Here is a 55,836-nt window from a genome sequence, read left to right as displayed (position 1 = left end):
TCCACTTCGTCCAGCACCTTGCGCGGATTCATCAGCGCGCCCAGCACCACCGAGGCCTCCTTGGCAAAAGCGGCCCAGGCACCGGAAAGGCTGCTCAGGACGGCGGAATTGGTGGTCGTGTTGAGTGCGGACATGATGAAAGACTCCTCGTGTCGATGGTGTGAATGGCCTCCATTGTATCGGGTTTACCCTAATTTAGGGGTTAACCCTGGAATTCGAGACGAAAAGCCGCCAAGGATTGCCGCATTCACTGCGGCTTTCGACCGGTGCCCGCCCGAAACGGGCAGTGTTCGCGCAAACGGGATTCGCTCATGACGACCCTCATCTACACCCACGAAGCCTGCCTTGCCCATGACCCGGGCCCTCACCATCCCGAGTCGCCGGACCGCCTGCACGCGGTGCTGGCGGCCTTGAACAACCCGGACTTTGCCAACGTGCAGTGGCGCGAAGCGCCTCGCGGTACGCGGGAGCAGGTTCTGCACGTTCATTCCGAGGACTACGTCGCTACGGTCGAGGCACTGGCGCCTGTAGAGGGCTACCAGATGCTCGACGGCGGTGACACGATCATGTCGCCCGGTTCGCTCGAAGCCGTGATGCGATGCGTCGGCGCCGCCTGTGCCGCTGTCGACGCGGTGGTGGCCGGCGAAGCGCGCAATGCCTTCTGCGCCACCCGGCCATGCGGTCACCACGCCGAAGCAGGCCGCGCGATGGGCTTTTGCATCTTCAACCAGGCGGCCATTGCCGCATTCCACGCGCGCGCCGAGCACGGCCTGCGGCGTATCGCGGTCGTGGACTTCGACGTGCATCATGGCAACGGCACGCAGAACAGCTTCTACCGCGACCCGGACCTGTTCTACGGCTCCTCTCACCAGTCGCCCTTCTACCCCGGCACTGGCGCGCGCCACGAGACCGGGGTGAACCAGAACATCGTGAACATCCCGCTGGCGCTGGCCTGCGATTCGGAAGGCTTTCGCGCTCGCATGCGCGACGAGATGCTGCCCGCGCTGCGACGATTTGCGCCGGAACTGCTGATCATCTCGGCCGGCCTCGATGCGCATTTCAAGGACCCGCTCGGTGGCCTGAACTTCACCGACGACGACTTCCACTGGATCACCACCGAGCTCATGAAGGTGGCGGACGAAAGTTCACAAGGTCGAGTCGTGTCCATCCTCGAGGGCGGCTACAGCCTCGACGCCCTGGCAACCGGCACAGCGGCGCATGTGCGCGCCTTGATGCAGGCCGCCTGACTTCCACCGGCGTGCAAGCGCGCATTCACGTCGCAAGGCTTTGCGCGGGGCTCTGCCACGCACGGACGGCTGCGCTGGCACGGGTTCATCCCGATACGGATTCTGGAAAAAGTTGACTTTGGTCAATCCAGCGAAGTGATGCGCAGGCGCAGAGTAAGTAACTTGAAAGGAGCGGCTGGGTGCTCCTTCAAGCGATGAGAGAAGAGCTGCAATCAACCTAGGAGACAACATGATCAAGAGCCTTGCATCCCGAGTCTGTTCTGCGGCCTTGCTGGCCACCGCCCTGGTGGCGGCGCCCGCACTGGCCTGGGAGCCGACCAAACCCGTCGAGTTCGTCGTGCCGGCCGGCACCGGCGGCGGCGCCGACCAGATGGCCCGCCTGATCCAGGGGATCGTCATCAAGCACAAGCTGATGAAGGAGCCGCTGATCGTCGTGAACAAGTCCGGCGGCGCGGGTGCCGAAGGCTTCCTGGCCATCAAGGAAGCGAAGGGCGATCCGAACAAGATCGTCATCTCGCTGTCGAACCTCTTCACCACCCCGATGGCCACCGGCGTGCCCTTCAACTGGAAAGAGATGACGCCCGTTTCGATGATGGCGCTCGACCAGTTCGTGCTCTGGGTGAATGCCGACCAGCCCTACAAGACCGCCGCCGAGTACATCGCCGCGGTCAAGGCCGCTGGGCCGAACAAGTTCAAGATGGGTGGCACCGGCTCCAAGCAGGAAGACCAGATCATCACCGCTGCCATCGAGAAGGCAACCGGCGTCAAGTTCATCTACGTGCCGTTCAAGGGCGGCGGCGAAGTGGCCGTTCAACTGGTGGGCGACCACATCAACTCCACCGTCAACAACCCGATCGAAGCCGTTGCCCAGTGGCGCGCCGGCAAGCTTCGCCCGCTGTGCGTGTTCGACAGCGAGCGCATGCCCTACAAGGACAAGATCACCGACACCCAGTCGTGGAACGACATCCCGACCTGCAAGGAAGCGGGCGTGCCCACCGACTACGTGATGCTGCGCGGCATCTTCATGCCCCCTGGCGTCAAGCCTGAGGAGAAGGCCTTCTACGTCGATCTCCTGAACAAGATTCGCGCCACGCCGGACTGGGCCGAATACATGGAGAAGGGCGCGTTCAACAAGACCGCGCTCACGGGTGACGCCTACACCAAGTGGCTGACCGAGGCCGAGACGATGCACAAGACGCTGATGACCGAGGCCGGTTTCCTGGCCAAGTAAGCAGGCGACGACTCCGGGCGGCCGCGTCGCGCCAGCGACGGTTTTCCGAGGCCAGGCCGCCGGCCACACCCCTGCGCGAGGGCGCGGGGTGTGACGTGCCCGCAAGGGCTTGCATTCACGATGAACAGGATGGGCTCCATGGAGCAAGAGCAAATTTCGCAAGAGGTCGAACGCAAGGGCGTGGCGACCTGGGTGGTGGAGGCCGTCGTGGCCGCGATGCTGCTGATACTGGGCATCGTCGTCATGACGGAGAGCCGCCGGCTGGGCGCGGGCTGGACCAGTGACGGCCCGGGCGCAGGCTACTTTCCCTTCTACATCGGGCTGATCATCACGATCTCCGCCTTGGGCATCTTCTACCAGGCCGTGCTGTCGAAGAAGCGCAATACCGAGGTGTTCGTCGATGGCGAACAGCTACGCCGCGTGCTGTCGGTACTGGTGCCCGCGGCGGTGTATGTGCTGGGCGTCTCCATCTTCGGCCTGTACATCGCCTCTGCCGTCTACATCGCCCTGTTCATGATCGTGCTTGGCAAGTTCTCCTGGATCAAAGGCGTTCTCGTGGGCGTGATCGTCAACACGATCTTCTTTTGCATGTTCGAGGTGTGGTTCAAGGTGCCCCTGTACAAGGGCATGCTCGATCCGCTTGCCTTCCTGGGCTATTGAACCGAAGCGGAGCCAACTCAAATGGAAGAAATCAATGCGTTGATGCACGGGTTCTCCGTCATCATGTCGCCCGCGAACTTCGGGCTGATGCTGGTGGGGATCACGCTGGGCGTGCTCATCGGCGTTCTGCCCGGCCTGGGTGGCGCCAACGGCGTCGCCATCCTGCTGCCCCTGACGTTCACGATGTCGCCCACCTCGGCGATCATCATGCTGTCGTGCATCTACTGGGGGGCGCTGTTCGGCGGCGCCATCACGTCGGTGCTGTTCAACATTCCCGGTGAGCCCTGGTCGGTGGCCACCACCTTCGACGGCTATCCCATGGCGCAGAAGGGCCGTGCGGGCGAGGCGCTGACGACAGCCTTCACCTCCTCGTTCATCGGCGCGCTGGTCGCGGTGATCATGATCACCTTCATGGCACCGCTGGTGGCCAAGTTCGCGCTCAAGTTCGGATCGCCTGAGTTCTTCGCGGTCTACCTGCTGACTTTCTGCAGCTTCGTGGGCATGGGCAAGGGCTCGCCGTTCAAGATCCTCGCTGCGATGGCGCTGGGCTTTGCCTTGGCGACGGTCGGCATGGACACGGTGACCGGCCAATTGCGCCTGACCTTCGGCCAGCCCGAGCTGATGCGCGGCTTCGACTTCCTGATCGCGGTGATCGGCCTGTTCGGCATCGGCGAGATCCTGCTGTCGATGGAAGAAGGCCTGAGCTTCTCCGGCAAGAGCGCCAAAATCGATCCGAAGGTGGTTTTCCAGACCTGGAAGCAACTGCCGCAGTACTGGGTCACCTCGGTGCGCAGCTCGATCATCGGCATGTGGATGGGCATCACCCCCGGCGGTGCGACGCCGGCATCCTTCATGAGCTACGGCCTGGCCAAGAAGATGTCCAAGCGCGGCAGCAAGTTCGGCCAAGGCGAGATGGAAGGCGTGGTGGCTCCGGAGACGGCGGCACACGCGGCCGGCACCAGCGCCCTGCTGCCGATGCTGGCCCTGGGCATCCCGGGTTCGCCGACCGCCGCCGTGCTGCTGGGCGGGCTGCTGATCTGGGGCTTGCAGCCCGGTCCGCTGCTCTTCGTGGAACAGAAGGACTTCGTCTGGGGGCTCATCGCCAGCATGTACCTGGGCAACGTGGTCGGGCTGCTGGTCGTGCTCAGCACGGTGCCGCTGTTCGCCTCGATCCTGCGCATTCCGTTCTCGATCATCGCTCCGGTGATCATCGTGATCTGCGCGATCGGCGCCTACACGGTGCACAACGCGATGCTCGACATCTGGTTCATGCTCGGGTTCGGCATCATCGGCTACGTGTTCAAGAAGCTCGACTTCCCGCTTGCCCCGCTGGTCCTGGCGCTGGTGCTCGGCGACAAGGCCGAGGACTCGTTCAGGCAGGCCATGCTGGTCTCGCAAGGCGACGTGATGGTGATGTTCTCCAACCCGCTGGTGGGTTCCATCACCGCCCTGGCTCTGCTGATGCTCCTGTGGCCGCTGATCGGCAAGGCGATGGCCTTTGTAAGGCAGCCGAAGATCGACGAGTTCCACAAGGAACGGCCGGTGGATTGAACCACTGCTGCTCTATCGACAAAGGCGCCCTCGGGCGCCTTTTTTCATGGCGCCGCACTGACCACGGTTTGCATCGGGCTGTCACGAAACCGTCACGTTGGCAGGTGAGCCTTGACCGCCCTTCCAACTTGCTTCCAATCCCCTTTCAAAAGGTGCCGCCCATGCTCCCACCCGGTTCGTCGCTTCGCGCCGTTGTGCGCGCCGCCACCATTGCCCTTGCTGGCTTCACGCTGATGCAGGCGCCGGCTTCGGCCCGCCACGGCCACGGCCACGGCCGCGAACCGAAGGTAGAGGTCCAGATGCAGCGCCTCTGGCAATTCGCACATCAGCCGGGCGTGCCAGGACAAAAGTCGGAGATCGTGACCTTCGACGAACGCACCGACACCCTTTGGGTGGCTGGCGTCCTCGGTGTGGACGTGATCGATCGCGACAACGGCCAGCGCGTTGCGCACATCGACGTGAGTCAGTTCGGGCTGGTCAACAGCGTGGCCATCCATGACGGGCTGGCGGCCTTCGCCATTGAGAACGCCCTGGACCGCACCCAGGCCGGTGTTGTCGTCTTCTACGACACCCGAAGCCGCCGCCAGCTCGGCGCGCCGGTGACCGTTGGCGCACTTCCGGACATGCTTACCTTCACGCCCGACGGAAGGCAGGTCCTGGTGGCCAATGAGGCCACGCCCAATCCGCGCCCCACGGCCGCCGGCGTTTCGCCGGATGATCCGGTAGGAAGCGTGAGCATCATCGATGTGCGTCGGCGCGACGTGCGTACGCTCCCGATCGACCCTTCGATCCCGGGCTACCCGCTGCTGCGTCTTTTTCCTGCCATCGGCACGCTGCCTACGCAGCCTTCAAGCTACAGCCCCTACGGGCCTGAGCCGGAATACATCGCCGTCGACAAGCACGGCCGCTACGCGTTCGTGGGCCTTCAGGAGGCCAACGGCGTAGCGGTGCTCAATCTTCGGAGTCAGCGCTTCGAGAAGATCTACAGCCTAGGCCTGAAGGATTTCTCGCTGCCCGGCAACGAAATCGATCCCGGCGACCAGGATGGCTCCATCCAACTTCGCAGCGTTCCGGTCAAGGGCTTGTATCAGCCCGATGCCATCGCTGCCCACGAATATCGAGGCGACACCTACCTGGTGATGGCCAACGAAGGCGACGCGCGCGACAACGGTGACGCTGATGCCGAAGACGAGCGCCGCGGCTCAGCCGGCAACGCGAGCATCGAATACGTGCCCGACGGCAGCGAACTCGGCCGCCTGACTTTCTCTAACGTGGATTCGGCGCGCGGCGCAGCGTTGGTGGCTTTCGGCGCGCGTTCCATCTCGATCCGCCGTGCCGACGGGACGCTGGTCTATGACAGCGGCAGTACGCTCGACGCAGAAGCTATCCGCCTGGGAATCTATGACGATGGCCGCAGCGACAACAAGGGCGTAGAGCCCGAGGGACTCGCGTTGCTGCGCATCAAGGGACGCCTTTTGTGCTTCGTAGGGTTGGAGCGCACGTTGAAGTCGGCGGTGGCGGTGTTCGACATCACCGACCCGAGCGACGTGCAATACCTCGACATGATCGTGAGCGAGGGCGACCTGTCGGTCGAAGGCCTGACTGCCTTCAAGCAGCGAGGCCGCTACTTCGTTGCGACCTCCAACGAGGTGTCAGACACCACCTCGCTCTTCGAGGTCAAGCTCAAGCGTGGCGGCTGGGACCGCGACGACGACGAGTGAAACCGAAGGGCCCGGGCCTCAGATCTTGCCCTTGGCCCGCAGCCGGCTGAGCGTCTCGGCCGAAAGGTTGAGGTAGGACGCCAGTTCCTTGCGCGGGATGCGGTCGGCCAGGTCCGGGTGCTTGCGCATGAAGCGGTGAACGCGCCCCGGCGCATCCAGCAGGTGCAGCGTGATGGTGTGGGCCATGATTTCGCTCATGCCTTTCATCACCGCGTATTCGAAGTGTTCCTTGGCGTCGGGATGCCGGTTGAGAAAGGCGATCCATTCCTTCAGCGGCAGCGTGAGCACGCGCGCCTTGGTGACGCACACGATGCCGTATGGCGTGGGCGTGCCCAGGCGCAGCGCGGCGTAGCTCGTTTCCATGTCGTTCTCGTCGGCAAAGCGCAGGATCATCTCCTTGCCCTCCGGGTTGCTCACGACCCGCTTGAGGATGCCTTCGAGGATGAAGTACTGCGTCATGTCGCGAACGCCCTGCAGCAGCAGGAAATCGCCCTTGTTGCCGTCGACCACCGTCAGGTGGGCTTCGAGCTCGGCGCGTTCGGAATCGCTCAGATCCTTGAGGACCACATTCTCCCGGAGCTGGAGGCGAATGATGTTTTTCTCCGGGTGGTTTTCCAGCAACGTCATGTCTTTTCTAAGGGCCTTTGGGCAAGCTGTCCGAGGGTGCTGCGCTCATCGTTTTCGCGAAAGTTGACCGAGGTCAACGCCTCGTAAGCACCCCGCGAATGATAGTCGTGGCTCGGGCGTAGCCCACCTCTATATACGCAAGAAGGAGAGACATGTCTTCCGTCACCGACCAGCAACCCGCGACGATCGACCCCGCGATCGCTCGCGCCATCAAGAGCATCGCCGGCGATGCGCCCGAGGCCGAGACCACGGACGGTTTTCATCTCGTCATCGATGCGCTCAAGCTCAACGACATCGACACCATCTTCGCGCTGCCCGGCATTCCGATCACCGACCTGACCCGCATGGCGCAGGCCCAGGGCATGCGCGTGATCTCCTTCCGTCATGAGCAGCATGCCGGCAATGCGGCCGCTGCCGCAGGTTTCCTGACGCAAAAGCCAGGCATCTGCCTGACGGTCTCCGCGCCCGGCTTCCTGAACGGCCTGACGGCACTGGCCAACGCCACCACCAACTGCTTCCCGATGATCCTCATCTCCGGCTCGTCCGAGCGCGAGATCGTCGACCTGCAGCAAGGCGACTACGAAGAGATGGACCAGCTGGCCATCGCCAAGCCGCTGTGCAAGGCCGCCTTCCGCGTGCTGCATGCGCAGGACATCGGCGTCGGCATCGCGCGTGCGATCCGCGCGGCAGTCTCGGGCCGCCCCGGCGGCGTGTACCTCGACCTGCCGGCCAAGCTGTTCTCGCAGACCATGGACGCCCTGGCCGGCAAGCAATCGCTGATCAAGGTGGTGGACCCCGCTCCGCGCCAGATTCCCGCGCAAGACTCCATCCAGCGCGCACTCGAATTGCTCAAGGGCGCCAAGCGCCCGCTCATCCTGCTGGGCAAGGGTGCTGCATACGCCCAGGCGGATGCCGACATCCGCGCGCTGGTCGAAACCTCGGGCATTCCCTACCTGCCGATGTCGATGGCCAAGGGCCTGTTGCCCGACACGCATGCACAGTCGGCCTCGGCGGCACGCTCCTACGTGCTGCAGGAAGCCGACGTGGTGCTGCTCGTCGGCGCCCGCTTGAACTGGCTGCTTTCGCATGGCAAGGGCAAGACCTGGGGTGCCGAGAAGGGCCCCAAGCAATTCATCCAGATCGACATCGCGCCCACCGAGGTCGACAGCAACGTGGCGATTGCCGCACCGGTCATCGGTGACATCGGCTCTTGCGTGTCGGCGCTGCTGGCCGGCATGGGCAGCAACTGGGCCAAGCCGCCGGCCGAATGGACTGGCGCGATTGCAGAGCGCAAGGAAAAGAACCTGGCGAAGATGGCGCAGCAGTTGGCGGCGCGTCCCTCGCCGATGAACTTCCACAGCGCGCTGTCGGTCATCCGCGATCAGATCAAGGCGCGTCCCGATGCGATGTTCGTCAACGAAGGCGCGAACACGCTGGACTTCGCCCGCTCGATCGTCGACATGTACGAGCCGCGCAAGCGCCTGGACGTCGGCACCTGGGGGATCATGGGCATCGGCATGGGCTTCGCCGTCGCAGCCGCGGTGGTCACGGGCAAGCCGGTGATCGCGGTCGAAGGCGACAGCGCTTTCGGCTTCTCCGGCATGGAAGTGGAAACCATCTGCCGCTACAACCTGCCGGTGTGCATCGTCGTGTTCAACAACAACGGCATCTATCGCGGCACGGACGTCAACCCCAGCGGCACGGCCGACGTGGCACCCACGGTGTTCGTCAAGGCCGCGCGCTACGACAAGATGATGGAAGCATTTGGCGGCGTGGGCGTGCATGCCACCACCGCGGAGGAACTGCAGAAGGGCCTGGCCGAAGCCGTCGCGTCCGGCCGCCCCACCCTCATCAACGCCGTGATCGACGAGACCGCCGGCACCGAGAGCGGCCGCATCACCAGCCTGAACCCCGCCATGGCCAAGAAGAAGGCCGCCTGAGAAGGCACCACCGTTTCCATCCAAAGACACTGAACGCACACAGGAGATAAGCACATGACCAAACCTCTCGAAGGCATCAAGATCATCGACTTCACCCACGTGCAAGCCGGCCCGGCCTGCACCCAGCTGCTGGCCTGGTTCGGTGCGGACGTGATCAAGGTCGAGCGCCCCGGCGCCGGCGACGTCACCCGCAGCCAGCTTCGCGACATCCCCAATGTCGACGCGCTGTACTTCACCATGCTCAACAGCAACAAGCGCTCCATCACCCTGGACACCAAGACCAAGGAAGGCAAGGAAGTGCTGGAGAAGCTGGTGCGCGAGTCCGACGTGCTGGTCGAGAACTTCGGCCCCGGTGCGCTGGACCGGATGGGCTTCTCGTGGGCACGCATCCAGGAACTCAACCCCAAGCTGATCCACGCCTCGGTCAAGGGCTTCTCGGAAGGCCACCACTACGAAGACCTGAAGGTCTACGAAAACGTGGCGCAATGCGCGGGCGGATCGGCCTCGACCACTGGCTGGTGGAAGGGCGAGAACTCGGTGCCCACCATCTCCGCCGCCGCGCTGGGTGATTCCAACACCGGCATGCACCTGGCCATCGGCATCCTGACGGCCATCATCGGCCGCGAGAAGACCGGCAAGGGCCAGAAGGTGGCTTGCTCGATGCAGGACGCCGTGCTCAACCTGTGCCGCGTGAAGATGCGCGACCAGCAGCGCCTGGACAAGGTGGGCTACCTGGAAGAGTACCCGCAGTACCCGCACGAGATGGAAGCCTTCAAGGACGGCGTGGTGCCGCGCGGCGGCAACGCCGGCGGCGGCGGCCAGCCGGGCTGGATCCTGAAGTGCAAGGGCTGGGAGACCGATCCCAACGCGTACATCTACTTCACCGTGCAGGGCCACGCGTGGGATCCGATCTGCGACGCACTGGGCAAGCCCGAGTGGAAGACCGATCCGGACTACACCACCGCCAAGGCCCGCCAGCCGCACATCGAGCAGATCTTCGCGACCATCGAGGACTTCATCAAGGACAAGACGAAGTTCGAGGCCGTGGACATCTTCCGCAAGTACGACATCCCTTGCGCGCCGGTGCTGTCGATGAAGGAACTGCTGCACGACGAGTCGCTGCGCAAGAGCGGCTCCATCGTCGAAGTGCCGCACAAGGAGCGCGGCAGCTACTACACGATCGGCAGCCCGATCAAGTTCTCGGACCTCAAGCCCGAAGTGACCGCATCGCCCCTGCTCGGCGAGCACACCGACGACGTGCTGGCCGAACTGGGCTACAGCAAGGAACAGATCGCCAAGATGCACGAGAGCAAGATCGTCTGATCCTTGCTCCGCCGGGTCCGCCGGCGGCCCGGCAGGGCCGGCGCGCGGGTAAACCCGGAATGTGAATTGAGGTGAAATGGGGCCGGTGTCACGAGGACGAGCATGTCTTCGCGCACCGGCCATTTTTTTGCCCCACGGAGACCGACATGAGCGAAGAACTCGGCGAAAACAAGAACAACACCGCCATCGATTTCGAACAACTGGTGCGCGGCGCGGCAGACGCGATCGTCGTTTGCGATGCGCGCGGCGACATCGTCCTGTGGAACGGTGCCTGCGAGCGCATCTTCGGATTCACGAGCGCGGATGCCATGGGCAAGTCGCTCGACCTCATCATTCCCGAGCGGCAGCGTCAGCGCCACTGGGACGGCTACGTCAAGACGATGGAGACCGGCATCACCCGCTACGGCGCCACATTGCTGAAGGTGCCCGCGCTGCACAAGGACGGGCGCACGCTGTCCATCGCATTCACCGTGTCGCTGCTGACGAGCGACGACGGCAAGGTCACAGGCATCGTCGCCGTCGTGCGCGACGAGACCGAACGCTTCCAGGAAGACCGCAAGCTCAGAGCGCGCGTCGCGGAAGCCGAAAAGATCATCAATTCCACAGGAGATGCTCGATGAGCAAGGCTTTGGAGGGTGTTCGCATCCTCGATTTCACGCACGTCCAGTCCGGACCGACCTGTACGCAGTTGCTGGCCTGGTTCGGTGCCGATGTCATCAAGGTGGAACGAGCCGGCGAAGGGGACGCGACGCGTGGGCAACTGCGCGACATCCCGGGCGCCGACAGCCTGTACTTCACCATGCTCAACCACAACAAGCGGTCGATCACGCTGGACACCAAGAAGCCCGAGGGCAAGAAGGTGCTGGACCGCCTGATCAAGACCTGCGACGTGCTGGTAGAGAACTTCGCACCCGGCGCGCTCGATCGCATGGGCATCACGTGGGAACACATCCACGAGCTCAATCCGCGGATGATCGTCGCATCGGTCAAGGGCTTCGGTCCTGGCAAGTACGCCGAATGCAAGGTCTATGAGAACGTGGCCCAGTGCGCCGGCGGCGCCGCCTCCACCACCGGCATGGAAGACGGCCCGCCCATGGTCACCGGCGCCCAGATCGGCGACAGCGGCACCGGCCTTCACCTGGCGCTGGGCATCGTGGCGGCGCTCTACCAGCGCACGCACAGCGGCCGCGGACAGAAGGTGCTTGCGCCGATGCAGGATGCGGTGCTCAACCTGTGCCGCGTCAAGCTGCGCGACCAGCAGCGCCTGGAGCGCACCGGGACCATGCACGAATATCCGCAGTACCCGGACGGCAAGTTCGGCGACGCGGTGCCGCGTGCAGGCAACGCATCGGGCGGCGGCCAACCCGGCTCCATCCTCAAATGCAAGGGCTGGGAGACCGATCCCAACGCCTACATCTACTTCATCACCCAGGGCGCGGTCTGGCCGGCCATCTGCAAGGTGATCGGTGAGGAAGGCTGGATCGACGACGAGGCCTACGCCACGCCGCAAGCCCGCTTGCTGCACCTCAAGCCGATCTTCAAGCGCATCGAGCAATGGACCATGACCAAGGACAAGTTCGAGGTCATGGAGATCCTGAACCAGTACGACATTCCTTGCGGTCCCATCCTGTCGATGAAGGAAATCGCCGCCGACGAGTCGCTGCGCGCCAGCGGCACGCTGGTCGAGGTGGACCATCCCACGCGCGGCAAGTACCTCACCGTCGGCAACCCGATCAAGATGAGCGACAGCCCGACCGAGGTGACGCGCTCGCCTCTGCTGGGCGAGCACACCGAGGAAGTGCTGGGCCAGCTGGGCTACAGCGCCGACGAAGTCGCCGCCCTGCGTGAACTGAAGGTCGTCTGATCCGCGCGTGCCGGGCCAGGCACGGCCCTGGCTCGGCACGTTGACTCAAGCCTGTCTCTCGCCGGGGTGCGTGCCCCATGGACCGGCTTGGCCCCAGATCCATCAACGATCACTGATGAACTGAATAAGAACATTTGACTGTTATTTATTGATCAAGCCTTCGAAGATTCCTTCCGTGCCGTTGCAGACCGCTGCGAGTTTTGCCCCCAACCCCGCGGCACGCCCAACACAAGGAACCCGGCCATGCTCAACGATCTTCCCGCCCAATACCTCGACGCCGAACTGGACCGCAATGCCTACAACGCGGCTTTCAACGAGCTGGGCCTGCGCTGGCACTGGTGCAGCGATGTCTACGCCGAGCTGCTTCGCGAGCGCAGCGATCCGGACGCCCGCATGCGCCTGTACCTCGAAACGCATCAGCCTCACCTCCTGCGCGCCTACGACGCCGAATTTCTCTGCAGCGTGATTGCGGAAAAGGCCGCGCAGCACCGCCAGCGCCTGAACGGCACCGGCGCCATGGTCTCGCCCGCATGGTTCAACTGGGCCGAGGCGCTGGGCCGCGAGATCGGTGTGTGACACCGGCCTGAACGATCACTCATTGCAAGGAGCAAAGCGCGTGCGCATCGATGAAACCACCACATTGCCTACCGGCGCGGAGCCCGTCCGCACCGCACGGCCAGCGAAGCCGGCGCTTGTGCGCCACTGGATGCGCTACAGGCATGCCGGCCAGGAAGGCTTCGGCGTGCTGGCCGGCAACACCATCCACGAATGGCGCGGCGATATGTTCGGCGAATGCGAAGCGAGCGGCACCATCATTGCGCTGGCCGAAGTCCAGCCTCTCACGCCGACGCGGCCGAGCAAGGTCATCGCGCTGTGGAACAACTTCAAGGCGCTGGGCGAGAAGCTTTCGCTGGCGGTACCCGAAGAACCCCTGTATCTGCTCAAGACGCCCAACAGCTACCTGCCCCACGGCGCCCCCATACGCGCGCCGCGATGCGCAGGCAAGGTGGTTTACGAAGGCGAGCTTGGCATCGTCATCGGCAAGACCGCCAGCGGCGTCGCCGAGGAAGATGCGTTGTCGCACGTGTTCGGCTACACCTGCGCCAACGACGTCACGGTGGCGGACATCCTCAACCGCGACGCCTCCTTCGCCCAATGGGTGCGCGCCAAGGGCTTCGACACGTTCTGTCCGATGGGCCCGGTCGTCGCCACCGGGCTCGACCCGGCGCAATTGCGCGTGGTCACGCGGCTCAATGGCGATGTCCGTCAGGACTACCCCATCAGCGACATGCGCTTTTCCGTGGCGCAACTGGTCAGCCTGATCTCGATGGACATGACGCTGCTGCCCGGCGACGTCATCTTGTGCGGCACCTCCGTCGGCGTCGGCTCGATGAAGCCGCAGAGCCATGTCGAGGTGGAGATCGCCGGTATCGGCTGCCTCGCCAACCCATTCGCACCCGCAGGCCTCGAACAGGGCCCGGCCGCAACCGACATCAACTACCTGGAACCACCATGAAAATTGCAGTGATTGGCGCCGGCGCCATTGGAGGCTTGGTCGGCGCGAAGCTCGCGCTGGCCGGCGAGGAAGTCAGCTTCCTCGTGCGGGCCCGGCATGTGGAGGCGATACGCAAGAACGGCTTTCGGCTGCTGCATCCCGACGGCACCGAACAGGTGGCGCGCGAAATCCGCGTGACCGAAAGCTATGCAGAGGCTGGGGTGCAGGACGTGGTCATCCTGGCCATGAAGGCGCATCAGGTCGAAGAGGTGCTGCCGCACTTGCCCAAGCTGATGGGCCCGGACACGGTCATCGTGCCGATGCAAAACGGAATCCCCTTCTGGTACTTCAACCGCCATGGCGGCGCATTGGAAGGCTCGGTGGTGCGCACGGTGGACCCGGAGGGCACGCTGCTGGCCGGCATCGACCCGGCGCGCATCCTGGGCTGCGTGGTCTATCCGGCGTCGGAACTGCTTGCGCCGGGCGTGGTCAAGCACATCGAGGGCGAGCGCTTCCCCTTGGGCGAGCTGGATGGCAGCAGCAGCGAACGGGTGCAGCGCGTGTCGGAGGCTTTCGTGCGCGCAGGCTTCAAGGCGCCGGTGCTCGACAACATCCGCGCAGAGATCTGGCTCAAGCTCTGGGGCAATCTGAGCTTCAACCCCATCAGCAGCCTCACCCACTCCACGCTGGTGGACATCTGCCAATACCCGCTCTCGCGCGAACTCGCCGCAAACATGATGCGCGAAGCGCAGACGGTGGCTGGAAAGCTCGGCATCGAGTTCCGGGTGAGCCTGGACAAGCGCATAGCCGGTGCCGAGAAAGTGGGCAAGCACAAGACTTCGATGCTGCAGGACATCGAGGCCGGCCGCGCGCCCGAGATCGATGCGCTGGTCGGCTCGGTGGTGGAGCTGGCGCGGATGACCGACACGCCCACGCCGCACATCGACACCGTCTTTGCACTGGTCAAGCTGCTGGCGCGCACGATGGCCGAGGAGCAAGGCCAGGTGAGGCTGCGCGCCGTGGCCTGAGCACGTTCTCGAAGACGCAAGGCCGGGGCATCACGGGGTGATGCCTCGGCTTTTTGTTTGCTGGGTTTTCAAGGTCGGTCCCGAGAACGCTCGACGGATTCCGAGCGGCCATCGAATACGTTGCGCTGCTGCTGATTGGAAGCAGGCCTCTCGCGTCTGTTGTGCGCCCGTTGCGGAAGTTCGGCTTGGCGAATAGCGGACGTTCACCGCGACAGGAGCATCCGAAATACACTGACGTCGCAATGCGTCAAATGCTCTCGCACCTATTTCCGTCCAAGGATGAAAACGGCGCCCGTCTAGCAGCCTACGCCTTCTTGGTCGCGATACTTGGCGCCGTTCTTGGTTTCGGCGGCTTTCCGAAGGCAGGGTACTGGATTGTGGCGACAGCCATATTGCTCGGCCTCGGAGGTATCGTTGCGCACTTCGTCGTCAACTGGCGCTCTATCTTTCACATCGACCAGTAGTTCGCGGGACTGCTTGGCTGGCTACTTCCGCTTGTGGCCGCGAGCCGTCAGGGTAACTCGTGCGCGTGGGGCGGCCGCACATACTGGCGGGCCCACATGTCACTGGCTCCAAACGCTTGATAGTTCGCCCGCGCTTGTGACAGGCTCAGGGTGCCGTTTGGGCCCCCTCGAACATCAGCGGCATCTTGCCCATCATCTTCCCAGAAGCATATCGGGCATATCTCGAAACCGCCTCGCTCGGAAAGGGAGAGGTGGTAGCAGCACGGACATGGCAGACCAGGGTTGGACTCCGGGCTCACGTGGCTAGCGCTTTTCATATCTCATTGGAGCGTCTTGGTGAACGGCAGCTTCTGGCCCGCCAGCCGCCTTAGCCAAACGGCCGCAGTGGGGGACGGGGAAGCGCTGAAGGTGCATCGCTGCCGAGCGAATACACCTCAATCCCGCCGAGTACTCCTCCGCTTTCAAAGATGAAAGCGCCGGCTGGTGCATCCAAAGGACCGCATAGATAGTCGCCAAGAATATGCACGCCCGGAGGCGTTGCAGGACGACCCTTGATTTGGAAATTGATGCTTGCGCAGCCGCACGGGCATCGCCACGGTGTGACCTCTGCCTCATTGAGTTGCTCAAGAAATGCCCGTGCCTCCGGCGGGCCGTTCTCAAGCATCCACCGGGCGAGCGCGCGCTCAGCGGTGGTCAACGAACGATTTGCGTCGGTCGAATTCATTGTCTGACGGTACCTCAGTTGATGTACAGGGCAGGCCACTTACGGTCGGATTCTGCGTCACTACTGACCGTCCGCTCCTGGCCGATACCTGGCCGCGCTAGGCCGCTGCAAATTTTGAGGCGAAGAGCAGTCTGCTCCCCACGACACCAAGCAGAAGTCCGGCGCCCATGGCGAGAAATAGCAGCGAATGCGGCGAAATCCCGAGGCTCGCGAGCGCCACCCCCGCAGTCGAGATTCCAGTTGCGAACAAATTGACCGCGCCCAGTAGAAAGAAGTGCCAACCCACACGGACGGCCTTGCCGTTCCCCAAAGCCGCTTGGAGTCCGAGAACCAGCGGGAGGCTGACAGCGCTGCCCACGAATATCAGCGAAATGTCTGGCCAGTGGAGCGGCGGATTGCTGGCCGCGGCAGCATCGAGTGCCCAAGGGCCGGATGCGAGCCCGGCGAGAGCTGCAATTACGAGGAGCACCTGGAAGACGCGCATTTTGATTCTCTGAGGCGTTGATTCTTGCGATGTGGAGCCCCTACGGCGTGGGACCGCTTATGGCCGGTTGCAGCATTCTGCTCAACGCGCACCGCCAACGATCTGGCCCCCTAGACCATTGAACTGCCAGGCTTCGGGCCCAACCTCAGACGGACCTGGTCGAGCCGTCAGTCCAGCCCCGCCTCTGAAGGCAATCGCTAGTTCCCCGTCATCGCCAACAACGACAGAGGTTGCCCGTTCGCCAATGAGGCCAACCAGAACGTCACAGAAACCCGGGCTACCTTGCGTCAACATGCTGCCGTCAATTTCGACTTCAACTGGGCCATAGAAGCTAAAGCGTTCGCCCTGGAAAACGACCTGGAGATAGTCGGCAAGGAAGACTATTTGTGACACGGGCTCCGTTGGGGTAGGCACCATCTGACCCTCTTGAAAGCGTTCAATCAGCCATTGATTCTGACCGAACCGATAGTCCGCTCTTGGCCGAAAAGAGGCTTCTGGCACATCAGATGATGAGTCATTGAGAAGTCCCGCGCTGGCTGCTCCTCCAGGCAACCTCAACCCCAAGAGACCGAAGCGTCGCGACGAGCAGGCTCAGCGCAAAGAAGAACCACAGTGCAGCGAGCACGATAAGCATCGAAGCCGTCAAGGACGCGCGCGCTCGCCATACGGGAAATTTCTTGATGTCAGACAGCCTCTCGCCAAAAAGGTACGCCGTTGCTTCGAGAGACAACCAAGCCAAGAACGGGGAAGCGAAGCCGATCATCAAGACCAGCGAAGTTCGAGGGTAACGAGTCAGCGTTGACTTGGTGGCGCCCAGCACTCCAACCATGACAGCTAAGACGAGAAGGCAGACGCAGGAATACTTAAGCCACTGGTACACACCTGGCAAGCTGGCCACCGCAAAGTCAGCGAGCGCAGGTCGAACGAAGCACCGTGCGAGCGCAGCGTCATCCACAACTCCCGCGAAGCTATTGCCAAGCACAGACGTGGCCGAGAACAGTCCGGATCGAACGCACAACGATGCCAATGCGACCAACGATGAAGCGACCAGCATGCCGTTTGAGATGGATCGAGCGAGCGCCTTATCGTCGAATATTCGGACCATCAGGCTGGTCGCCAACATCGCGATCGCGACACCAAAGCCAAAAGCTGACCACTCGCTGAAGTGCAGCGGCGGCGCGCGCCAGTACTGCACGTAGACGTGGCCGGTCGCAAATGCAACTATCGACCAGGCGAGCAGGATTGCGCTGAAGGCGCTCAAGAGTATCGGACGGGCCCCGAATGACCGATTGGCTGTAATGTGTCCCTCTGTCGTGCGGTTGCGATCTGCTTGTCAATTCTTGTTCGGCAGTTCGTTAGTGCGCACACACGAAGGTCCGCTCAGTGGGGCCCCAACAACAAAGGTCCGCTCCTGGCCGGAAGGCGCCTATGCAGGGCAACCTTCGTCCATATGCGTCCCCTGCAAGATGGCTTGGTTCTTGGCCCTTAGTTCTCTCTCGAACTGAATGATCTTGGCTGGCGGCGTGCTACGGCACATCACCATCAATACCCTTTGCGGATTCATGCGCACCACCTCGTCAACTGCAGGTGTTGCGAGCGGAGATTTGACGCTGCCCACTTGATACACGTCAGGCGTGATGCGCACCTCCACGGTTGAATCACTGCACCCGAAGAGCATCAGCGAGAAAACCAAAACTGAAAACCGAGCAAGGCTCACAAGAAATCTCCTATCGCGAAGTATGTGGCTGAAGTTTCTCTTCAACCCTTCCAACTGGAACTCCGCACTCATGAGGAGCATCCGCTCTTGGCCGAACTCTGCCACTCCGGCCGCGTCGCTTGGGCCCACAGCAAACCTCAAGTTGGCGGGCGTGGACGCTGAGCTTCGTTCCTGCCGCGAGGCGGCTGATGCAAAGCGATGCCATCACACGCGCAGGTCCAGCCCTTTCCACGCCTCGAATACCTCCACTTGCTTCTGCAGCCAATCCACTGGCACCGAATTCGTGCCCCAGTGGTGAAGCCTCCCGGCTGCTTCACCAAGGTTCCATAGGTGCCGAAGTTGCAAGAACAGCGGCAATGCCGCCAAGTCACCCTCGCTCACCTCGCCCCCGCCCGCACGGTACCCGCGTAGGTAGTGCATCCAGCGCTCCCGCAGCACATCGTCGGGTTCCTTGAGGCCTTTGCGAAACAAGTACGACCAAGGCAGCACGCTCAGGTCGTAGGCCAAGAAGCCGGGGCCAGCGTCGTCGAAGTCGAAGAACACGGTCTTCCTTTTACCGGCGGCGTCTGTGTACACGTGGTTGTTGAAGCCATGCGTGTCGCCGTGGCAGACCACGCGCGTCAGCCCACCCTCTGCCGCGGCCAGCTCTTCAAACAGACGGTGCACCAAGTTGCGGTACGTTTCCAGCAACTTTGTGCCTATTTCCGGGTACGCCGCCAAGTAGCCCATGGTCCGGCCGGCCAAGTGGTGGCCGTCCAGCGTGTAGCGGCTTGGTGGGCCTGCGTAGTCGAGTGCCGACTCGTGGATGTGGGCCAGCGCACGGCCGGTCAGGTCGATTTCCTCCAGCGTATCCGGAACCACGCCTTCGGCGTGCCGGAAGAGCACCAGGGCACGCGGACCTTCGGGAAACTGCAGTTGGATGTGCGCGCGCCCGTCCGCCGCCGGCACCGGCGCTGCGACGCCTGCGCCTTTGGACTCCAGATGCGTCAGCAGCGAGACTTCGAAATGGATGTTGAAGCCGCCTCGCGGCCGGATGGAGTACAGACGCGCCACGTAGCGAATTCCGTCGACCGAACGGAGTGCGTAGTTGTCATTCAGGCCGCGGCGAATCAAGTGGCACTGCTGCACCGGAATGTCATGGTGCCGCGTTACCCAGTGTGCGATGGAGGATGTTGCCGCGGTGGTGTGAGTAGGCACGAGAGCGGGGTCATGTAGGGGGAAATCTGGCATCGCTCAATCTCCATTTCAGCGTCGTGCCTCCCAAGGTCACACGCATTCAATGAACTTCTCACCTTTCGGCGGGCGCCATACAGGTGGCCGCAGGGGCCGGGTCAAGCGCATCGATCCGCATCGATGGCCGCCAGTCGCATGATGCAACCAAGGCTCGATGATCGCGGCACGCTACAAGGCCAGCTTGGTCAACGACCAGGCAACGGTACCCAGTTGCGTCACGTTCAGGACCATCCCCACGACATGAAGTCGTCGGAACTGAAAGATCGACGCGTCGCTCGCCGGGATTGAGTCGCGCAGCACATCCATGCGCGGTATGACGATCCAACGGCGCAACGCAAACGCCAGGGTGGCGACAAAACCCATGCCCACGGCAAAGGCAGCATTGCCGGTCCAGGCAAAGCTCAGCGCTGCCGCGCTCGCCGTCAGCGTCACCGCCACGTAGTAGACGTTGAACAGACCTCGGATAAAGCGCGCGTCCAGCGGGGTGTCGTGCTTGAGCACCAGGAGCGGCAGCGAGCCCATCATGAAAAAGCCCATCCACACGAGCAGCACGACGGTCGCGAAGAGCGAGGTGAGTAACGGAAGCACTGCTGAAGCCCTCTGATGATCCACGCGCTCTGGATGCTTTCGGCGCAAGGCATCGGCGCGGGATGGAGCCTACTGGAAGGCGCTCGGGGCCGCCATCAGTATTGATGTCGAGCATCGCGGCCTGCAAGGAATGGCCGCCGCAAAACAAAAAGGCCACCCGGTTGGGTGGCCTTTTGCTTCTTCGAATTTGGAGCGGGAAAACGGTCTCGAACCGTCGACCTCAACCTTGGCAAGGTTGCGCTCTACCAACTGAGCTATTCCCGCGTGAGCCTCAGATTATAGGCTATTTTTTCCGGGCTCCGCAAGAAATTTCAAATCACTCCAACAAACCGGCCAGTTCCAGGCCCTTGCGCCCTTCCGGATGCTTGCAATCGATCGCCTCGAACTCGTTGACGTTGTCGATCTCGGTGCCCATGGCGATGTTGGTCACCTTCTCGAGAATGACCTCGACCACGACCGGCACGCGGTAGGTTTGCGCCATCTCTCGCGCCTCGGCCAGCGCACCGCCGATCTTCTCGGGGTCGGTCACACGCAGCGCCTTGCAGCCCAGGCCCTGCGCCACGGTCAGGTGATCGACACCGTAGTTGCGCACGACCGGGTCTTCGACGTTCTGGTTGTCGAAGGCCAGTTGCACGCAGTAGTCCATGTCGAAATTGCGCTGCGACTGGCGGATCAGACCCAGATAGCTGTTGTTCACCAGGACGTGCACATAGGGCAGGTGGAACTGCGCACCGACCGCCAGCTCCTCGATGAGGAACTGGAAGTCGTAGTCCCCCGACAGGCCCACGACCGTGCGCGTCGGGTCGGCGGCGACCACGCCGAGCGCCGCAGGCAGGGTCCAGCCCAGCGGCCCGGCCTGGCCGCAGTTGATCCACTGGCGCGGCCCGTACACATGCAGGAACTGCGCGCCGGCAATCTGCGAGAGGCCGATGGTGCTCACGTAGGTGGTGTCGCGGCCGAAGGCGGCGTTCATCTCCTCGTAGACGCGCATCGGCTTGATCGGCGTTTCGGTGAAGTGGCTCTTGCGGCCCATCAGGCGCTTGCGCTCGGCGCAGCGGCCGGCCCAATCGCCCCAGTCCGGCAGGCGGCCGTCGGCGCGCATCTCGGCGGCCACTTGAACGAAGAGTTCGAGCGCGGCCTTGGCGTCGCTCACGATGCCCAGGTCCGGATTGAAGACGCGGCCGATCTGCGTGGGCTCGATGTCCACGTGCACGAAGCGGCGGCCCTTGGTGTAGACCTCGATCGAGCCGGTGTGGCGGTTGGCCCAGCGATTGCCGATGCCCAGCACGAAATCGCTGGCCAGCATGGTCGCGTTGCCGTAGCGGTGACTGGTCTGCAAGCCGCACATGCCCGCCATGAGCGGATGATCGTCAGGAATCGCACCCCAGGCCATCAGGGTCGGGATGACGGGAATGCCGGTCAGTTCGGCAAACTCCACCAGCAAGCCGGCCGCGTCGGCATTGATGATGCCGCCACCAGCCACGATCACAGGCTTGTCGGCGGTGGCCAGCATCTCCAGCGCCTTCTCGATCTGCTTGCGCGTCGCGGACGGCTTGTAGACGGGCAGCGGCTCATAGCTGTCGATGTCGAATTCGATCTCGGCCATCTGCACGTCGAACGGCAGATCGATGAGTACCGGACCCGGCCGGCCCGATCGCATCAGGTGGAACGCCTGCTGGAACGCCCGCGGCACCTGCGCCGGTTCGCGAACCGTCACGGCCCACTTGGTGACCGGCTTGGCAATGGATTCGATGTCCACCGCCTGGAAGTCTTCCTTGTACAGGCGCGCCCTCGGGGCCTGGCCGGTGATGCACAGGATCGGGATGGAGTCCGCAGACGCCGAATACAGGCCGGTGATCATGTCCGTGCCCGCGGGGCCCGAGGTGCCGATGCACACGCCGATGTTGCCGGCTCGGGCGCGGGTGTAGCCCTCGGCCATGTGCGAAGCGGCCTCCACATGGCGCGCCAGGATGTGGCCGATCGACTGGCGCTCCCGCAGCGCCGAATACAGCGGATTGATCGCCGCACCCGGCACGCCAAAGGCTTGTGCCACGCCTTCTTTTTCCATGACCAGCACGGCCGCCATTGCGGCTTTCATCTTCGCCATCTTCAGTCTCCACGAATGTAGTTGCGTGGGTTGAATGGTCGCGGCGAAGGCCCTTCCGCGGTAGCCGGGTGGGGCGCATAACGTCTATTCCCCGCAGGAATGGGGAACGGCGAAAACTGCGGGTGGCAGGCGCGCTCAGTAAGGGAAGTCGAGCGGCACGATGCGCGCGATCAGCGCAGTGCCATCGGCCAGCAGAAAGTCCTTGAAGGCTTGCGCCACGGGAGGCAGGCGCTTGGTGCGCCGGTGCACCACGAACCAGTTGCGAATGAGCGGAAAGCCCTGGACGTCCAGCACGCACAGGCTGCCCGTGCGCAGCTCCAGGCTGATCGTGTGGGCCGACATGAAGCTCAAGCCCATGCCGGCAATCACGGCCTGCTTGATGGTCTCGGTGCTGCGGATTTCCATCGCCACGTGCAATTGCGAAAGGTGGGCGCCAAAGCCCTCCTCCATCGAATTGCGCGTGTCGGAGCCCTTCTCGCGAACGACGAAAGGCTCGCGCAGCAAGCGCTCCATCGAGATTCCCCGCTGGCCGGCCAGGGGATGCCCGGGCGGTGCGGCGATCACATAGGGATGCGGCGCAAACGGCTGGTTGATGGTGTCCAGGTCGGTCGGCGGACGGACCATGATCGCCAGGTCGGTCTGGTTCTCGCTGATGTGACGCAGCAGCTCGGCCCGGTTGTGCACCGTGAAGTTGAGCGTCACGTCGCGATGCCGCCCGGCAAATTCCACCAGCAGGCGCGGAAAGAAGTAGTCGCCCGCGCTGATTACCGCCACATTGAGCTTGCCACCCGAGACGCCGCGGTATTGCGCCATCGCCGCCTCGGCCGCCTCGAACTGCCCGATGATGGCTCGCGTGATGGTCAGCAACTCGCTGCCGGCGGGCGTGAGGTAGATCTTCTTGCCGAACTGCTCGAACAGCGGGTTGCCCGCATGCTCCTCCAGCTTGCCGACCTGCGTCGAAACGGCGGGCTGCGTCAGGTGCAGCTCCTCGGCGGCGCGCGAGAAGCTCAGGTGCCTCGCGACCGCCTCGAATACCTTCAGCTGCCGCAGCGTCGCGTGCTTCACAAGGTGAGGATGGTGCAGCCCGTGGTCTTGCGTGCTTCCAGATCGCGGTGCGCCTGCTGCACGTCCTCGAGCTTGTAGCGCTGGTCGATCGGGATCTTCACCGCGCCGCTGCCCACCACCTCGAACAGGTCGTTAGCCATGGCCTGGGTGCTCTCGCGCGTGGCCAGATGAGTGAACAAGGTCGGGCGCGTCATGTAGAGCGAACCCTTGCCAGCCAGCAGGCCGAGATCGATCGGCGGCACCGGGCCCGACCCATTGCCGAACACGGCCAGCAGACCCAGTGGCCGCAGGCAGTCCAGGGAACCTTGCCAGGTGTCCTTGCCCACCGAGTCGTACACCACCTTCACGCCCTTGCCGCCGGTGATCTCCTTGACCTTCTCGACGAAGTTGCCGGTGCTGTAGTTGATGCAGTGCGCGGCGCCATGGTCCAGGGCAAGCTGGCACTTGGCGTCGCTGCCGGCGGTGCCGATCAGTTGCAGGCCCAGCGCCTTGGCCCATTGGCAGGCGATCAGGCCCACGCCTCCGGCGGCGGCGTGGAACAGGATGTGGTCCCCCGGCTCCAGGCCCTCGGCGGGCAGCGTCTTCTTCAGCAGGTATTGGGCGGTCAGGCCCTTGAGCATCATGGCCGCGCCAGTCTCGAAATCGATGGCGTCGGGCAGCCGGCACACGCAGCGGGCGGGCATGACGCGCAGTTCGCAGTACGCGCCCGGCGGCTGGCTGGCGTAGGCGACGCGGTCGCCCTGCTTGAGGTGGCTCACGCCCTCGCCCACTGCCTCGACCACGCCGGCGGCTTCCATGCCCAGCTGCAGGGGCATCGGCAGCTTGTACAGACCGCTGCGCTGGTAGGTGTCGATGAAGTTCAGGCCCACCGCGTGGTGACGCACGCGGATCTCGCCCGGCCCTGGCTCGCCGACGTCGACCTCCACCAGCTTCAGTTCCTCGGGGCCGCCGTTGCGGTCGATGCGAATGGCTTTGCTCTTCACGAAATCTCCTTTGTAGGTGTCTTGCAGCGGCGCATCGTGCCACGAATGCGAACATGCCGCAGGCCCACGAAAAAAGGGCCGGTCTGGCCGGCCCTCCTGGTGTGGTCGCGCAACGCGCCGATCAGTAGGTACCCGGATAGGCCCCGCCATCGGCCAGCACGTTCTGCCCCGTCATGTAGCCGGCGTGCACGCTGCACAAGAAGGCGCAGATGGCGCCGAATTCCTCGGCGGTGCCGAAGCGCCGGGCGGGAATGGTCTTCTTGCGCGCTTCCTGGATGGCCTCGATGCTTTGGCCCGTCTTCTTTGCGGCGCCGATGGCGGTGTTGCGCAGGCGGTCGGTGTCGAACGCACCGGGCAACAGGTTGTTGATGGTCACGCCCTGCGAGGCCAGCGAGCTGCGCGCCACGCCGGCCACGAAGCCGGTCAGGCCGCTGCGCGCCCCGTTGGACAGGCCCAGGATGTCGATGGGCGCCTTGACCGCGCTGGAGGTGATGTTGACGATGCGCCCGAAGCCGCGCTGCGCCATGCCGTCCACGGTGGCCTTGATCAGCTCGATGGGCGTGAGCATGTTGGCGTCGACGGCGCGCATCCATGCTTCGCGGTCCCATTCGCGGAAGTCGCCTGGCGGCGGGCCGCCCGCGTTGGTGACGACGATGTCGTAGTCGCGCTGCACGGCAAAGACGGCGGCGCGGCCGGACTCCGTGGTGATGTCGGTGGCGACCGCGCGCGCGGTGGCGCCGCCTGTGGCCTCGGCCTTGAGCCGGGCGGCGGCTTCATCCAAGGCCTCTTGCCCGCGCGCGACGATGACGACGTTCACGCCATCGCGCACCAGCGCCAGCGCGCATCCATAGCCGAGCCCCTTGCTGGCGCCGCATACCAAGGCCGTGCGGCCGGAAATTCCCAGATCCATGTGAATGGCTCCTGACGATCGATTGAGGAAGAAAGGAAAGCGCGGGCGCGCTCAGCGGCCTGCGCGCGTGAAGACGAAGATGCCCGCGATGACCAGGAGCGTACCCGCTGCGATCCAGGCGGTGAAGGGCTCGCCCAGAATGACCACACCCATCAGGATGGTCGACATCGGGCCGACCATGCCGGTCTGCGCCGCCATCGCCGGCCCGATGCGTTCGATGGCCATCATCACCATCAGCACCGGCACGGCCGTGCACAGGCTGGCGTTGAGCACCGACAGCCAGATCACCTGTGGCGCCACGTCGAAGGCCGTGCTCATGGGACGCAGCAGGAGGAACTGGCCAATGCACAGCAGGCAAGCCACGCTGGTGGCCAAACCGACCAGGCGCAGCGAACCCAGGCGCTTGACGAACTCACCACTGGCCACGAGGTAGACGGCATAGCTCACCGCACTCAGGAACACCAGCAGTGCACCCCACGCCGCCTCGCTGGTCGCGCCGGCCACGGCCTCGTGACCGAAGACGAGCAGCACGCCCGCATAGCTGATGGCCATGGCCCCCACTTGCCCGCGCGTGATGCGGCGCCGGTACATGAACCAGCCGAACATCAGCACCAGCGTGGGGTTGAGGTAGAGGATCAGCCGCTCGAGGCTCGCGCTGATGTAGGCCAGCCCCGCAAAGTCGAGGAAGCTGGCGAGGTAGTAGCCCGAAACGCCCAGGCCCAGCACGCCGAGCCAGTCGCGTCGTGTCAGGGGCGGCTTGCCGCGCCCGGCCCACCAGGCCATGGCGGCGAAGAGCGGCAATGCGAACAGCATGCGCAGCATGATCAGCGTGACCGCATCCACCTGGTAGCGGTACGCCAGCTTGACGATGATGGCTTTGCCGCTGAAGGCAATCGCCCCCAGCGTCGCCAGCACCAGCCCTGGCCCCAGTCGCTTGTCGTCGGACGACGTGGCCAGGGCCTCGCTCATCAGTAGCCTGCCGCCTGCCCGTCGCGGCGCGGATCACTGGCTGCGACGTAGCCTTCCACCGAAGGCTCGCCGGCACGCCAGATGAACTGGCCGGCGCCAAAGTCCTGGTAGGAGTCGTTGATGACTTCCATGCGGTGGCCCATATCGCCCAGTCCCTGCACGGTGGCTGGGTTCATCGCAGCCTCGACGTTGATCTCGAGCCCCGCGTTGAAGCGCCAGCGCGGCGCATCGCAAGCGGCCTGCGGGTTCTGGCCATAGTCGAGCATGCGAACCAGCGTCTGCATGTGGCCCTGAGGTTGCATGTTGCCGCCCATGACGCCGAAGCTCATCACCGGCTGGCCGTCCTTGGTCAGGAAGGCCGGGATGATGGTGTGGAAGGGGCGCTTTCCCGGCGCCACCTGGTTGGGGCCGGCGTTGAGGCTGAAGCCATGGCCGCGGTTCTGCAGGCTGATGCCGAACTCGGGCTCCACGCAACCCGAGCCGAAGCCCATGAAGTTGCTCTGGATGAAGCTGACCATCATGCCGCTCTCGTCAGCGGCCGTGAGGTAGATGGTGCCGCCCTTGACGGGGTTGCCGGCCTTGAAGTCCTGCGCCTTCTTCATGTCGATGAGTTTGGCACGCGATGCGAGGTAGGCGTCATCGAGCATTTGCGCGGGGGTCACCTCCATCGACGATGGGTCGGACACGTAGCGGTACACGTCGGCGAAGGCCAGCTTCATGGCTTCGATCTGCACGTGCTGCGATGCCACGGAGTCGACGGGCATCGAAGCCATGTCGAACTTCTCGACGATGCCCAGTGCGATCAGCGCGGCGATGCCCTGCCCGTTGGGCGGGATCTCGTGCAGCGTGTGACCGCGGTAGTCGCGCGAGATCGGCTCCACCCACTCGGGCTTCCAGTTGGCCAGGTCGCTGGCCTTGAGCGCACCGCCGTTGGCGTTCGAGAACTTCTCGATGGCTTGGGCGATCTCGCCACGATAGAAAGCCTCGCCGCGCGTCTGCGCAATGGCCTTGAGCGCACGGGCAGCCGACGGGAACTTGAACAGCTCGCCCACCTTGGGTGCACGGCCCCAGGGCAGGAAGGCCTGGGCGAAGCCGGGTTGCGACTGCAGGAGCGGGGTCGCGGCGGCCCATTTCTCCTGCACCACCACCGGCATCAGGTAGCCGCGCTCGGCCACCTCGATCGCAGGCGCCATCAGGTCGGCGAATGGCAGCTTGCCGAAGCGCTCGGACAAGGTCATCCAGGCGCCGACCGCGCCCGGCACGGTGACCGAGTCGATGCCGCGCTGCGGCGGCGCGGCGGCATCGTCGCCGTACTTCTTCTTGAAGTACTCGGGCGTCCATGCCTGCGCAGAGCAACCCGAAGCATTGAGCCCGTGCAGCTTCTTGCCGTCCCAGAGGATGCAGAAGGCGTCGCTGCCCAGGCCGTTGCTCACGGGCTCGACCAGCGTCATCACGGCGGCGGTGGCAATGGCAGCGTCGACCGCGTTGCCGCCCTGCTGCAGGATGCGCAGGCCGGCCTGCGATGCCAGTGGGTGCGAGGTGGAAACCACGTTGCGTGCGAACACCGGCAGGCGCGTGCTGGTGTAGGGATTGGCGAAGTCAAAGTTCATGCTCGCGGCCTTCATTCGTTGGTGATCTTGCGTTCGGTGATGATCTTCTTCCACTTGGCGCTGTCTTGCGCCTGCAGCTTGGCCAGATCCTGCGGCGTACCGCTGGTGGGTTCGATGCCCAGGCCCGAGAGCTTCTCGCGCAGTTGCGGATCGGCCAGCGCTTCGTTGGCCGCCTTGTTCAGGCGCGCCACCATGTCGGCGGGCAGGCTCTTGGGGCCATACAGACCGAACCAGGTGTTGGATTCGAAGCCCGTAAGCGTCTCCGCGATGGCTGGAAGATCCGGCGCCAGCGGGCTGCGCTTGAGCGAGGTCACACCCAGCGCGCGAAGCTTGCCGTCTCGCACATGCGGCATGCCGGTGGGCAGCGAGTCGAACAGCACATCCACCTTGCCGCTGATGAGGTCAGGAATGGCCAGCGCCGTGCCCTTGTAAGGGATGTGCGTGACGAACACGCCCGCCTGCGACTTGAACAGCTCCGCCGTCAACTGCACGATGGTGCCGACGCCGCTCGAAGCGTAGTTGAGCTTGCCCGGGTTGGCCTTGGCGTAGTCGACCCACTCGCGCACCGACTTGGCCGGCGAGTCGACGGGCACCAGCATGATGCTCGGCGCATTGCCCACGTGGGCGATGGGCGTGAAGTCGCTCACCACGTCGTAGGGCGTCTTGGTGATGAGCGGGCCGATGGCGTGCGTGCTGGTGGTGGCCAGCAGCAGCGTGTACCCATCGGGCGTGGCATTGGCTGCGGCCGACGAGCCGATGGCACCGCCGGCGCCAGGCTTGTTGTCCACCACGATCGTGCCGCCGAGCTTTTCCGACAGCTTCTGCGACAGCGTGCGCGCGAACAGGTCGGTCGCCCCGCCGGCCGGGAACGGCACCACGAGGCGGATCGGCCTGGCCGGATAGTCCTGAGCTTGCGCGGCTTGGAAGGGTGCGGCCGCGGCAGCGGCGAGCAGGGATGCGGTGATGAGGGCTCTGCGTTTCATGCTTCGATTCTCGTTGATTGGTGGCGGCTGCCCACAAAGCAAGAACGGCACCTTGCGGTGCCGTTCTTCGGGAGTTCGCAGGGGAGGATCAATCCTCGACGAAGGCTTCCTCGCGCTTGGCCTTCACGGCCGGCAGCAGCACGATGATCAGCAGCAGCAGCGCGGCGGCCAGAAGCCCGGCGGAGATCGGACGCGTGACGAACACGGACCAGTCCCCGCGCGACAGCAGCAGCGCGCGGCGCAGGTTCTCTTCCATCATCGGCCCGAGGATGAAGCCGAGCAGCAATGGCGCCGGCTCGCAGCCGAGCTTATAGAACGCATAGCCGATGAAGCCGAAGACGCCCACCATCCAGATGTCCCAGGTGTTGTTGTTCGTCGAGTACACGCCGATCGCACAGAACAGCACGATGGACGGGAACAGGAAGCGATAAGGCACCGACAGCAGCTTGATCCACAGGCCGATCAGCGGCAGGTTCAGGATCACGAGCATCGCATTGCCCAGCCACATCGAGGCGATCAGGCCCCAGAACAGCTCGGGGTTGCTGGTCATCACCTGCGGGCCCGGCTGGATGTTGTGGATGGTCATCGCGCCCACCATCAGCGCCATCACGGCATTGGGCGGAATGCCCAACGTCAGCAGCGGAATGAAGGAGGTTTGCGAACCGGCGTTGTTGGCCGACTCGGGCGCCGCCACACCGCGGATGTTGCCCTTGCCGAAGGGCACTTCGCCCGGACGCAGCTTGGTCTTCTTCTCGATCGTGTAGGCCGCGAAGGCGGACAGCAGCGCGCCGCCGCCAGGCAGCACGCCCAGCGACGAACCCAGCGCCGTACCACGCAGGACGGCCGGGATCATGTTGCGGAAGTCTTCCTTGGTCGGGAACAGGCCGGTGACCTTGGCGGTGAACACCTCGCGCTCTTCTTCGGGGCGCGACAGGTTCGAGATGATTTCGCCGTAGCCGAACACGCCCATGGCAATGGCCACGAAGCCGATGCCGTCGGTGAGTTCTGGCACATCGAACGAGAAACGCGCCACGCCCGAATTGACGTCGGTGCCCACCAGGCCCAGCAGCAGGCCCAGCACGATCATGGCCACAGCCTTGAGCAGCGAGCCCGAAGCCAGCACCACGGCACCGATCAGGCCCAGCACCATCAGCGAGTAGTACTCGGCGGGGCCGAACTTGAAGGCCAGTTCGGTCAGCGGCGGCGCGAAGGCGGCCAGGATCAGCGTGCCCACGCAGCCGGCGAAGAAGGAGCCCAGGCCAGCCGCCGCCAGCGCGGGGCCTGCCCTGCCCTTGCGCGCCATCTGGTAGCCGTCGATCACCGTCACGACCGAGGACGATTCGCCAGGCAGGTTGACCAGAATGGCCGTGGTCGAGCCACCGTACTGAGCGCCGTAGTAGATGCCGGCCAGCATGATCAGCGCCGACACGGGCGGCAATGCGTACGTGGCAGGCAGCAGCATGGCGATGGTCGCCACCGGGCCGATGCCGGGCAGCACGCCGATCAGCGTGCCCAGAATGCAGCCGATCAGGCAATACAGCAGGTTGGTGGCCGTGAAGGCCACGCCGAAGCCGAGGGAAAGGTTGTTGATCAGGTCCATGACGCCGCCTTAGCCGGTGATGAAGGTGGGCCACACCTGGATTTGCAGCTTCAGCGCCCAGATGAAGGCCAGATAGCTGCCGGCGGCCAGCACGGTCGCCAGCGCGAACACCGACGGCAGGGCGTGCTTGGAACCCGCCTGCGCCGCAATGAACACCAACGCATAGATGGCGATGATCAGGCCCATGGCCGGAATGCCCAGGCTGGGCACGCCACCCAGGAGTACGCCGAAGGCGAGGTTGGCGCCCAGGATGAAGATGACCTGCTTCCAGGCCCACTTGCCGATGGGTTCACCGTCGGCCGTCTCCACCGAAAGACCGGTGAACATGATGGCCAGCCCGATGATGGTCATCAGGATGCCCAGCATCAGCGGGAAGTACCCCGGCCCCATGCGTGCCCCGGAGCCCACGTTGTAGGTGGTCGCGCCCCACGCGAAAGCCACACCGACGACAGCGAACATCAGGCCCGCGAAAAAGTCTTTCTGACTTTTGATTTTCACGAACAACTCCTCAAACGAAAGTCGAATGAAAGATCGACCCGCCGGGATTCTGATGTCTGCCAGCACGCGCCTCGATGTGGATTCCACCTAGCGCGCAGGAAGGGTAATTCCCTAGTGCGTCAACCCTATTCGAGGGGAGGCGTGGCGGCCAGCACTTCCTGCATGGTGGTCTGGCCTTCGGCCACCCGCAACGCGCCGGCAAGGCGCAGCGGGCGCATGCCGTCGGTGACGGCCTGTCGCCGCAGCACGTCCATTCCGGACGACTGGTGGACATGGCCCTTGAACGCTTCGCTCACCGTGAGAAGCTCGTACAGGCCCATGCGCCCGCGATAGCCCGTCATCCGGCAGTCGACGCAACCGACCGGCCGGTAGGCGCGCACCGAGCCGGTGATCTGCCAGGGCGACACCATCGCCTCGAGCTTCTCGCGGTCGAGGGATTCGTCGGGCTTCTTGCACTGCGGGCACAGCGTGCGCACGAGGCGCTGCGCCAGCACGCCGAGCAGCGTCGCATTGACAAGGTAGCCGGGCACGCCGAGTTCCATGAGCCGGGTGATCGCACTGGGCGCATCGTTGGTGTGCAGCGTGCTGAATACGAGGTGGCCGGTCAGGGCGGCCTGCACCGCCATCTCGGCCGTGGCCAGATCGCGGATCTCGCCGACCATGATGATGTCCGGGTCCTGGCGCATCAGGGCACGCAGGCCTTCGATGAACCCGAAGTCGAGCTGCGGCTGCACCTGCGTCTGGTTGAACGAGGGCTCGATCATCTCGATCGGATCCTCGATGGTGCTGACGTTGACCTCTTCGGTCGCCACCCGCTTGAGCGTGGAATAGAGCGTGGTGGTCTTGCCCGAGCCGGTCGGCCCCGTCACCAGGATGATGCCGTGCGGTCGCGCCACCAGCTGCTCCCAGCGCTTGGCGTCGTGCTGGGCGAAGCCCAGCTCGTCCAGGTTCTTGACCGTGGTGTCCGGATCGAAGATGCGCATCACCATCTTCTCGCCGAAGGCGGTGGGCAAGGTCGACAAGCGCATCTCGACCTCGTCGCCGCGCAGGTTGCGCGTCTTGATGCGGCCGTCCAGCGGGCGCCGCTTTTCGACCACGTCCATGCGGCCCAGCAGCTTGATGCGCGCGATCATGGCATTCATCACGCCAGGCGGCAGCTGGTAGGCGGGATGCAGCACACCATCGATGCGAAAGCGGATCACGCCCTGCTCGCGACGAGGCTCCAGATGGATGTCCGATGCGCGTTGGTCGAAGGCATATTGCCAAAGCCAGTCGACCACCTGCACCACGCTCTGGTCGTTGGCGTCGAGCTGCCGGGTGCTCTTGCCCAGCTCGACCAGCTGCTCGAAGCTCGCGGCGCTGGATGCGCCACCCGCCTTCTGCGCGGCGCGCACCGACTTGGCCAGCGAATAGAACTCGGCCGTGTAGCGCTGGATGTCGCCAGGGCTGGCCACCACGCGGCGCACGCTGCGGCGCGCCTGGCGCTCGACCTCGCCCACCCAATCGGTGATGAAGGGTTCGCTCGTCGCCACCACCACTTCGTTGGGCGTGACCTGCACGGGCAGCACCTTGTGCCGCTCCGCGTAGGCGGCGCTCATGGTGTCGGCCACCTTGCCCACGTCGACCTTGAGCGGATCGATGCGCAGATAGGGCAACGCGGCGCGCGCCGCCAGCCATTCGGTGAGCATCTCGATGTCGAGCGGCTTGCCGTCGCCCTCGCGGGTCATGGCGACGGCGGCCAGTCGAACCAGGGGGGCCTGGCGGCTTTCGACGCGGGCGCAGCGGGCAATGGTGCGCTGCGCCTCGGCCGGAGAGATCACGCCGTCCTGCGCCAGCCATTCGATCACCAGCCGCAGATCGAGGGGACCCTGGTGCTGCGGAGCGGGGGAAAGGGAAACGGCAGAAGCGCTCATCCGGTGTTCAACGGCTTGAAGACCCGCAGCCACTTGGCGGCGGGAAGGCCCCAGCGAGTCTGTATGGTTTGGGCGCGCACGGCAAGCGTCGATCGATCCGGCTGCGCGGCAGTGCGCTGCGCCAGCACGATCGTGTTGCCTTCGCGCGTCGGCCGGAATGCCCACACGGCGTCGGCGCCGAAGGCGGCAACGATGTGCGCCAGGCTGCGTTCGTAGCTGGAATTGCGGCCGAACAGGTTGACGGTCATCGCGCCATCTTCCGTCAGCACCGCGCGGCAGTCGCGATAGAACTCCTCGCTGTCGAGCACCGGGGCCGCGGCCTCGTCGTCGTACAGGTCGACCTGCAATGCATCGACGCTTTCGCGCCACTGCGGACGGCGGATTTCTGCAGCGGCATCGGCGATCACCACGCTGAGCTTGGCGTCATCCTGTGGCAGCTTGAACCAGCCGCGGCAGGCAGCCACCACCTGCGGATTGAGCTCGACCGCGGTCGTTCGCATGCGCAGTTGCTTGCGGCAGAACTTGGTGAGTGAGGCGGCGCCCAGGCCCAACTGCATGGCGTGGCGCCCCATGACCGAAGTCGGTGCCACGAAAAGCAACCAGGCCATCATCCGCTGCACGTATTCGAGTTCGATCTCGAACGGCGCATCGAGCTTCATCGACCCCTGCACCCATTCGGTGCCGAGATGCAGGTAGCGCGTATCCCCCCAATCGGAGAAATTGACTTCGGGCAGGGAGGCTTTCATGGCCCGATCATAAAAAACCCGCCACGGGGGCGGGTTCGGGGTCAGGGCTTGGCCGTTTTGGCCGCGTCGTTCTGGGGCGTGCCCGGAATGTGCTCGCCGATCTTGTCGCCGGTCTTGCGGGTCGCATCGGCGGCGGCGGTTCCGGCGCCGGTCACGGCGTTGCCAGTGGCATTGGCCGCCTTCTTGGTGCCGCTCTTCGTGGCGTCCCAGGCCTTCTTGCTGGTCTTCTCCGTGGCGTTGGTGGCCTTCTTGGTGCCGCTCTTGGTGGCATCCCAAGCCTTTTCGCTACCGCTCTTGGTCGCGTCCCAGGCTTTCTCGCTGCCGCTCTTGGTAGCGTCCCAGGCCTTTTCGCTGGTGTTCTTGGTCGCGTCCCAGGCCTTCTCGGTGCCGCTCTTGGTGGCGTCCCAGGCCTTCTCGGCGGAGTTCTTCTCCTGCGCCAGGGCCGGAGCAGCCAACACGGCCATTGCACAAGCCAAGGCCATGGAAAGACCGCGATGTTGGATTGGTTTCATTTGGATGAGCTCCTGATGTCGATTCGATTTTTGCTGCGGCGCGACACCGCCAGTCACGGAGTGCGGCGCAGCGAGCCACCAAATATGGCACCAAATTGCCCGCTTCGCGGCTGCGCCAGTTCGTTCGGGGCGCCCACCTACCCCGCCTGTAGGCGATTTGACGACAGTCGCCCCAGCCCTGGGAGCGCCGCCATGGCATTTGCCGTGGTGGCCTGCGCCAAGGCATCGACCGACATGCCGCGCAACGCCGCGATTTCATGGGCGATACGCGGCAGTTCGGCCGGCTCGTTGCGCCCCTGTGGCCGGCCTTGTGCGCGATCTTCCTGCGTGACGTACAGCCAGTGAGGCGGGATGTCCGGTGCATCGGTCTCGAGCACGAGTGACGACAAGGGCAGACCGGCAGCCAGCCGGCGCAGGCGCAGCGCCCTCTCGAACGTGACGGCGCCGCCAAAGCCCAGGTGCAGTCCAAGGTCAATGCAGGCCTGCGCCTGCTGCTCGCTGCCATTGAAAGCGTGAGCGATGCCTTTCCAGGCTTGCCCGCCACCAGCCCGGCGCAGCGCAGCGAGCACCTGGTCGACGGATCGGCGCACGTGCAGCAGCACCGGCAGCCCATGGCGCCGCGCCAGTTTCAATTGCGCCTCGAACAGTTGCTCCTGCCGCCCCGGTTCGAGGCCGTCGACGAAGTAGTCCAGGCCGATCTCTCCGACGGCCACCAGGCGCGGATCGTCGCGATGCTCGACCAGCGCTTGGTCGAGCCGCTCGACGTCGTCCGGGCCGGCCTGCCCTGCGCACAGCGGGTGAATGCCCAAGGCGTAGGCATCGCCCTGAACGTGCGCCAGTTCGCGCACGGTATCGAAGTTGAAAGCCGCCACCGCCGGAATGACGCAAAGGGCCACGCCACGTTGCGCCGCACGCTCGCGCATCGCCGCGCGATCGGCATCGAATTCGCGGGCATCGAGGTGACAGTGCGTATCGACAAAAACAGCCATCGGGCAATGATGCCCGACGAGATGCACCTTGGCTCAAAGCGTGCTACCGTGAACCCCGAGCCATATATTTCCTCATCACGGAGGTATTCGATGCGCAGGCCCGCCTTGTACAGCCGCTCGACCCCGGCGGTGACGACGCCCCCCAGCGAGGACGCCTCGCCCCAGGCCGAGACCGAAGCGGTTGCGGGAAGCGCGTCCGCCGCCGAAGCGTCTGCCACCGCTTCGCCCCACGTTGGCGCATCTCGGCGGCGACGCTGGGTCATGCCGCTGGCCGTGGCCTTGTTGATGGGCGCATCGGCGCTCGGCTCGTACCACTTTCTGCCAAGGCCGGCCGGCCGTACGCTGACCCAGAAGGACATCGACGCCGCAGTGCTGCGCACGTTGCAGACGACCACCCTGCCCTCGGCGGCCGCGCGCGCGGCGGACATCATCCGCCCCTCGGTGGTCGAGGTGACCGCACTGGGCCCAGAGGAAGAAGACCCCACGGTCAAGCCTGACAAGAAGGCGCGACCGGCCGACAAGCGTCCGCCCAAGCAACGCACCGCCAAGGCCCCGAAGGAGCCGCAGGCCACCGAGCCCAAGGCGCCCAAGTCATCCGAGGATGTGGCCAAGGCGCCGGAGGACGCGCCGGAAGTCGAGCGCGGTGTCGGCACCGGTGTGGTGATCGTCGACAAGGGCGTGATCCTGACCAACCTTCACGTGGTCGCCGGCGCGCAGAAGATCCGCGTGACTTTCGCCGATGGGCTGGAATCTCCCGCTTCCATCGTCGGCTTGCAGCCCGAGAACGACCTGGCCGTGCTGCAGGCGCAGAAGATTCCGGACGACCTGGTGGCCGCCACCATGCGATCGACGGCCGACCTGCGTCCCGGTGACAACGTCGCCGTCGTGGGCTTTCCCTTCGGCATTGGCCCATCGGTGTCCTCAGGTGTCGTGTCGGGCCTGAAGCGGTCCTTCCGATCGCCCGAGGGCAAGCAGGAGCTGAGCAACCTGATCCAGTTCGACGCCGCCGCCAATCCCGGCAATTCCGGGGGGCCGCTGGTGAACATGGACGGCGAGGTGCTGGGCATCGTCACCGCCATCCTCAATCCGACGCAGCAGCGCACTTTCGTGGGCATCGGCTTTGCCGTACCGATCGAGAACGCGGCCACCGCCGCGGGCACGCCACCGTTCTGACGCAGTTGCAGTTTTCTTCCATCACCGCCAACGAAAGCAGGGCATGAGCATCGAAGACAACCCCAACCTCTCCGCCAGTGCCGACGCCGCGGCCGCGGCAGCCAACTGCAGCGCGCTGGTCGAGCAGATCCTGTACGAGGTCAAGCGCGTCGTCGTCGGGCAGGACCGCTTCCTGGAACGGGTGATGGTCGCCATGCTGGCCGAAGGGCACCTGCTCGTCGAAGGCGTGCCGGGCCTGGCCAAGACCCTGACGGTCAAGACCCTGGCCGACGTCGTGCGCGGCAGCTTCAAGCGCATCCAGTTCACCCCCGACCTGGTGCCGGCGGATCTGGTGGGCACGCGCATCTACAACCAGAAGACGGGCGACTTCAGCACCTCGCTGGGCCCGGTGTTTGCCAACCTGCTGCTTGCCGACGAAATCAACCGCGCGCCGGCCAAGGTGCAGAGCGCGCTGCTCGAAGTGATGCAGGAACGCCAGGTCACCATCGCCGGCGTGACGCACAAGGTGCCCCGCCCCTTCCTGGTGATGGCGACGCAGAACCCCATCGAGACCGAAGGCACCTACCCGCTGCCCGAGGCGCAGGTGGACCGCTTCATGATGAAGGTGCTGGTCGACTACCCCACCGACGAAGAGGAATTCGTCATCGTCGAACGGGTGATCGGCCCGGCCATCGCCGCCAGCGCCATGGCCGACACCGAGGGGCTCGCCCATCTGCAGGCGCAGGCGCGGCAGGTGTACGTGGACCCGTCGCTCATCCAGTACGCGGTACGCCTGGTTTCGGCCACGCGCACGCCGGAGCGGCACGGCCTGAAGGACATGCGGCGCTTCATCACCTACGGCGCCAGCCCGCGCGCCAGCATCAACCTGATCGAAGGCGCACGCGCCCTGGCGCTGCTGCGTGGACGCAGCTATGCCCTTCCGGATGACGTGTCCGCGCTGGCGCCGGACGTGCTTCGCCATCGCGTCACGCTGTCGTACGAAGGCCTGTCGGAAGGCCTCACGCCCGATGGCGTCATCGACCGCATGATGCGCGCCGTGCCTGCACCCACCAAAGTGATGGAGCATGAGAAGCTGGTGGCGTAGGCGCGAAGGCGCCGCCAACGATGCGCAGCTGCGCGAGGCCGCTGCGGCGGCCGGGGTCGAGCATGCGCTTCGCCGGCTGGAATGGACCGTCCTGCGCCGCCTCGACGGCCTGCTGCAGGGCGACTACCGCACGCTGATGCGCGGCACCGGCCTGGACTTGGCCGACCTTCGCGAATACCAGCACCACGACGACGTGCGTCACATCGACTGGAACGTGACGGCGCGGCTGCAGGTGCCTCACGTGCGCGTCTTCACCGAAGACCGCGAAATGGCCGCCTGGTTCGTGCTGGACCTGAGCCGCTCGGTGGACTTCGGCTCCGGCGTGCGCGCCAAGCGGGAAATCTCGGCCGGCTTCGTGGCCGTGTTGGCGCGGCTGCTCACCCGCCACGGCAACCGGGTCGGCGCGATGCTTTACGGCAGCACCGTCGAGGCCGTCATTCCGCCGCGCGTGGGACGCGCGCACGTGCTGCATCTGATGCACGCCATGCAGCACTTCGGCGATGCGGCGCACGGTGGTGCGCAGCCGCGGCGCGGCAAGAACGACGTCGGAACCACCCGCCTGGGCGATCTTCTGGCGGCCGCTGGCAGCGTCATTCGTAGGCGCTCGACGGTCTTCGTCGTCTCCGACTTCCTGACCGAACCCGGCTGGGAACAGTCGCTGGGCCGACTGGCACAGCGCCACGAGGTGGTGGCCGTGCGCCTGTTCGATCCGCTGGAACTCGATCTGCCCGACCTCGGCCTCGTGCCTCTCACGGATGCGGAGACCGGCGAGCAGTTGTGGGTCGACACGCACGACGCGGGCTTTCGCAAGCGCTTCTCGCGCCTGGCCCGCGAACGCGAGACCCAGTTGCGCGAAGCCCTTGGCCGCGCCGGCGTGGATACGCTGGAGCTGTCCACGTCCGACGACCTGGTGCAGGCGATCTTGCGCTTTGCCGATCTGCGCAAGCGACGGGTGCGTGCCGGATCGGCCCTGTCCGAAGCCCCGAAAGCGGTGGGAACATGAACTTCCTCTGGCCCCAGTTCCTCTGGCTCCTGCTGGCGGTGCCGCTGCTGGTGCTGCTCTACGTCTGGCTGCTGCGGCGCAAGAAGAAGATGGCGATCCGCTACGCCAGCCTTTCGATCGTGCGCCAGGCGATGGGCCCCGGCCAGACCTTCAGACGGCACGTGCCGCCCCTGCTCTTCCTGCTGGCGATGGTGGCCATGCTGATCGGCTCCGCGCGCCCGTTGGCGGTGGTCACGCTGCCGTCCAACCAGCAAACGATCGTGCTGGCGATCGACGTGTCGGGCAGCATGCGCGCCGCCGACGTGCAGCCCAGCCGGCTCGAAGCGGCACAGGCCGCGGCCAAGAGCTTCATCGCCGACCTGCCGCGCACCGTCAAGGTCGGCATCGTGGCCTTCGCCGGCAGTGCGCAGGTGGCGCAATTGCCAACCACCAATCACGAAGACCTCAATGCCGCCATCGACTCCTTCCAGCTGCAACGCGGCACCGCGACCGGCAACGGGCTGGTGATGGCGCTTTCGACGCTGTTCCCCGACGCGGGCATCGGCATCGACGACTTCGCGCCGCAGTCGACGAAAAAGGGCGTGCCCATCGACCAGTCCGGCAAGGAGCCGAAGAAGGAGTTCAAGCCGGTAGCGCCGGGCTCGTACAACTCCGCCGCCATCATCATGCTGACCGACGGCCAGCGCACCACCGGGGTCGATCCGATGGATGCCGCCAAGATGGCCGCCGACCGCGGCGTTCGCGTCTACACCGTGGGCGTGGGCACCGTCGATGGCGAGACCATCGGCTTCGAAGGCTGGTCGATGCGCGTGCGCCTGGACGAAGACACGCTCAAGGCGGTGGCCAACAAAACGCAGGCCGAATACTTCTATGCGGGCACGGCGGACGACCTGAAGAAGGTCTACAACACGCTCAGTTCGCGCCTGACCGTCGAGAAGAAGGAAACCGAGATCTCTGCGCTGTTCGCACTGGGCGCGGCCGTCCTGGCGCTGCTGGCTGCGGGGCTGTCCTTGTTCTGGTTCAACCGGATCCTGTAGGTCGGCTCAACCTGTCTTGCCGTCGTTCAGACCGTCGTCGCTGCCCTGAAAGACATTGCGCCAGCGCACATACCCGTCGTTTTCGGCGGCACGGTGGGTCAATTCGCCCCAAGTCGTCGGCTGCGGCTTGTCCTTGTTGAACTTGCCGATGAAGCCGGCAAAGGAATCGTGCACCCAATCGTCGAAGAACACACCCAGTTTTAGCAGCGCGTCCTGCTGCTTTGTGGCAAGCGCCTGGATTTGCTTGAAGATATCCCGGGCCTTCGGGTGCAGGTCACCGGAGAACGCTCCAAGCTTCATGGCCTCGACTTGCGCGCTGAAGATCTGCTGCCCAAGCTTGTAGTACGTGTAGCTGGAAGGGTACATCTCTGCCCGCTCGACACTGGGCAGTCTTCCGAAGCGCTTGGCTTCGTTCACCAGATACCGCCAAGCCAAGTAGCGAACACCATGCTCGCGCAGCGCCATGTGAATGGGGAGGCTGTTCGGCACGCCGCAGACGGAAAAATAGTCTTTGACTTCGTCGCGAAGCCTGGGTAATTCGGCGAGGCCAAAGCTCGCGATGAACCTCTTGTCCTCATCGATGCGCATCCAAGGAGCGTAGGAATGCCCCTCGCAAGCGCGAACCGCAGCCTCATACATCTCGTTGAGCGGCAGGTTGGAAAGTCTCGAAGCAGCATCCGCAACCGGCTGGAGACTCCCCCTGAGCAACCTGACCCCCTTGCCTTGGTCGAGCGGCGCGTAGCCGCCGCCCACGTCGCTGTGCGCGCCAGGAACAACGTGCTCGTGGCAGTTCGGCGGCAAGGTATCGCCCACCCGGACGCTGTCGCTCGGGAAATTGGTACGCAGCTCGTGCAAGGCGACGAAGTGCACGCAGTTCTTCACCGCCGGATGAATCTGCAAGTCCTTTGCGCTGGCCCAGGCGCCATGCCCGCTGCCCCCAAGCGTCTCGGGCCTCCCAACCGATGCCACGGTGTCGAACAGTCCCAGCATTCGCACGTAGCTCGGCACACCAAAGAGTTGGCCGCCCATGAGCATGTAGCGATGAAGCCACGTCACGAACACGCGCGCCTGCGCAGCACCTCGGCTGAATCCGAAGACGTCGAGATAGATGCTGGTGACCTTCGGGACAGTCTTGTAGTGGGTGAGGATGCCTCTCAACTGGTCGGACTGCCTAGAGAAGAATGCCTTCTTTTCCTGGTGGCTGGCGCCATCGAGCCCTCCACTGAGTCCAAGGCTTTGCAGGAACATTTCGTCCTTGGTCAAGGGCCTGCTCGGGCCTTCACCGGGTTGGGGCAGGCGGGTGTCGGAGCAGAGGGCGCGCAGGCGAACTTGATCGAAGTGCTTGTGGGAAGCTCCTCGAATCGACGCGTGGGCAAAGTTGATGACCTGAAGCAGACCGTAAAGGATCCGCGCCTCGCCGCCCGCGCCAAACGGCCCCCCGCCCGCCTCTGCCTCCTGCCTGCCGAGCTCGGTGAAGGGTGTGCCGACACCTGAGACGTATTGTCGGAAGTGGCCCTGGACCGGCAAATCCTGATAAGCAGTGGAGAGCTTCCAGATGTTGGTGGCAACCTCCTCGCGATTGGCCGGAGCGTCTTTGCGCTCGGGGTTGGAGTTGTTGTCGGTCCCATCAAAGAAAAGGCCGATATTGAGAAGATGCTCACACTCTGCCCTATTGACCGAGTTCAACATGGGCGGGCAGGTGACGGCCGGCTTCTCGAGGATGGTCTGAAGGACCGCCATCAATCGGACTCCCCCACCATCTTGGTCCGAACTTCATGTGCTGTGGTTCCAGGTGGCCAGGGCTTCTCGCCAGGCAGTGGCTGGTAGAGCGGCGCGGGCCCGCGAGGAAATGGGGGGCCGCCGTACGGCACTGGCGTATGAGTCGAATAGGGCGAATGGGCGTCCGTCACCCACAGTTCAACCCGATGGCCCGGAAAGAAGTGCGCGTAGATCCCGCCGCTTTGATCAGGCGGCACTTCGAAATGCACGGGAACTGTGGCTTCGTGCTCGCGTGTTTCATCAACCTTTTGGCGGTACGTCTCCCACTTGACAGTGACGAAGAACGGCTCGTCTGGTATCTCCCTGGGCACGCGCACACAGCAAAAACTGCCGCCACCTCCTCCCCACCCCTCAATCCGCATACCCCTAGCGTCAGCTATCGAGTAATCGGTGACGACAATGCCTGATCCGTAGTGACCGACGCCCGCAAATGAGGTCGCTTGCAAGTCGCCTCCCGTCGAAAACCCGGAACTCAACGAGCAGCCAGAAGCGACCACCGCAACGGCAAGCATCGCCGCCAAGTGGCGCCTTGCAGTTCCTCGCGCCGACACGACGCGCCACTTTCCCGTGGCCCCGAAGCCTTCTCCCATGTCTTTCATTTCCTTCTCCCTGTCCTGTCTGGCCCCACTGAAAATATGAGGCACAGACAGCGGCGCGGAGGCTAGCGCACCGGGCCGATTCGCCAAAGCAATGTGAACGTTCTGGCCACGTTCATGCGCGCATGTTTCCTCCTCCGATTCACTGCGCTGGCGCGCCGGCACAATGGCAGCTTTCATTCGCAAGGCACAGCATGTTCGATCTCTCTGGAAAGGTAGCGCTCGTCACCGGCGGCAATGGCGGCATTGGCCTGGGGATGGCCAAGGGGTTGGCTCAGGCGGGCGCGCAGGTGGTCGTGGCGGCGCGCAACGCCAGCAAGTCGGCGGCTGCGGTGGAAGCACTGCGCGCGCTGGGCAGCGACAGCTTCGCGCTCGAAGCCGACGTGACCAACGAAGCGCAGGTCGAACGGCTATTCGCCGCGCTGGGTGAGCGCTGTGGCAGGCTCGACATCCTGGTCAACAACGCGGGCACCACGGTGCGAAAGACGGTGGACCAACTCTCGCTGGCCGAATGGAACCAGGTGATGGACACCAACCTCACCAGCGCCTTCCTGTGTTGCAAGGCCGCCTTCCCGCACATGAAGAAGAGCGGCGGCGGCAAGATCATCAACATCGGCTCGATGATGTCCATCTTCGGCGCGCCTTATGCGCCGGCCTACGGGGCCAGCAAGGGCGGCATCGTGCAATTGACCCGCGCCATCGCCACCTCGTGGGCTGCCGACGGCATCCAGGTCAACGCGGTGCTGCCGGGTTGGATCCAGACCGAACTGACCGACGGCGCACGCGCCCAGGTGGCCGGCCTGAACGAACGCGTCATCGCCCGCACCGCTGCCGGGCGCTGGGGTCAGCCGCAGGATCTGGCGGGCATCGCGGTGTTCCTGGCGAGCGGTGCATCGGACTTCATCACCGGGACGGCGATTCCGGTGGATGGCGGGTATTCGATCGCGGCGTGACCTGCACAGCGGCCATCCACTGATCGCATGCCCACCAGCGCCGACTTCATCGAGTACGTGGCCGAGCAGATCGCACTCGGCGCCCGGCTGACGCATCGCAAGATGTTCGGCGAGTACGCGTTGTACGTAGATGCCAAGGTGGTCGCCTTCGCGTGCGACAACAGCCTGTTCATCAAACCGTCGCCCGCCGCCGAGAGCCTGGCGCCCAGGTTGCCGAAAGGCCCGCCTTATCCGGGCGCGAAGGACTACCCCGTGGCGGACGAGTTGCTCGACGACACCGAGTCGCTTCGTCGTCTGATCCTGGCCACGGCAGACCTCATGCCTGAGCCTAAGCCGAAGTCCAAGCCGAGGGCAAAGGCGAAACCTGCAGCGAAATCGGCGCCGAAGAAGCGGCCGGCCACGCGCCGGCCCAAACCTCCGGCCGCTTAGCGCGCGTCAGTCCACCAGCCGCCCGGCCGCCAGACGGAGCACGCGGTCGCAGCGTGCCGCCAGCGACTCGTCGTGTGTGACCATCACGAAAGCCGTGCCCCGTTCGCGCGCCAGCTTCAGCATCAATGCGAAGACGCCGTCGGCCGTGGCGCGGTCGAGGTTGCCGGTGGGCTCGTCGGCCAGCACGCAATCCGGCCCGGTGACCAGCGCTCGCGCAATGGCCACGCGCTGACGCTCACCGCCCGACAGCTCGGCCGGCCGGTGCGCTACACGCGGGCCCAGGCCGACCAGCATCAGCATCTGCTCGGCCTGCTCGCGCGCCTGCGGCATAGGCTGGCGCCGGATGCGCAGCGGCATGGCGACGTTGTCCAGCGCGCTGAACTCGGGCAGCAGGTGATGGAACTGGTAGACAAAGCCCAGGTGCATGTTGCGAAGGCGGCCCTGTTCGGCCGGGCCGACCTTGGCCATGTCCTCGCCATGCAATTGCACGCTGCCGGAGGTCGGCGCATCCAGGCCGCCCATCAGGTGCAGCAGCGTGCTCTTGCCCGAGCCCGACGCGCCGACAATCGCCAGCGTTTCGCCGGCACGCACATCCAGATCCACGCCATGCAGCACCGTCAGATCGATGCGGCCTTCATGAAAACGCTTGGTCAGGCCGCGGACCTTCAGCACCACCGCGTCATTCATAGCGAAGCGCCTCCGCGGGATTGACGCGGCTGGCGCGCCAGCTGGGATACAGCGTGGCTGCGAAGGCGAGCACGAGCGAGATGACGGTGATGGGCACGATGTCGGACGATTGCGGATCGCTGGGCATGCGGTTGATGAGATAGATGTCCTTGGGCAGGAAGCTGGCATGGAACAGCCGCTCCAGCGCGGGCACGATCACGTCGATGTTGTAGGCCACCAGCAGGCCCAGCCCCAGGCCGGCCAGGGTGCCGATCACGCCCACCATCGCGCCCTGCACCACGAACACGCCCATGATGCTTTTGGGGCTGGAGCCGAGCGTGCGCAGGATGGCGATGTCGGCGCGCTTGTCCGTCACCGTCATCACCAGCGTCGACACGAGGTTGAAGGCCGCCACCGCCACGATGAGCGTGAGGATGATGAACATCATGCGTTTCTCGACCTGCACGGCGGCGAACCAGGTGCGGTTCTGGCGCGTCCAGTCGCGGATGAGGAAGTTGCCCGGCAGCGTGCCTGCCAGCTGGTCGGCCACCTCGCGCGCCTGGTTCAGGTCCTTGAGCTTGAGGCGAACGCCGCTGGGCCCTTCGAGCCGGAAGACCTTGGCCGCGTCGTCGGCGTGGATCATGGCCAGCGCCGAGTCGTATTCGTAGTGCCCGGTCTCGAAGGTGCCGACCACGGTGAACTGCTTCAGGCGCGGCACCACGCCGGCGGGCGTGACCTGGCCGCCGGGCGCGATCAGCGTCACGGTGTCGCCGTCGCGCACATACAGCGATCGTGCCAGGTCGACGCCCAGCACGATGCCGAAGCCGCCGGGCACCAGCCTGGCCAGCGCGCCGCGTTGGGCGGTGGTGGCCAGGTCGGTCACCTCGGGCTCGTGCGCAGGGTCGATGCCCCGCACCAGCACGCCTTTCATGTCCTCGCCGCGCGCCAGCAGGGCCTGCGTGGCGATGAAGGGCGCAACGCCCACCACCTGCGGGTTCTTGCGGGCATCGCGCATGATGCCGTCGATGTCCTGCAGCGCCTGGCCATCCGGCGAGAGAATCTCGATGTGCGAGACGACGCCGAGCATGCGGTCGCGCACCTCTTTCTGAAACCCATTCATCACCGACAGCACGATGATCAGCGCGGCCACGCCAAGCGCGATGCCCAGCATCGATACGCCAGAGATGAAGTTGATGAAGCCGTTGCGCCGCGTCGCCCGGCCAGCGCGCGTGTAGCGCCAGCCAAGTTGCAGTTCGTAGGGAAGTCGCATTTGCGGAAAGTTGGCGCCGGCGGCGGCAGCCGCTCGGCGAGTGATGGTTGTGATGGGTCGGGGCCGATTGTGGCAGCGTCGACAATAGCCCCATGCCCAAGTCTGCCCCAGGCTCCGAACCCGCCCGTCATCTGATCATCCCCTTTGCCGGCCGCGGCACCCCGGGCTGCCGAGCGATCATCGCCGAACTGCGTCTGCCTCGCCTCGAACGCCTGATGACGCGCATGCAGCCGCTGCAGGACGACATGCAGGAAGAGACCACCTTCTCTCCCCCGCACGAACGCGCGCTCGCCGCCGCGCTGGGCCTGCCTGTGCAGGACGGCCGCATTCCCTGGGCGGCGCTGCAGGCTCGGCAACTGGGCTTGCCTGAAGCACCGGCGGGCCACGGCTGGGGCCGCCTCGACCTGTGCCACTGGCACGTTGGCATCGACGACGTGGCGCTGGGCGATCCGCGCACGCTCACCGTCGACGCGGCCGAATCCGCCACGCTGCTGGCGCTCTTGACGCCCTTCTTCGCCGAAGACGGCATCGCGCTCCATGCCGGCGGGCATCCAGGGCAGTGGCTGGCCAGCGGCGCCCTGTTTGACACGTTGGCCACCGCGTCCGTCGATCGTGCCGCCGGCCAGCCCATCTCCGAGTGGTCGCCACTCGCCGACGCGGGCCGACCGTTGCGCCGCCTGCAGAACGAAACGCAGATGCTGCTCTATACCAATCCGCTGAACGACGCGCGTGCCGAACGCGGCCTGCCGCCGATCAACTCCTTCTGGGCCAGCGGCACCGGCGCACTGCCGACGGTGGTGCGCCCGGTCGACCCCGCGCCCGAAACGGACGAACGCCTGCGCATGCCCGCCCTGCTCGATGACGCGCCGGGCTGGGCCATGGCGTGGCGCTCGCTCGACGAAGACGTGGTGGCGCCCTTGCTGGCCGCGCTCGAATCCGGCGCCGATGTCCGCCTGACCTTGTGCGGCGACCGCATCGCACGCACTTTCGGTCCGCGCACCGGCGGCGGCATCGGCGCGCTGGCCCGTCGCCTCTTCGAACGCGCACCGGCCCCTGTCGACGTGCTGGGCGCGCTGTGAGCATGGGCATGAAGATCGTTGCCCGCACCGTCCCGCCCCGCAGCGCGTGGGCGCTCGAACAGGCCGGTGTGCATCCCCTCCTGGCGCGGCTCTACGCGGCACGCGGCGTGACCGGCCGCGAAGAACTGGACGACGCGCTGGCGCGCCTGCTGCCGCCCGAAACGCTGCGCGGCACGCGCGAAGCCGCGGTGCTGCTGGCCGACGCCATCGCCGCGGACCGACGCATCTGCATCGTGGCCGACTACGACTGCGACGGCGCCACGGCGTGCGCCGTCGGTTTGCGCGGGCTGCGCCGATTGGGCGCGCGGCAAGTGAGCTACCTGGTACCCGATCGCGTGGTCGACGGCTACGGCCTGACGCCCTCGATCGCCCAACGCGTGGCCGAACGCGGGGCCGACCTGCTCGTCACGGTGGACAACGGCATCGCGAGCGTGGACGGCGTGGCTGCCGCCAAGGCCCTGGGCCTGTCGGTACTGGTGACCGACCATCACCTGCCCGGCCCCGAATTGCCCGCAGCCGACGTGCTGGTCAATCCCAATCAGCCTGAGTGCGGCTTCGAGAGCAAGTGCATGGCCGGCGTGGGCGTCATGTTCTACGTGCTGCTGGCCTTGCGCGCGGAGCTGCGTGCGCGCGGCGCGTTCACCAGCGCAGATGGGCAAGCGACCCAGCCGCGCCTGGACGACCTCTTGCCCTTGGTCGCGTTGGGCACCGTGGCCGACGTGGTGCGGCTCGACGCCAACAACCGTCGCCTGGTCGCGCAGGGCCTGCGCCGCATCCGCGCCGGCGTGCTGCCGCCGGGGCTCGCGGCACTGTTCACCGCCTCGGGCCGCAATCCGGCCAGTGCCACCACCTTCGACTTCGGATTCGCACTGGGCCCGCGCATCAACGCGGCCGGTCGTCTGGCGGACATGACGCTGGGCATCGAATGCCTGGCCACCGACGACGCCGCGCGCGCCGACGAACTCGCGCGCCTGCTCGACGAAATCAATCGCGAACGGCGCGGCATCGAAGGCGACATGCGCGAACAGGCTTTGCGCGTGGCCGAACGCATGTTCGCAGACGGCAGCGCACCGCCGGCCGCGGTCACCGTCTTCGACCCCGACTTCCACGAAGGCGTGGTCGGCATCGTCGCTTCGCGCATCAAGGACCGGTACCACCGCCCCACCTTCGTCTTCGCCGCCAGCAGCGCCGAAGGCAAGTCGGACGAGCTCAAGGGCTCGGGCCGATCGATCGCGGGCTTTCATCTGCGCGATGCCCTCGACCTGGTGGCCAAGCGTCGCCCCGGCGTGGTGCTTCGCTTCGGCGGCCACGCGATGGCAGCCGGCTGCACCGTGTCGCGCGAGCGGCTGGCCGAGTTTCAGGGCGCATTCGCCAAGGTGGCCGCCGAGTGGCTGGACGCCGCCACCCTCACCCGCCGGCTCGATACCGACGGCCCACTGGCGCCCGAGTACCTTCGCGTCGACCTGGTCGACACGCTGCAGCGCGAGGTGTGGGGACAGGGCTTCGCGCCGCCCACGTTCAGCGAAGAGGTCGAAGTGGTGTCGCAGCGCCTGGTCGGCGAGAAGCATCTCGCGCTCAAGCTGCGCCATCAAGGGCGGCCGGTGGACGGCATCTGGTTCGGCCGCACGGAGCCGCTGCCGCCCCGCGTCCTGCTCGCATGGCGGATGGAGGCTGACGAGTGGCAAGGGGTGCGCCGCGTACGATTCATGGTCGAGGGCGCGGAACTTCCCGCGTCCGATGCCAATCAGGAGGGACCATGAACCAAGCACATCGCCACGCCACCTCGCCCATGCCCTGGCGAACGATGGCGCGAGCTGCCGCAGCCTTGACGAGCCTTGCAGCGCTCGGTGCCTGCAGCACCACCGCCATGACCGACGCTCCGCCAGCACCCGCATCGACCGGCGCCTGGGGCGCACCGATCCGCTTTGTCTGCGACGGCACGCCGCCATCCACCGTCGTCGTCCGCTACAGCCAACCCGGCGCCGCTTCGATGAGTTTGTCCCGCGGCGATCGCGTCGTGCAACTGGAGCGCCAACGCGCCGCCAGCGGAGCGCGCTACGCAAGCGCCGATGTGGAATTCTGGGAACACCAGGGCGAAGCGCAACTGCGCTGGGGGGCCAATGCGCCTTCGCTGCGCTGCGTGGCCCAACGCTGAGGAAAGCCAATGGCCCTGGGCTGGTATTCCGTGCTGAAGTTGGTCCCTTGGACCGAGGTGATCAGCAATGCGCCACAGATCGCGGATGCGGCCAAGAAGCTTTGGGGCAGCGTGTCGAAGAAGGCGCCCGGCGACGTCGCTGGCGACAGCGCGCCAGGGCCGTCGATCGGCGCGGCGCCACTGACGCCCGAAGCGCGAATGGCCGAACTCGAAGCGCGCCTTCAGGCCAACGAAGCCGCGGTGGCCGAACTGCATCGGCAACTGGTCGATTCCACCGCCTTGATCGACACCCTGGCGAGCCAGAACGCACTGCTGATCCGTCGCGTCGAAGCCAACCGGCTGCTCGTGCGTTGGCTGATCGGCGCCGTCGCCGTTGTGGGCGTCGTGGCGCTGGTCGCGCTCTTCGGCAAGTGATGCACGCGGGGGCCTGCGCCCCGCCTGCATCGGCGTACCTTCAACGCTTGGGTGCGATGCGCTCGCCCGGCAGCAGTTCGTAGGGTGGCTTCCAGCCCGGCAGGTTCTGCTGCAGGCGGTCGAGCCAGCGCGCCATGGCCGGGTAGTCGCGGCCGATGTCGTAGCCGCTTTCTTCGGGCGGGTAGTACAGGTAGCCGGCCAGCGAGATGTCGGCGATCGTCGGCTGCGTGCCCACCATCCATTCACGCGACGCCAGGTGCTTTTCGACCACCGCGAAGGCGCCTTCGACGCGGCCGCGCAAGAACTTCTCGAGCGCCGGATCGGGCGCCACCGGCGCGAAGCTCTTCATGAACCGCCAGGTGGCCAGGAAGCTGGTGAACTTGTGGTTGTCGAAGAACATCCAGCGCAGCGCCTCGTCCTGCTCTTCCTCGGTCGCGCCGCCGAAAGCGCCATGCCGGCGCGCCAGCCGCGTGAGGATGACGCCGGACTGGCTCATGCGCCGGCCGTCCTCGTCCTGCAGGATCGGCACTTCGCCCATCGGGTTGTTGGCCTCGCGCCAGGCGTCGGTGCGCGTCAGGCCGCCGACGAACTCGCCGAAGGGCACGTGAACCGGCTCCCAGGGCTGGCGCAGTGCCTGCAACATCATCGCGACCTTGAAGGTGTTGCCCGACTGGGCGAAACCGTAGAGCTTGTACATGAAGCGTCCTTCTCCTCGTTGAATGAATCTGCGCGACCAACGCGCGTCAGAGCGCCAGCTTGAGCTTCATCCCCTCGTGCGAGGCGACGAAGCCCAGTTGCTCGTAGAAGCGCAACGCATCGGGGCGTTGCTTGTCGGTGGTCAACTGAACCAGATGGCAGCCGCGTTCGCGCGCACGGCCGATCGCCCATTCGAACAACTGCCTGCCCACCCCGGACGATCGACAGGACTTGTGGACCCGCACGCCTTCGATGGTGGCGCGCCAGCCGCCTTGATGGGTGATGTAGGGCGTGCAGGTGAGCTGCAGAACACCCACCACGCCACCGGCGTCGTCCTCGGCCACCACCAGTTCATTGTTGGGATCGCGCTCGATGGCCTCGAAGGCCTGCAGGTACGACGGCGGCAAGGGATCGGCAAGACGTTCGCGCTGCGCACCCAGCGGATCGTCGGCCAGCATCTGCACGATGGCGACCAGGTCATCACGGGTGGCTTGGCGAAAACGGAGGTTCGAGGTCTTGGTGGTCACGCAGCTGGAGCGGCTCTGGATGAGTAGCCCGCCATTCTGTCGCAAGGCCGGCATCGGCGTGCGTCCGCGAAGGCGGTGCCCGGCGCGTCAGATCTCGAAGCCGGGCTGCAACTCGCGAATCTTGCGCAAGGCCACGCCAGCCGCAGCCGTGCGCGTCTCGACGCCGAGCTTGACGTACACACGTTCCAGGTGCTTCTTGGCCGTGGCGGGGCTGCTGCCGATGATCTCGCCGATGTCGCGGTTGGTCTTGCCCTTGATGACCCAGTAGAGCACCTCGGCCTCGCGCGGGGTGAGCTTGAGCGCGACGCTCATGGTTTCGATCACCGAGCTGTCGGAGGTCTCGCGCAGGATGATGAGCCATTCGTCGTGGCCGTCGTCATGCCCCGTCTGCTGGTGCAGGCGGATGCTCAGGCTGCTGCCTCCTTGCATGACCTGCAGCGGCGGTGGCTCGACCAGGCGCGCCACGGCGTCGTCGAGATGGCGGCGCAGCCAGTCGAGCACCAGCTGCGGCGCATCTGGCGCCTGGGTACCGAAATAGCGCTGGAACAGCTCGCGTGCCAGCCCGGTCTGCCAGATGATTCGGCCCTGCGGCCAACGCACGGTGGCACTGGCATAGCCGAAGGCGTCCAGCGCATTGCGGGCCTGCCCCGCCTGCCGAGCCTGCTGCCGGGCCGCGCGCGCGCCTTGCAGATGCACGTTCATGCGGGCCAGCACTTCCTTGGGCTTGATCGGCTTGGTCACGTAGTCCACGCCGCCCGCCTCCAGCGCCGCCACCAGATGCTCGGTCTCGGTCAGACCGGTCATGAAGATGATGGGGATGGCCGCAGTGGCGGCATCGGCCTTCAGCCGGCGCGCTACCTCGAAGCCGTCCAGCCCCGGCATCATGGCGTCGAGCAGAACGATGTCCGGCCGCGCCTGCGCCGCCCGCGCCAGGGCCTGCTCGCCATTGGTGGCCACCAGCACGGTGTAGCCCGATTCGTCGAGCGCATCGTGCAGCACGGCCAGGTTGTCGGGCACGTCATCCACGATCAGCACCAGGTCGCTGCTGTCCGCGCTGTCGCGAAGGCTCAGCGCCAGCGAGGCAGTTGCGGGCTTGTCGGTGTCGGTGCTCATCATCCTCAGGATGCGGATTCAATGGATTCGGCCAGCGAACGGCTGAGCGCGTCGAGCTCGAAGCGGCGCGCCAACGCGCGCTGGCGCTCCGACCAGCCGGCGCATTCGGGCTGCGCGCGCTCGATCTCGTCGAGCTGCGTCATGATGCCGCGAAGGTAACCCAGACTCACCGCCTCCTCGAGCCGGCGGATGTGCTGGATGGCCGGAACGACCAGCACCGCCGGCGCGGCGTCGCGCACCGGATCTGCCGCAGCGACGGGCTGCGCCGTCCAGCGCAGCTGCAGCTGCCGCTCCAGCCAGTCGAGCAGTTCGCTATGGCGCACCGGCTTGACGATGAAGTCCTCAGGCGTGATGCCCACGTCGTTGTCCAGTCGCTTGTCGAAGGCATTGGCCGAGACGATGGCCACCGCGGTGCGCTCCAGGCCCAGGCGGCGGGCACGGCGGATGGTCTCCCAGCCGTCGATGCCGGGCATCGCCAGATCGACGAACATCGCATCGGGCCGCAGGCCGGCGGCGATCAGGTCGAGCGCATCGTGGCCGCTGGCCGCTGTGCGCAGCTCGAATCCCATCGGCGCGAGCACGTCCACCAGGAGCTGGCGGTCCGCCTCCTCGTTGTCCACCACCAGCACGCGGCGACGCCGGCCTTCGTAGCCGCGCCGCGCCATCGACGGGTTGGGCCGCGGCACGCCGGTTTCGCCCAGGGGCGTGTCATGCACGCGTGGCAGAAACAGGCGCACGCGAAACGACGAGCCGACGTCCGGCGTGCTTTGCACCGACATTTCGCCGCCCATCAGGTCGGTGAGCATCTTGGCGATGGTCAGGCCGAGGCCGGCGCCGCCGACCGCCACGCCCACGCCGCGCGCAAAGGGCTCGAACACGCGCTGCACTTCTTCGGCCGACATGCCGGGGCCGGTGTCCTCGATCTCCAGCGTGGCGAACTCGCGCGCATAGCGCAGCCGGAAGCTGACCTGGCCCTTCGTGGTGAACTTGATGGCATTGCCCAGCAGGTTGATCAGGATCTGCCGCACCCGCTTTTCATCGGCGCGAACCAGGGCGGGCAACTGGCCCGTCGGTTCGAAGCGGAACTGCAGGCCCTTGTCCTCGGCCTGCAGCTCGAACATGTCGGCCAGCTCCTGCATGACCTGCGCGAACGGCATCGGGCGCGCATGCAGCGTGAGCTTGCCGGCCTCGATGTGGGCGATGTCCAGCGTGCCTTCGATCAGCTGCAGCAGGTGTTCGCCACCGCGCTTGATCACTGCCACCGCCTGGCGACGATGCGGCGGCACGGCCTGGTCCTCGCCCAGGAGCTGCGCGTAGCCCAAGATGCTGTTGAGCGGCGTGCGCAACTCATGGCTGATGGCGCTGATGTAGCGGCTCTTGGCCTGGTTGGCCGCATCGGCATTGCGCTTGGCGGCCTGCAGGGCGCGGTCGGTCTCGCGATGCAATTCGATCTCGCGCATGAGCAGGTGCGTCTGCCGGTTCGATTCTTCCTGCGCCACCTTTCGGCTCTGATGCGCCAGCACCAGCCACCAGGCGACGATGCCGGCGATCAACAGCAGCGCCATCGACGCCTTGAGAAAGCCCGCACGCAACGCATGCGCCGCAGCAGCGGCCACGTCGGAATCGGCCAGTGCCCGCAATTCCTGCCGATAGAGCACGCCGAACACGGCCGCCAGCAGCGGCACGATCACCAGCATGAGCAGCAGGAAGTGGCCCAGGCCGGTGTCCAGGTAGCGCCAGCTGCGTCGGGGCAGCACGGTGCGCAACGCGGCCGACCATTGCGCAGCCAGGCTCGCCTGTGGCTTGCACAGGTCGCCGCAGCGTGCGTCCAGCGTGCAGCACAGCGAGCAGATCGGGCCCTGGTAGGCCGGGCAGTGCGCCATGTCCGGACCTTCGTAGCTGCGCTCGCAGATCACGCAGCGCAGCGTCTGCTGCCCCGCATTTGCCTTGGCAGGCTCGCTGCGCGCCAGGTAGTACTTGCCGCGCGTGGCCCAGGCGATGATCGGCGCGGCGACGAAGGCCGTTCCAAGGGCGATGAGCGCGGAGAAGGCCTGGGCCAGCGGCCCCAGGAACCCCAGGTGCGCGACGATCGACAGCCCGGACGCCAGCGCCATCGCGCCCACGCCCACCGGATTGATGTCCCACAGATGGGCCCGCTTGAACTCGATGCCCGGCGGTGACAAGCCCAGCGGCTTGTTGATGACCAGATCGGCCACCACCGCCATCATCCAGGCGATGGCGATGTTGGCGTACAGGCCCAGCACATCGCCCAGCGCCTCGAACACGTCCATCTCCATCAGCATGAAGGCAATGAGCGTGTTGAACACCACCCACACCACGCGGCCCGGATGGCTGTGCGTCACGCGCGAGAAGAAATTGCTCCAGGCCAGCGAGCCCGCATAGGCGTTGGTGACGTTGATCTTCAGCTGCGAGATGACGACGAACAGCGCCGTCGCCCACACGGCCCAGGCGTAGTTCGGGAAGACGTATTCATAGGCCGCCAGGTACATCTGGTTGGGATCGACCGCGCGCTCGGGCGGCACCATGTGCGAGATGGCCAGGTACGCCAGCAGCGCACCACCCAGCATCTTGGCCACGCCCAGCACCACCCAGCCCGGTCCGCCTGCCAGCACACCCAGCCACCAGCGTCCCCGCGTGGATGTCGTGCGCGCGGGCATGAAGCGCAGGTAGTCGGCCTGCTCGCCCATTTGCGTGATGAGCGCAATGCCCACCGTCAGGGCCGCACCAAACAGGGGCAATTGGAAATCCGGAAAAGCGCTCTTCGCTCCGTTGTAGTGCGTGATGCCTTCGAATGCACCAGGATCGCGCATCAAGACATAAACAAAGGGCACCACCAGCATCAGCAGCCAGATGGGCTGCGTCCACAACTGCAGGCGGCTGATGGCAGACACGCCGTGCGTCACCAGCGGAATCACCACCAGTGCGCACACCAAGTAACCCCACGCCGGCGGAATGCCGAGGGCCAGTTCCAGCGCATAGGCCATCACGGCCGCTTCGAGCGCGAAGAAGATGAAAGTGAAGCTCGCGTAGATGAGGGACGTGATCGTCGAGCCGATGTAGCCGAAGCCGGCGCCACGGGTCAGCAGGTCCATGTCAACGCCGTAACGGGCGGCGTAGACGCTGATGGGCAGACCGGCGAGGAAGATGATCAGCCCCGTGCACAGGATCGCCCAGAAGGCATTGATAAAGCCGTACTGCACCAGCAAAGTGGCGCCCACCGCCTCCAGGATGAGGAAGGAGGCAGCGCCGAAGGCGGTGTTGGCCACCTTCCATTCGGACCACTTGCGCGAGCGCTGAGGCGTGAAGCGCAGGGCGTAGTCTTCCAGCGTCTCGCTGGCCACCCAGCTGTTGTAGTCGCGCCGGACCTTGACGATCCGCTGCGGCGCGGCGTCCACGGTCGGGGACGCGGCGTCGGCCATCGGGTCGGCAGCGGTGCTGGAAGAAAGAGAGCTCACGCCGCCCAGGCTGCAACACTCGTGCCGAGCAACAGTTGTTAAAGGTTTGAGGCATGATCGTTGCATCTGCCCTCGGCTGCCAACGCCATCGACCCCAATGGAACTGACACCCAGAGAAAAAGACAAGCTGCTGCTCTTCACCGCCGCGTTGCTGGCCGAACGGCGCCGCGCACGCGGGCTCAAGCTCAACTACCCGGAAGCAGTCGCACTGATCTCGGCCGCCGTCATGGAAGGTGCTCGCGACGGCAAGACCGTGGCGCAGCTGATGAGCGAAGGCCGCAGCATCCTGGCCCGCGACGACGTCATGGATGGCGTGCCCGAGATGCTGCCCGACATTCAGGTCGAGGCCACCTTCCCGGATGGCACCAAGCTCGTGACCGTCCACCAACCCATCGTGTGAGCGCCCGCCATCCGAGCCTTGGCGCAAGCCCTGTTTTGACTGTCTGTCCCAACTGCACGACACCATGACCCAACGCACTGCATCCCGCATCGCCGCCGCGCTGGCCGGCCTCACCGCTTCGTCCCTCGCCCTGGCGCATCCTGGCCATGGCCTGGATGGCGCGCACTGGCACGCCACCGATGCCGCCGTCTACATCGCGCTGGCGCTGGCCGTCGGCGCAGCCGTCTGGCTCGGCCGCAAGTAAGCCGGCGGCCCATGATTCCCGGCGAACTCATCCCCGAGGCGGGCGACCACACGCTCAACCGCGGCCGCCGCACCTTGACGATGGTGGTGCAAAACAGCTCGGACCGGCCCATACAGGTCGGCTCGCACTATCACTTTGCCGAGACCAACGGCGCGCTCGACTTCGACCGCGAGGCGGCACGCGGCATGCGGCTGAACATTGCCTCCGGCAGCGCGGTGCGCTTCGAACCCGGTCAGCAGCGCACGGTGGAACTGTGCGACTTCGGCGGCGCGCGCGTCGTGTACGGCTTTCGCGGCCTCGTCCAAGGAAAACTCTAGATGGCAACGATCGGACGGCGTGCCTACGCCGAAATCTTCGGCCCCACCGTGGGCGACCGTGTTCGCCTGGCCGACACCGGCCTGTTGGTCGAGGTCGAAGAGGACTACACCTTGCGCGCCGGCGGCTACGGCGAGGAAGTGAAGTTCGGCGGTGGAAAGACCATCCGCGACGGCATGGCCCAGGGGCAACGCGCTCGCTCGGAGGGCACGGCCGACACCGTCATGACCAACGCGCTGATCCTCGATCACTGGGGCATCGTGAAAGCCGACATCGGTCTGCGCGACGGTCGCATCGTGGCCATTGGCAAGGCAGGCAACCCGGACGTGCAGCCAGGCGTGGACATCGTCATCGGCCCGGGGACCGAGATCATCAGCTGCGAGGGCATGATCGTCACCGCTGGTGGCATCGACAGCCACATCCACTTCATCTGCCCGCAGCAGATCGAAGAGGCGCTGGCCTCAGGCATCACCACCATGCTCGGCGGCGGCACGGGGCCGGCCACCGGCACCTTCGCCACCACCTGCACGCCCGGCGCCTGGCACATCGAGCGCATGCTGCAATCGGCCGACGCATTTCCGATGAACCTGGGCTTTCTGGGCAAAGGCAACGCGAGCCTGCCGCAAGGCCTGCACGAGCAGATCG

The 55,836-nt window shown here is 65.4% G+C and carries 57 protein-coding genes and 1 tRNA gene (2 of these 58 cut by a window edge); 27 read left to right on the top strand and 31 right to left on the bottom strand.

The window, feature by feature from the left end:
• Window positions 1–134, bottom strand: the 5' portion of a protein-coding gene (locus tag QTH91_RS03135) for a hypothetical protein (protein WP_286658573.1). Its footprint begins 103 nt before the window's first position; 134 of the gene's 237 nt are visible here — the first part of the coding sequence; it begins with the start codon at window positions 132–134; the stop codon falls past the left edge of the window.
• A gap of 177 nt (window positions 135–311) precedes the next feature.
• Here QTH91_RS03135 and QTH91_RS03130 point away from each other — a divergent pair, with 177 nt between their 5' ends.
• The 5 genes from QTH91_RS03130 (at window position 312) to QTH91_RS03110 (ending at window position 6,410) form a co-directional block, all read left to right on the top strand.
• Window positions 312–1,247, top strand: coding sequence for a histone deacetylase family protein (locus QTH91_RS03130; protein ID WP_286658572.1), 936 nt, complete (start codon window positions 312–314; stop codon window positions 1,245–1,247).
• Between the two features lie 229 nt (window positions 1,248–1,476).
• Window positions 1,477–2,478, top strand: coding sequence for a Bug family tripartite tricarboxylate transporter substrate binding protein (locus tag QTH91_RS03125; RefSeq protein ID WP_286658571.1), 1,002 nt, complete (start codon window positions 1,477–1,479; stop codon window positions 2,476–2,478).
• Window positions 2,479–2,616: 138 nt separating this feature from the next.
• Window positions 2,617–3,138: a tripartite tricarboxylate transporter TctB family protein gene (locus QTH91_RS03120; protein ID WP_286658570.1), complete on the top strand. Its 522-nt coding sequence runs from the start codon at window positions 2,617–2,619 to the stop codon at window positions 3,136–3,138.
• Window positions 3,139–3,159: 21 nt separating this feature from the next.
• A complete protein-coding gene (locus QTH91_RS03115) occupies window positions 3,160–4,689 on the top strand; it encodes a tripartite tricarboxylate transporter permease (protein ID WP_286658569.1) in 1,530 nt (509 codons plus the stop codon).
• Window positions 4,690–4,850: 161 nt separating this feature from the next.
• Window positions 4,851–6,410 (top strand): choice-of-anchor I family protein, encoded by a 1,560-nt coding sequence (locus QTH91_RS03110; RefSeq protein ID WP_286658568.1) that lies wholly within the window; start codon window positions 4,851–4,853, stop codon window positions 6,408–6,410.
• A gap of 18 nt (window positions 6,411–6,428) precedes the next feature.
• On the opposite strand, the gene QTH91_RS03105 is transcribed toward QTH91_RS03110, so the two are convergent.
• Window positions 6,429–7,037: a Crp/Fnr family transcriptional regulator gene (locus QTH91_RS03105; protein WP_286658567.1), complete on the bottom strand. Its 609-nt coding sequence runs from the start codon at window positions 7,035–7,037 to the stop codon at window positions 6,429–6,431.
• A gap of 152 nt (window positions 7,038–7,189) precedes the next feature.
• On the opposite strand from QTH91_RS03105, the gene oxc reads away from it, so the two are divergent.
• The 8 genes from oxc to QTH91_RS03065 all read left to right on the top strand — a co-directional run bounded on the left by oxc (window position 7,190) and on the right by QTH91_RS03065 (window position 15,151).
• On the top strand, window positions 7,190–8,977 hold the full coding sequence (gene oxc, locus QTH91_RS03100; protein ID WP_286658566.1) for an oxalyl-CoA decarboxylase: 1,788 nt from the start codon (window positions 7,190–7,192) through the stop codon (window positions 8,975–8,977).
• Between the two features lie 54 nt (window positions 8,978–9,031).
• The gene (gene frc, locus QTH91_RS03095) at window positions 9,032–10,300 is read left to right on the top strand and encodes a formyl-CoA transferase (RefSeq protein ID WP_286658565.1); all 1,269 of its coding nucleotides are present in this window, start codon (window positions 9,032–9,034) and stop codon (window positions 10,298–10,300) included.
• A gap of 146 nt (window positions 10,301–10,446) precedes the next feature.
• Complete coding sequence (locus tag QTH91_RS03090; RefSeq protein WP_286658564.1) at window positions 10,447–10,920, top strand: PAS domain-containing protein; 474 nt, start codon at window positions 10,447–10,449, stop codon at window positions 10,918–10,920.
• Window positions 10,917–12,164 (top strand): formyl-CoA transferase, encoded by a 1,248-nt coding sequence (gene frc, locus QTH91_RS03085; protein ID WP_286658563.1) that lies wholly within the window; start codon window positions 10,917–10,919, stop codon window positions 12,162–12,164. Before QTH91_RS03090 ends, frc (QTH91_RS03085) begins: the two co-directional genes overlap by 4 nt.
• Before the next feature lie 243 nt (window positions 12,165–12,407).
• Window positions 12,408–12,740, top strand: a complete 333-nt coding sequence (locus QTH91_RS03080) for an HAD family hydrolase (protein ID WP_286658562.1) — start codon at window positions 12,408–12,410, stop codon at window positions 12,738–12,740.
• A gap of 130 nt (window positions 12,741–12,870) precedes the next feature.
• Window positions 12,871–13,680, top strand: coding sequence for a fumarylacetoacetate hydrolase family protein (locus QTH91_RS03075; RefSeq protein ID WP_286659592.1), 810 nt, complete (start codon window positions 12,871–12,873; stop codon window positions 13,678–13,680).
• On the top strand, window positions 13,677–14,687 hold the full coding sequence (locus tag QTH91_RS03070; RefSeq protein ID WP_286658561.1) for a 2-dehydropantoate 2-reductase: 1,011 nt from the start codon (window positions 13,677–13,679) through the stop codon (window positions 14,685–14,687). The genes QTH91_RS03075 and QTH91_RS03070 overlap by 4 nt, the downstream gene beginning before the upstream one ends.
• Before the next feature lie 242 nt (window positions 14,688–14,929).
• Complete coding sequence (locus QTH91_RS03065; protein WP_286658560.1) at window positions 14,930–15,151, top strand: hypothetical protein; 222 nt, start codon at window positions 14,930–14,932, stop codon at window positions 15,149–15,151.
• Window positions 15,152–15,198: 47 nt separating this feature from the next.
• Here the strand turns inward: QTH91_RS03065 and QTH91_RS03060 are convergent, their stop codons facing one another.
• The 21 genes from QTH91_RS03060 to QTH91_RS02960 all read right to left on the bottom strand — a co-directional run bounded on the left by QTH91_RS03060 (window position 15,199) and on the right by QTH91_RS02960 (window position 34,782).
• The gene (locus tag QTH91_RS03060) at window positions 15,199–15,468 is read right to left on the bottom strand and encodes a CPCC family cysteine-rich protein (RefSeq protein WP_286658559.1); all 270 of its coding nucleotides are present in this window, start codon (window positions 15,466–15,468) and stop codon (window positions 15,199–15,201) included.
• 50 nt (window positions 15,469–15,518) lie between these two features.
• The gene (locus tag QTH91_RS03055; protein ID WP_286658558.1) at window positions 15,519–15,875 is read right to left on the bottom strand and encodes a hypothetical protein; all 357 of its coding nucleotides are present in this window, start codon (window positions 15,873–15,875) and stop codon (window positions 15,519–15,521) included.
• A 97-nt stretch (window positions 15,876–15,972) separates the two neighbouring features.
• A complete protein-coding gene (locus tag QTH91_RS03050; RefSeq protein ID WP_286658557.1) occupies window positions 15,973–16,359 on the bottom strand; it encodes a hypothetical protein in 387 nt (128 codons plus the stop codon).
• 514 nt (window positions 16,360–16,873) lie between these two features.
• Window positions 16,874–17,620: a hypothetical protein gene (locus QTH91_RS03045; RefSeq protein ID WP_286658556.1), complete on the bottom strand. Its 747-nt coding sequence runs from the start codon at window positions 17,618–17,620 to the stop codon at window positions 16,874–16,876.
• A gap of 165 nt (window positions 17,621–17,785) precedes the next feature.
• Window positions 17,786–18,148, bottom strand: a complete 363-nt coding sequence (locus QTH91_RS03040; protein WP_286658555.1) for a hypothetical protein — start codon at window positions 18,146–18,148, stop codon at window positions 17,786–17,788.
• 132 nt (window positions 18,149–18,280) lie between these two features.
• Complete coding sequence (locus QTH91_RS03035; protein ID WP_286658554.1) at window positions 18,281–19,273, bottom strand: phosphotransferase enzyme family protein; 993 nt, start codon at window positions 19,271–19,273, stop codon at window positions 18,281–18,283.
• 204 nt (window positions 19,274–19,477) lie between these two features.
• Window positions 19,478–19,897, bottom strand: a complete 420-nt coding sequence (locus QTH91_RS03030) for a hypothetical protein (protein WP_286658553.1) — start codon at window positions 19,895–19,897, stop codon at window positions 19,478–19,480.
• A 188-nt stretch (window positions 19,898–20,085) separates the two neighbouring features.
• A tRNA-Gly gene (locus QTH91_RS03025) sits at window positions 20,086–20,161 on the bottom strand.
• A 52-nt stretch (window positions 20,162–20,213) separates the two neighbouring features.
• On the bottom strand, window positions 20,214–22,004 hold the full coding sequence (gcl, locus tag QTH91_RS03020; protein WP_286658552.1) for a glyoxylate carboligase: 1,791 nt from the start codon (window positions 22,002–22,004) through the stop codon (window positions 20,214–20,216).
• Between the two features lie 135 nt (window positions 22,005–22,139).
• Window positions 22,140–23,069, bottom strand: coding sequence for a LysR family transcriptional regulator (locus QTH91_RS03015; RefSeq protein WP_286658551.1), 930 nt, complete (start codon window positions 23,067–23,069; stop codon window positions 22,140–22,142).
• Window positions 23,066–24,052, bottom strand: a complete 987-nt coding sequence (locus QTH91_RS03010; RefSeq protein ID WP_286658550.1) for a quinone oxidoreductase family protein — start codon at window positions 24,050–24,052, stop codon at window positions 23,066–23,068. Before QTH91_RS03010 ends, QTH91_RS03015 begins: the two co-directional genes overlap by 4 nt.
• Before the next feature lie 121 nt (window positions 24,053–24,173).
• Window positions 24,174–24,962, bottom strand: coding sequence for an SDR family oxidoreductase (locus QTH91_RS03005; RefSeq protein WP_286658549.1), 789 nt, complete (start codon window positions 24,960–24,962; stop codon window positions 24,174–24,176).
• A gap of 51 nt (window positions 24,963–25,013) precedes the next feature.
• Window positions 25,014–25,931, bottom strand: coding sequence for a DMT family transporter (locus QTH91_RS03000; protein WP_286658548.1), 918 nt, complete (start codon window positions 25,929–25,931; stop codon window positions 25,014–25,016).
• Window positions 25,931–27,541, bottom strand: coding sequence for a gamma-glutamyltransferase family protein (locus QTH91_RS02995; RefSeq protein ID WP_286658547.1), 1,611 nt, complete (start codon window positions 27,539–27,541; stop codon window positions 25,931–25,933). Before QTH91_RS02995 ends, QTH91_RS03000 begins: the two co-directional genes overlap by 1 nt.
• Window positions 27,542–27,552: 11 nt before the next feature.
• On the bottom strand, window positions 27,553–28,524 hold the full coding sequence (locus QTH91_RS02990; RefSeq protein ID WP_286658546.1) for a Bug family tripartite tricarboxylate transporter substrate binding protein: 972 nt from the start codon (window positions 28,522–28,524) through the stop codon (window positions 27,553–27,555).
• A gap of 88 nt (window positions 28,525–28,612) precedes the next feature.
• Entirely contained in the window at window positions 28,613–30,124 is a 1,512-nt protein-coding gene (locus QTH91_RS02985) for a tripartite tricarboxylate transporter permease (RefSeq protein WP_286658545.1), read from the bottom strand.
• Between the two features lie 9 nt (window positions 30,125–30,133).
• Window positions 30,134–30,622 (bottom strand): tripartite tricarboxylate transporter TctB family protein, encoded by a 489-nt coding sequence (locus tag QTH91_RS02980; RefSeq protein ID WP_286658544.1) that lies wholly within the window; start codon window positions 30,620–30,622, stop codon window positions 30,134–30,136.
• A gap of 125 nt (window positions 30,623–30,747) precedes the next feature.
• Window positions 30,748–32,535, bottom strand: coding sequence for a type IV pilus assembly ATPase TfpB (tfpB, locus tag QTH91_RS02975; protein ID WP_286658543.1), 1,788 nt, complete (start codon window positions 32,533–32,535; stop codon window positions 30,748–30,750).
• Window positions 32,532–33,281, bottom strand: coding sequence for a spermine/spermidine synthase domain-containing protein (locus QTH91_RS02970; RefSeq protein WP_286658542.1), 750 nt, complete (start codon window positions 33,279–33,281; stop codon window positions 32,532–32,534). Before QTH91_RS02970 ends, tfpB begins: the two co-directional genes overlap by 4 nt.
• A 41-nt stretch (window positions 33,282–33,322) precedes the next feature.
• Entirely contained in the window at window positions 33,323–33,793 is a 471-nt protein-coding gene (locus QTH91_RS02965) for a hypothetical protein (protein ID WP_286658541.1), read from the bottom strand.
• A 137-nt stretch (window positions 33,794–33,930) separates the two neighbouring features.
• Complete coding sequence (locus QTH91_RS02960) at window positions 33,931–34,782, bottom strand: TatD family hydrolase (protein ID WP_286658540.1); 852 nt, start codon at window positions 34,780–34,782, stop codon at window positions 33,931–33,933.
• Window positions 34,783–34,872: 90 nt separating this feature from the next.
• Here QTH91_RS02960 and QTH91_RS02955 point away from each other — a divergent pair, with 90 nt between their 5' ends.
• The 4 genes from QTH91_RS02955 to QTH91_RS02940 are packed head-to-tail and all read left to right on the top strand — an operon-like array spanning window position 34,873 to window position 39,079.
• The gene (locus QTH91_RS02955) at window positions 34,873–35,955 is read left to right on the top strand and encodes a S1C family serine protease (RefSeq protein ID WP_286658539.1); all 1,083 of its coding nucleotides are present in this window, start codon (window positions 34,873–34,875) and stop codon (window positions 35,953–35,955) included.
• 43 nt (window positions 35,956–35,998) lie between these two features.
• Window positions 35,999–37,039 (top strand): AAA family ATPase, encoded by a 1,041-nt coding sequence (locus tag QTH91_RS02950; protein WP_286658538.1) that lies wholly within the window; start codon window positions 35,999–36,001, stop codon window positions 37,037–37,039.
• On the top strand, window positions 37,020–38,042 hold the full coding sequence (locus QTH91_RS02945) for a DUF58 domain-containing protein (RefSeq protein WP_286658537.1): 1,023 nt from the start codon (window positions 37,020–37,022) through the stop codon (window positions 38,040–38,042). Before QTH91_RS02950 ends, QTH91_RS02945 begins: the two co-directional genes overlap by 20 nt.
• Window positions 38,039–39,079, top strand: a complete 1,041-nt coding sequence (locus tag QTH91_RS02940) for a VWA domain-containing protein (RefSeq protein ID WP_286658536.1) — start codon at window positions 38,039–38,041, stop codon at window positions 39,077–39,079. The genes QTH91_RS02945 and QTH91_RS02940 overlap by 4 nt, the downstream gene beginning before the upstream one ends.
• Before the next feature lie 6 nt (window positions 39,080–39,085).
• Here the strand turns inward: QTH91_RS02940 and QTH91_RS02935 are convergent, their stop codons facing one another.
• On the bottom strand, window positions 39,086–40,819 hold the full coding sequence (locus tag QTH91_RS02935; protein ID WP_286658535.1) for a T6SS phospholipase effector Tle1-like catalytic domain-containing protein: 1,734 nt from the start codon (window positions 40,817–40,819) through the stop codon (window positions 39,086–39,088).
• On the bottom strand, window positions 40,819–41,457 hold the full coding sequence (locus tag QTH91_RS02930; RefSeq protein WP_286658534.1) for a DUF3304 domain-containing protein: 639 nt from the start codon (window positions 41,455–41,457) through the stop codon (window positions 40,819–40,821). Before QTH91_RS02930 ends, QTH91_RS02935 begins: the two co-directional genes overlap by 1 nt.
• A 191-nt stretch (window positions 41,458–41,648) precedes the next feature.
• On the opposite strand from QTH91_RS02930, the gene QTH91_RS02925 reads away from it, so the two are divergent.
• Window positions 41,649–42,407 carry an SDR family NAD(P)-dependent oxidoreductase gene (locus QTH91_RS02925; protein ID WP_286658533.1) on the top strand — a complete coding sequence of 253 codons (759 nt, stop codon included), beginning with the start codon at window positions 41,649–41,651 and terminating at the stop codon, window positions 42,405–42,407.
• A gap of 27 nt (window positions 42,408–42,434) precedes the next feature.
• Window positions 42,435–42,836, top strand: a complete 402-nt coding sequence (locus QTH91_RS02920; protein ID WP_286658532.1) for a TfoX/Sxy family protein — start codon at window positions 42,435–42,437, stop codon at window positions 42,834–42,836.
• 6 nt (window positions 42,837–42,842) lie between these two features.
• Here QTH91_RS02920 and lolD read toward each other — a convergent pair whose 3' ends face one another.
• The gene (gene lolD, locus QTH91_RS02915; RefSeq protein WP_286658531.1) at window positions 42,843–43,523 is read right to left on the bottom strand and encodes a lipoprotein-releasing ABC transporter ATP-binding protein LolD; all 681 of its coding nucleotides are present in this window, start codon (window positions 43,521–43,523) and stop codon (window positions 42,843–42,845) included.
• Window positions 43,516–44,772 carry a lipoprotein-releasing ABC transporter permease subunit gene (locus QTH91_RS02910; RefSeq protein WP_286658530.1) on the bottom strand — a complete coding sequence of 419 codons (1,257 nt, stop codon included), beginning with the start codon at window positions 44,770–44,772 and terminating at the stop codon, window positions 43,516–43,518. The genes lolD and QTH91_RS02910 overlap by 8 nt, the downstream gene beginning before the upstream one ends.
• A 92-nt stretch (window positions 44,773–44,864) precedes the next feature.
• Between QTH91_RS02910 and QTH91_RS02905 the strand changes: the two genes are divergently transcribed.
• Genes QTH91_RS02905 through QTH91_RS02890 form a run of 4 tightly spaced genes read left to right on the top strand, consistent with a single transcriptional unit; the run spans window position 44,865 to window position 48,420 of the window.
• Entirely contained in the window at window positions 44,865–45,851 is a 987-nt protein-coding gene (locus QTH91_RS02905) for a hypothetical protein (RefSeq protein WP_286658529.1), read from the top strand.
• Between the two features lie 8 nt (window positions 45,852–45,859).
• The gene (gene recJ / locus QTH91_RS02900; RefSeq protein ID WP_286658528.1) at window positions 45,860–47,611 is read left to right on the top strand and encodes a single-stranded-DNA-specific exonuclease RecJ; all 1,752 of its coding nucleotides are present in this window, start codon (window positions 45,860–45,862) and stop codon (window positions 47,609–47,611) included.
• Window positions 47,608–48,006: an MliC family protein gene (locus tag QTH91_RS02895; protein WP_286658527.1), complete on the top strand. Its 399-nt coding sequence runs from the start codon at window positions 47,608–47,610 to the stop codon at window positions 48,004–48,006. Before recJ ends, QTH91_RS02895 begins: the two co-directional genes overlap by 4 nt.
• A 9-nt stretch (window positions 48,007–48,015) precedes the next feature.
• The gene (locus QTH91_RS02890) at window positions 48,016–48,420 is read left to right on the top strand and encodes a hypothetical protein (protein ID WP_286658526.1); all 405 of its coding nucleotides are present in this window, start codon (window positions 48,016–48,018) and stop codon (window positions 48,418–48,420) included.
• 40 nt (window positions 48,421–48,460) lie between these two features.
• Here QTH91_RS02890 and QTH91_RS02885 read toward each other — a convergent pair whose 3' ends face one another.
• From QTH91_RS02885 to QTH91_RS02870, 4 genes are all read right to left on the bottom strand, one after another.
• Entirely contained in the window at window positions 48,461–49,117 is a 657-nt protein-coding gene (locus QTH91_RS02885) for a glutathione S-transferase family protein (protein ID WP_286658525.1), read from the bottom strand.
• A 46-nt stretch (window positions 49,118–49,163) separates the two neighbouring features.
• Window positions 49,164–49,574: a GNAT family N-acetyltransferase gene (locus QTH91_RS02880; RefSeq protein WP_286659591.1), complete on the bottom strand. Its 411-nt coding sequence runs from the start codon at window positions 49,572–49,574 to the stop codon at window positions 49,164–49,166.
• A 156-nt stretch (window positions 49,575–49,730) separates the two neighbouring features.
• Window positions 49,731–50,756 (bottom strand): response regulator transcription factor, encoded by a 1,026-nt coding sequence (locus tag QTH91_RS02875; protein WP_286658524.1) that lies wholly within the window; start codon window positions 50,754–50,756, stop codon window positions 49,731–49,733.
• A gap of 5 nt (window positions 50,757–50,761) precedes the next feature.
• Complete coding sequence (locus QTH91_RS02870; RefSeq protein ID WP_286659590.1) at window positions 50,762–54,196, bottom strand: hybrid sensor histidine kinase/response regulator; 3,435 nt, start codon at window positions 54,194–54,196, stop codon at window positions 50,762–50,764.
• Window positions 54,197–54,329: 133 nt separating this feature from the next.
• Here QTH91_RS02870 and QTH91_RS02865 point away from each other — a divergent pair, with 133 nt between their 5' ends.
• The 4 genes from QTH91_RS02865 to ureC form a co-directional block, all read left to right on the top strand.
• The gene (locus QTH91_RS02865) at window positions 54,330–54,632 is read left to right on the top strand and encodes an urease subunit gamma (protein ID WP_286658523.1); all 303 of its coding nucleotides are present in this window, start codon (window positions 54,330–54,332) and stop codon (window positions 54,630–54,632) included.
• A gap of 64 nt (window positions 54,633–54,696) precedes the next feature.
• Window positions 54,697–54,876, top strand: coding sequence for a hypothetical protein (locus tag QTH91_RS02860; protein WP_286658522.1), 180 nt, complete (start codon window positions 54,697–54,699; stop codon window positions 54,874–54,876).
• An 11-nt stretch (window positions 54,877–54,887) separates the two neighbouring features.
• Complete coding sequence (locus tag QTH91_RS02855; protein ID WP_286658521.1) at window positions 54,888–55,193, top strand: urease subunit beta; 306 nt, start codon at window positions 54,888–54,890, stop codon at window positions 55,191–55,193.
• Window positions 55,194–55,836 carry the start of an urease subunit alpha gene (gene ureC, locus QTH91_RS02850; protein WP_286658520.1) on the top strand. 1,076 nt of this gene lie beyond the right edge of the window, so the window shows 643 of its 1,719 coding nt (coding positions 1–643); its start codon is at window positions 55,194–55,196; its stop codon lies off the right edge, out of view. It begins immediately after the preceding gene.

Origin of the sequence: Variovorax dokdonensis, from assembly GCF_030316895.1 — a bacterium.
GTDB classification, from domain to species: Bacteria; Pseudomonadota; Gammaproteobacteria; order Burkholderiales; family Burkholderiaceae_C; genus Variovorax; species Variovorax dokdonensis.
This window is presented reverse-complemented; position numbering and strand designations above follow the sequence as displayed.

Coding starts and splice junctions, on each gene's coding strand:
- QTH91_RS02945 (WP_286658537.1), top strand. CDS start 37,020: ATGAGAAGCTGGTGGCGTAGGCGCGAAGGCGCCGCCAACGATGCGCAG.
- QTH91_RS02985 (WP_286658545.1), bottom strand. CDS start 30,124: ATGGACCTGATCAACAACCTTTCCCTCGGCTTCGGCGTGGCCTTCACG.
- QTH91_RS02920 (WP_286658532.1), top strand. CDS start 42,435: ATGCCCACCAGCGCCGACTTCATCGAGTACGTGGCCGAGCAGATCGCA.
- QTH91_RS03065 (WP_286658560.1), top strand. CDS start 14,930: ATGCGTCAAATGCTCTCGCACCTATTTCCGTCCAAGGATGAAAACGGC.
- QTH91_RS03115 (WP_286658569.1), top strand. CDS start 3,160: ATGGAAGAAATCAATGCGTTGATGCACGGGTTCTCCGTCATCATGTCG.
- QTH91_RS02860 (WP_286658522.1), top strand. CDS start 54,697: ATGACCCAACGCACTGCATCCCGCATCGCCGCCGCGCTGGCCGGCCTC.
- QTH91_RS02880 (WP_286659591.1), bottom strand. CDS start 49,574: ATGCTGGCCGACGATCCGCTGGGTGCGCAGCGCGAACGTCTTGCCGAT.
- QTH91_RS02940 (WP_286658536.1), top strand. CDS start 38,039: ATGAACTTCCTCTGGCCCCAGTTCCTCTGGCTCCTGCTGGCGGTGCCG.
- QTH91_RS03055 (WP_286658558.1), bottom strand. CDS start 15,875: ATGAATTCGACCGACGCAAATCGTTCGTTGACCACCGCTGAGCGCGCG.
- QTH91_RS03070 (WP_286658561.1), top strand. CDS start 13,677: ATGAAAATTGCAGTGATTGGCGCCGGCGCCATTGGAGGCTTGGTCGGC.
- QTH91_RS02970 (WP_286658542.1), bottom strand. CDS start 33,281: ATGAAAGCCTCCCTGCCCGAAGTCAATTTCTCCGATTGGGGGGATACG.
- QTH91_RS02960 (WP_286658540.1), bottom strand. CDS start 34,782: ATGGCTGTTTTTGTCGATACGCACTGTCACCTCGATGCCCGCGAATTC.
- oxc (WP_286658566.1), top strand. CDS start 7,190: ATGTCTTCCGTCACCGACCAGCAACCCGCGACGATCGACCCCGCGATC.
- QTH91_RS03080 (WP_286658562.1), top strand. CDS start 12,408: ATGCTCAACGATCTTCCCGCCCAATACCTCGACGCCGAACTGGACCGC.
- QTH91_RS02855 (WP_286658521.1), top strand. CDS start 54,888: ATGATTCCCGGCGAACTCATCCCCGAGGCGGGCGACCACACGCTCAAC.
- QTH91_RS02890 (WP_286658526.1), top strand. CDS start 48,016: ATGGCCCTGGGCTGGTATTCCGTGCTGAAGTTGGTCCCTTGGACCGAG.
- QTH91_RS02910 (WP_286658530.1), bottom strand. CDS start 44,772: ATGCGACTTCCCTACGAACTGCAACTTGGCTGGCGCTACACGCGCGCT.
- QTH91_RS02875 (WP_286658524.1), bottom strand. CDS start 50,756: ATGAGCACCGACACCGACAAGCCCGCAACTGCCTCGCTGGCGCTGAGC.
- QTH91_RS03110 (WP_286658568.1), top strand. CDS start 4,851: ATGCTCCCACCCGGTTCGTCGCTTCGCGCCGTTGTGCGCGCCGCCACC.
- QTH91_RS03060 (WP_286658559.1), bottom strand. CDS start 15,468: ATGAAAAGCGCTAGCCACGTGAGCCCGGAGTCCAACCCTGGTCTGCCA.
- QTH91_RS02990 (WP_286658546.1), bottom strand. CDS start 28,524: ATGAAACGCAGAGCCCTCATCACCGCATCCCTGCTCGCCGCTGCCGCG.
- QTH91_RS03125 (WP_286658571.1), top strand. CDS start 1,477: ATGATCAAGAGCCTTGCATCCCGAGTCTGTTCTGCGGCCTTGCTGGCC.
- QTH91_RS02905 (WP_286658529.1), top strand. CDS start 44,865: ATGCCCAAGTCTGCCCCAGGCTCCGAACCCGCCCGTCATCTGATCATC.
- QTH91_RS03120 (WP_286658570.1), top strand. CDS start 2,617: ATGGAGCAAGAGCAAATTTCGCAAGAGGTCGAACGCAAGGGCGTGGCG.
- frc (WP_286658565.1), top strand. CDS start 9,032: ATGACCAAACCTCTCGAAGGCATCAAGATCATCGACTTCACCCACGTG.
- QTH91_RS03005 (WP_286658549.1), bottom strand. CDS start 24,962: ATGGATCTGGGAATTTCCGGCCGCACGGCCTTGGTATGCGGCGCCAGC.
- QTH91_RS03050 (WP_286658557.1), bottom strand. CDS start 16,359: ATGCGCGTCTTCCAGGTGCTCCTCGTAATTGCAGCTCTCGCCGGGCTC.
- QTH91_RS02955 (WP_286658539.1), top strand. CDS start 34,873: ATGCGCAGGCCCGCCTTGTACAGCCGCTCGACCCCGGCGGTGACGACG.
- recJ (WP_286658528.1), top strand. CDS start 45,860: ATGAAGATCGTTGCCCGCACCGTCCCGCCCCGCAGCGCGTGGGCGCTC.
- QTH91_RS03075 (WP_286659592.1), top strand. CDS start 12,871: ATGCGCTACAGGCATGCCGGCCAGGAAGGCTTCGGCGTGCTGGCCGGC.
- QTH91_RS02895 (WP_286658527.1), top strand. CDS start 47,608: ATGAACCAAGCACATCGCCACGCCACCTCGCCCATGCCCTGGCGAACG.
- QTH91_RS02935 (WP_286658535.1), bottom strand. CDS start 40,819: ATGGCGGTCCTTCAGACCATCCTCGAGAAGCCGGCCGTCACCTGCCCG.
- QTH91_RS03130 (WP_286658572.1), top strand. CDS start 312: ATGACGACCCTCATCTACACCCACGAAGCCTGCCTTGCCCATGACCCG.
- lolD (WP_286658531.1), bottom strand. CDS start 43,523: ATGAATGACGCGGTGGTGCTGAAGGTCCGCGGCCTGACCAAGCGTTTT.
- QTH91_RS03090 (WP_286658564.1), top strand. CDS start 10,447: ATGAGCGAAGAACTCGGCGAAAACAAGAACAACACCGCCATCGATTTC.
- QTH91_RS02930 (WP_286658534.1), bottom strand. CDS start 41,457: ATGAAAGACATGGGAGAAGGCTTCGGGGCCACGGGAAAGTGGCGCGTC.
- QTH91_RS03000 (WP_286658548.1), bottom strand. CDS start 25,931: ATGAGCGAGGCCCTGGCCACGTCGTCCGACGACAAGCGACTGGGGCCA.
- frc (WP_286658563.1), top strand. CDS start 10,917: ATGAGCAAGGCTTTGGAGGGTGTTCGCATCCTCGATTTCACGCACGTC.
- QTH91_RS02870 (WP_286659590.1), bottom strand. CDS start 54,196: ATGGCCGACGCCGCGTCCCCGACCGTGGACGCCGCGCCGCAGCGGATC.
- QTH91_RS02885 (WP_286658525.1), bottom strand. CDS start 49,117: ATGTACAAGCTCTACGGTTTCGCCCAGTCGGGCAACACCTTCAAGGTC.
- tfpB (WP_286658543.1), bottom strand. CDS start 32,535: ATGAGCGCTTCTGCCGTTTCCCTTTCCCCCGCTCCGCAGCACCAGGGT.
- QTH91_RS02925 (WP_286658533.1), top strand. CDS start 41,649: ATGTTCGATCTCTCTGGAAAGGTAGCGCTCGTCACCGGCGGCAATGGC.
- QTH91_RS02995 (WP_286658547.1), bottom strand. CDS start 27,541: ATGAACTTTGACTTCGCCAATCCCTACACCAGCACGCGCCTGCCGGTG.
- gcl (WP_286658552.1), bottom strand. CDS start 22,004: ATGGCGAAGATGAAAGCCGCAATGGCGGCCGTGCTGGTCATGGAAAAA.
- QTH91_RS02965 (WP_286658541.1), bottom strand. CDS start 33,793: ATGAAACCAATCCAACATCGCGGTCTTTCCATGGCCTTGGCTTGTGCA.
- QTH91_RS03040 (WP_286658555.1), bottom strand. CDS start 18,148: ATGAGTGCGGAGTTCCAGTTGGAAGGGTTGAAGAGAAACTTCAGCCAC.
- QTH91_RS02865 (WP_286658523.1), top strand. CDS start 54,330: ATGGAACTGACACCCAGAGAAAAAGACAAGCTGCTGCTCTTCACCGCC.
- QTH91_RS02950 (WP_286658538.1), top strand. CDS start 35,999: ATGAGCATCGAAGACAACCCCAACCTCTCCGCCAGTGCCGACGCCGCG.
- QTH91_RS03105 (WP_286658567.1), bottom strand. CDS start 7,037: ATGACGTTGCTGGAAAACCACCCGGAGAAAAACATCATTCGCCTCCAG.